Origin of the sequence: Roseibium sp. (assembly GCF_965233565.1) — a bacterium.
Classification (GTDB): Bacteria; Pseudomonadota; Alphaproteobacteria; order Rhizobiales; family Stappiaceae; genus Roseibium.
Window position 1 is genome coordinate 6,036,066 of record NZ_OZ247494.1, and the last position, 57,671, is coordinate 6,093,736.

Here is a 57,671-nt window from a genome sequence, read left to right on the forward strand (position 1 = left end):
TCTGGAACTTCGGGCATTCCATGTGGCTCGGGGCCGGGCAGTCCGCGACGTGCTGGATCATGTCTCGCAGCGCCGACAATTGCTCGATCTGGCTGTCCAGCTCGCCAACCCTTGCCTGCAGCTTTGGCCGCGACAGGGCAGGCCGCCCGTCCGGGCCGAACATGGCCTTGATCTCATCAAGCGAAAATCCGCCAGCCTTGCCGAGCGTGATCAGCGCCAGCTGATCGATCACCTCCGGACCGAACAGCCGCTTCAGCCCCCTGCGCCCCACGGAAGTGATCAGGCCTTTTTCCTCATAATGGCGAATGGCCGACGCGGCGATGCCGGTCTGCTTCGAAACTTCTGAAATATCCAGCAAATTCATCTCTTGACCTCAAGTCGACTTGAATTAGTAGGCTGATGCCTCCTTTTCCCAAATGCAAGGAAAATCAAGGTGTCTTCCCAAACGCATGTGTCAGGCCGCCCGATCTGGCTGGAAGCCGCGGCCATCGCGCTGCTCCTGATTGCAACGCTCAAGATCATGGCCAATGCCACCATCAGCCCTGCGCTTCCCGGACTGGAAGCAAGCTTTGCCGATAATCCGCAAGCTGCCTACCTGACGCGGTTCCTGGTAGCCGCGCCGTCCCTTTCCGTGGTGCTGATTGCACCATTTGCCGGCTTTGCCGCCGACAGGTTTGGCCGTGCGCCCCTGTTGATCGCAGGTGTGGTGCTGTTTGCCGTCAGCGGCAGCGCCGGCGCCTATCTGCCCGATCTGAGCTCCATTCTGGCCAGCCGGCTGCTGCTGGGCGTCGCCGTTGCGCTCACAATGACAGCCCAGGTCGCTCTGGTCGGAGACCTGTTTGACGGCGAGCGCCGCAGCGCCTTTTTGGGGCTGCAGACAGCAGCCATCAACTTCAGCGGTTTCCTGTTCATCAGCCTGGCTGGCGGGCTTGCCGGTCTTTCGCCGCGACTGCCGTTCCTGATCTACGCTCTGCCGGCTTTGCTTTTGCCGTTGCTGCTTGTGGTTCTGCGGCAGGAAAGACGGTCGCGCACCGCCCCCAATATTGCAGCTGCATCGTTGCCGGCAGCGTCTGAAAAGAGCTGGTGGCTGCCATCACTCGGGGTTGCGATGTTGACCATGCTCACCGTGATGCTGTTCTTCCTGATGCCGAGCCAGTTGCCCTTCTATCTGGAAGAAAACGGCCTGGACGGGGCCTTGGGAACGGCCTTTGGGCTGGGCGCGCTCACCTTGACCGCCGGCTGTGTGGCCATGGCGTTCAAGCGTATCAGCGCCAGGCTGGGCCTTTCGATGACCTTCGGTCTCGGCTTCGCCATGATGGCAACCGGTTTTGCCACGCTGTCCCTCGGCGCCTCCTGGGACCTGATTCTGGCCGGCGCTGCCCAGGTCGGTGCGGGCTATGCCCTGGTGCAGCCGGCCCTCTTCATGCTTGCGCTTCATCTGGCGCCGGAAAGCAGGCGGGGCAGGGTCTCCGGAATGGTCACGACCGCCATGTTTCTCGGTCAGGTGGTCTCACCGCTGCTCTTGACGCCGATATTGCAAAAACTCGGCTTTGCATTTGTGTATGCCGGAACTGCCTCCGCCTTTTTCCTCGCGGCATTCTTCGCTGTCAGTGCGAATGTAATGGGCAAGCGACTGACAAGACTGGTCGAGTAGCGCCTGATCATACTGGCTTGGAGGCTACGCCGGCGACATAGGTTTCCGCAATCGCACGATCGTCTCCGAGAGTTTGCAGCACAAAGAGCTCTTCTGCCAGGCTTTCGACGGTTTCCATGCGCAGGGCCATGGGGCGTGTGGCTCTGGCGTTCAGGACAACGACGTCCGCGTCCGAGCCCTCGTCCAACGTACCGACCCTGTCGGTTAGGGAGAGGGCCTCGGCATTGCCGCGCGTGATCCAGTAGAAACAGGTCAGCGGATGCAGGCGCTGGCGCTGCAGCTGCAGGACCTTGTAGCCCTCGTCCAGCGTGCGCAGCAAAGAATAGCTGGTGCCGCCTCCGATATCGGTGGCGATCGACGTGCGGATGCCGGCGCTTTCAAGACCGGCCTTGTCGAAGAGGCCGCTGCCGAGGAACAGGTTCGAGGTCGGGCAGAACACGGCGACGGAGCCCGTTTCCCGCATGCGCTGCATTTCATGGCCGGTCATGTGGATGCAATGGCCAAGCAGCGTCTTGGGCCCGAGCAGTCCAAAGCTTTCATAGACATCGAGATAGTGCGCTGCGTCCGGATATAGCTCCTTGGTCAGCGCGATCTCATTATAGTTTTCGTTGATATGGGTCTGCAGATGACAGGCCGGGTGTTCCTTCAGCAAAGCGCCGGCGGCCTCCAGCTGCGCGGGCGTGGAAGTAATGGCAAAGCGCGGTGTGACAACGTAATGCGCCCGGCCGCGGCCATGCCACTTTTGCAAAAGCGCCTTGCTGTCATCATAAGAGTTCTGGGCCGTGTCGCAGAGCTCAGGTGGGGCATTGCGATCCATCATGGTCTTGCCGCCAAGCATCAGCATGCCGCGCCGGTCGGCCTCTTCAAAATAGGCTTCGACGGAGGCCGGATGGCTTGAGCAATAGGCAACAGCCGTTGTGGTGCCGTGGGACAGCAGCAGGTCATAGAACGCGCCGGCGATACGGTCGCCATGATGCTTGTCGGCAAAACGCTGTTCGGCGGGGAAGGTATAGTCGTTGAGCCAGTCCAGGAGCTGATCGGCCCAGGACGCAATCACCTGGACCTGCGGAAAGTGAAGATGCGTGTCGATGAAACCGGGCAGCAACAGGTGCGGTCGATGGTCGACTTCCTCAATGTCCCCGTCGGGGAGCCTGTTTCGCACGGTTTCATAACGGCCTCTGGCAGCAATTTTGCCATCGATGACCAGAAGCGCGCCGTCTTCTTCGTAGACATAGGCATCGGTATCTTCAGCGCCGGCCGGCGCGGCGTCAAAGCTCAGCAATCTGCCGCGCAGAAGGAGCGGGGAGCGGTTTGGCACGGGGTAAGTCCCTGAATATGTCTTGAGTATTCCGGGGCCTGGACCCCGGTTTCAGACATTCAGTCATAGTCCAGCGGCAACACCCGAACAACGCCGCAACTGTCCTTGCCACAGTTATCGGCAACGACCCGCGCACGTGTTTCAGTTTTGTCCGTTCCGGACAGGCTTCAGAATTTTCGCGGTGTCAGCAGTTTCTTCTGCAGCTGATTGAAGAACCCGGTCGGCTTGTTGTAGATTGCCCGCACTTCCTCGTCGCTGGCCGGGCGTGGTGCCAGACCCGTTGTCTGCGAATAACTGTCCAGGGCGTTCTTGTCGATCTGGGCCTGCGCGAAGGTCGGCACCGCCTGGGTCAACAGCAACGCGTCGCTGAAATAGGGCGCTGCACCGGTGGCGCTGACCACGCTGGACTGTTCACCGGCAACGGTCAGGAAAAGCTCCGCATTGATGCTGCCGTCTTGCGACTGGGCGGCGAATTCAAACGAACGGGTTGCACCGGGGGCAATCGCCTGAACCTGCTGAAAGGTGCGGCGACTGATCCGGTCGTGAAAGGACACGCTGACCTCGACCGGAATGGCCAGGTCGTTGGTTACCGGGATCGACGCCATGTCGATCATGCCAGCTGCAAGGTAAAGCCGGCCCATCTCCGAACTTGCCAGCTGCACGCCATCCCGTCCCGGGTGCAGATATGTGCCTTCACCCGGTTCCGCCGGCTGACCGGTCTGAAGCGGCTGGTAGGGGGTGACGGTCATGATGGAGGCGATTACGCCGGCCCCGACCGCAAATCCGGCCTTGCGGTTGTTCGGCTGAAACACAAAGCAAAGCAGCACGCCCAGAAACACGACAATGATGAACACATAGAGTGGGGGGACGGCGAGATTGAGATGGCGCGCCGATATGGTGGTCATTTTCAGAACGGCGGATGCCTGTTCCTTCTGCACCAGATCGGCGATCGCCGCGATCATGCCGCCGATGGCGGCACAGATGTAGATGGTCGGCATCGACACACCGCCCCCGGAGGAGGTGGCAGATCGCGTCTCTTTGGAGGCAGCAGGTGGCGCTGCGTTTTGAGGCATGTTTTCCTGAACTTCAGGCATGAGTTGCCCTCCGTTGTTGATCTTACCTAACCTAACGTAAATTCAGGCAGTTCTCAATCAAAGAGGGATTGCAGATCAAATTCATCCCATGGTTGAATTGGCGGGTGTATTGAGTGGAAAGGTGCGTTCGTCGCGATTAGTGAGGCGCGATTATTTCGATGGTCGCGTGCGCAATGCCGTGCTGCTCCTTGAGCCGTCGCCGCATGGTCTCCAGAACAGTGTTTGGATGCGTGTCCTGAGCCACGACTGCATGCATCGTCGCGTTGACCTTGCCTTCAGCGAGGGACCAGAGATGGATGTGATAAACGTCCGAGAGGCCGGGAACTTCCTCTAGGAGGTCCGCCTTCATCGCCTCGCGGTCGATATCGGCAGGCGCGCCTTCCAGTAGAATATGCGCCGATTGCCTCAACACGGTGATTGCGGAACGAACGATCAGCAATGCCACAAAAACCGACAGGATCGGGTCGATCGGGTACCAGCTGGTCAGATAGATGACGATGGCAGCGGCAATCGCTCCAATCGACCCTAAGAGGTCGCCGATCACGTGCAGAATGGCAGAGCGAATGTTGAGGGAACCGTCGCCGCCACGCTGTAAAATCAGGAATGCACCGATATTCACCACAGACCCAGGATGGCGATGATCAGCATGGGCCCGGCCAGGACTTCCTGAGGTTCGACGAACCGTCCGACGGCTTCCACACAGATCCAGGCCGTGACCACCAGCAGGAAAATGGCATTGGCAAATGCAATCAGGACCGGAAGCCGGTCACGCCCGTATGTGAGACGGGCATCCGCCGGTTTCCTGGATTGCTGAAACGCCCACCAGGCCAGTCCCAGCGAGGCAGCATCGGTGACCATGTGGACGGCGTCCGCCATCAGGGCCAGGGAGCCGGCCAGCCAGCCACCGATCAGTTCGGCAAACATGAAACTGGCAATCAGCAGTCCTGCCCAGGCAACCGCGCGGGCGTTCTTGTCCGTCACTTCCGGTGCATGGTCGTGTCCGGATCCGTGATCATGGGCTGAGTGCTGATCGTGAGAAGCGTGGTCATGCATGTGGACGTCCATTGGGTGAGCGTTTCACCAATGCAATGGTGCCATAACCCAATCGACGATTGCCAGAAGCGCTTTTTGTGAACATGGTAGGCGTCGTCAAATGTCTGCCCGCCAATCAAGCCTGGGTCTTTGGATCATGTCATCAGAATTGCCGCGCCCGACCGACAATGCCTTCCTTGGAAAGGACATCAAGGGCGGGTCGCATGAGCCGACCTACGCCGGCGCGCTTTCTTTCATGCGTCGCCGCTACAGCCGTGACCTTGCCGGCGTTGATCTGGCCATCCTGGGCATTCCTTTTGATGCTTCCGTGTCGAATCGGCCGGGTGCTCGATTTGGACCGCAGGGTGTGCGCCGGGCGTCGGCGATTTTCGACGGCGATCCGCAATACCCCTTTCACATGGACCCGTTTGAAAGCCTTGCCTGCGTGGATTTTGGCGACTGCGTCTTTGATTACGGCCGAAACGCCGACATTCCAGGCCATATTGAGGCTCAGGCCGCAGAAATCCTGGCGGCTGACACGCATCTCTTTTCCATTGGCGGCGACCATTTTGTCACCTATCCGCTGCTCAGGGCCCATGTCGCCAAACACGGGCCGCTGGGCCTTGTGCAGTTCGATGCGCACCAGGACACCTGGCCGGACGAGGGCGACCGGATCGACCACGGCACCTTTACCGGGAGAGCGGTGCGCGAGGGCCTGATTGATCCCGGGCGCTCCATCCAGATCGGCATCAGGACTCATGCGCCGGAAACCTGCGGTGTGGAGATCATATTCGGACATGAGATGGACGACCTTGGCATCAACGGTGTGATCGAACGGATCAAGGCTCGCGTGGGCGGTGGCCCGGCCTACATGACATTCGACATCGACTGTCTCGACCCGGCATTTGCGCCTGGAACCGGAACACCTGTCTCCGGTGGCCTGTCATCGCGTGAAGCGCTGTCGGTTCTGCGCGGGCTTGGGGCGCTGAATTTTGTCGGCGGCGACGTTGTTGAAGTGGCGCCTGCCTATGACCACGCCGACATCACGTCGATTGCAGGGGCAAGCGTTGCGCTGACTTATATCGGCCTGCTGGCGGAAAAGCGGAAACAGGTAGTCTGATCGCATCGGGAGTGCGGAATGGCTGAAGGCCGTGAGCTGAGATTCGTCAAGACGCCTGGCGGCATGCCCTTGCCGGAGAACTTCAAACGCCAGTATCGGGTCTTCCAGGGTCAATCGGCTGAAAATTTGGCTCCCGTTGCCACGTTCAATCTCGAAGAGCCGCACTTGCGGGGCGTTACCGAGGTCAGAAGGGCCGCAACGGACATCCTGACATTGACGGCGCTTCAGGTGAGCGGAGCTGGGCGCTGGCAGCTGACAGACGAGGTTGGCGAGATACTGGCGGAGATATCCGGCCGCGGCGTGCTTTCACAAGGATGGGCGCTGTCCAGCCGCGGCGAGGAACCTGAGTTCGAACTTGTCAATCCGCAAGGCCTTACCAAACAAGTCATCACGACCATGCTGGAAGGTGAAACCGAGGGCCTGGTCCTGAAGAAGAGTGGCAACCCGATAGGCAGCCTCACCAAGCAGCACCGGTCCATGGGCGGAGGAGTTCTTGCCGGACTGAAACGGTTTGTTGAGGGGAGAGACTGGGTGCTGAAACTGGATGATCAGCCCGTCGGTGCGAACCGGGAACTTGCTTTGATGTCCTTTTCACTGGTTGCGATCGTCAGTCTGGAGTTCAGCTCCCCTGATTGACGTGCAACAGCTGACGTCAGGCAGATCAGTTTCCTACGCGGTATTGCGGGCAGGGCCGGCCCGTTTTGACGCGGCCTTGTTGTCATTGCCGGCTGTTGCCGTCCAGAACCGGTAGAGCGGGTGCTTGTCTTTCATCAGGCCGTAGAGGTGGATCAGCTTTCTGAAACAGACAGCCTGGGCTGTGTAGGCGACAACAAGTCCGGAAATTGAGAGTACCGGCAAAGTTGCCACACCGCCCCAGAGCGCGACGAGTACGCCCGTCCAGAAGACGATGTAAAGCACCGTGAGCCGGTAGTTCAGATCCTTGGGCACCGGAACGAACAGCCGGTTCAGCCAGATTTTTTCGCCAAATCCCACATGGCGCGCCCAGTTGAACCGATTGCCGGCGCCCTCAAGCAATCGCGGGCCGAATACGAGCAGAACCAGGGCGAACAGGCACAAGAGCGCGGCGGCAACACCTCCGAGCCAGAGCTTACTCCAAAGCGAAGCCGTCAGAACGGCAGGGGCGAGCAGTTTGCACAAGACTGCAAAAGCTGAGACCGGCCGTCCGCTTGTTCCGGTTTTCAGGTGAATTGGCAATTGCATGCCGGGAGTGGCAAAGGGCCCGGAGCGAGCAATGGGTGTGTGATTCGGTTGCGGAGTTTGCATGAATAAAGGCCGGTTTATCGGGCAGGAGACGATCATAGCCGGTGTCGAGGTCGCTTGGCAAATAACATAATTGACGCATCGACAGGTAATTATTGTAATTTATGGCAATGTAAAATGGTGAGGTAATTAAAGTATTACCGTCGAAACTGTCAGGATTATCGCCCGACGGCTTTCAGAATTGCTGGGGGTGGTTTTGTTTAGTTAAGGGGACTCCAATCTTAACGAGTATAATTGTGGCTTAGCATTTGAGTTCATTGTTTTTTAGCTTGAAATCAGTGAAGATGGCCGCCAGCCTGACAAGGTTAGGAAAATTGAGCTTCAGAATGGTTGCAAAAGGAAGTCGGGACCTGGAGAGCGCTGCTGGCAACAATGAATTCGCGTTCCTGGCAGCCGAACTCGACCGTCTCAGCCGCCTGGAGACGATAGACCGCTCCGAACAGCTGAGCCTGGACGGTGACTGGCTGCAAAAGCTTCTCAACATTGTTTCCGACTATATTTACGTCAAGGATCGTAAGTCGCGCTTCGTCATGGCGAACCGCCAGGTTGCACTTGATCTTGGGCTCGACAGTGCCCTGGAGCTGATCGGCAAGACCGACCTTGAACTCTATCCCCCGGACGCCGCTCACAAGTTCCTCGCAACCGAGCAGGAAATCATGTCCTCCAACATCCCGAGGATAGATTTCGAAGAGCGGTCGATACTCGATGGCGGCCAAAGGAAGTGGTTTTCCTCTTCCAAGTTTCCGGTGACCAACGCGTCGGGCGAGGTCGTTGGTATCGTTGGAATTTCCCGCGATATTACAGAGCGAAAGAGAGCCGGATTGCTGCAGCAGGGGCAGAACAGGGTTCTGCAGCAGCTTGCGGCCGGCAAGCCCGTGGCCACGGTTCTTGAAACCCTTGTGCTGACGATCGAGAACCAGCTGGACGGCATCACCGGGTCGATCATGCTGGTTGATGACACGGGCACCAAGCTGTTGGCAGGCGTCGCGCCGAACCTGCCTGAAGAATATGTGGCGCTGACGGACGGCATCGACATAGGACCCAAGAACGGCTCCTGCGGAACCGCAATCTTCCGGCGCGAGAGTGTGCTGGTCGAGGATATCCTGAAGGATCCGCTGTGGGAGGACTACCGGGAGGTCGTTGAGCCCTTCGGCATCAGATCCTGCTGGTCCGTGCCGTTTTTCGGCAAGGACAGGGAAGTCCTGGGCACATTTGGTCTCTACACGAATTCCGTCCGCAGTCCGACAGACCATGAACTGAAACTTGCCCTCGAAGCCGCCCGTCTGGCCGCCGTTGCCGTGGAACGCGACAAGGACGAGCGGAAAATCCGCTATCTCGCAAATCACGACGTGCTGACGGGTCTGCCCAACCGGCAGGAGTTCAAGACGAAACTGGAGGAAAAGGTTGCCGAAAGCCGGAACACCGCTGTGCCGGTGGCGGTGGTCTTTGTCGATCTGGATAATTTCAAGTTCGTCAATGACAGTTTCGGGCATGCGATTGGCGATCAGGTGCTGATGATCGCGGCCGAGCGCATCATGTCCGTTCATGACGGCACCCACCAGGCCATACGCTTTGGCGGCGACGAATTTGTCCTGATTGTTGAGGGCAACACGGCCCGAAAGCCGGAACTCAAGGATTTCATGGCCCGGCTTCGGGACGAGATCACCAAAACGATCCAGATCGGTGACCTGTCTTTCCACATCACCTGCAGCATCGGTGCAGCAAGTTTTCCGCAAGATGCGGAGAACGCTGCCCAGCTGCTCAGAAATGCCGACAAGGCCATGTTCGAGGCCAAGTCTTCAGGTCGGGACGGATATCAGGTCTATGAACAGACCCGCCCGGAACGTTCCGTCAACAAGCTGACGCTGCTGGAGGAAATGCGCTCGGGGATCGAAAATGGCGATTTCTTCCTGGAGTATCAGCCGCAATACAATCTCGTGAGCGGTCGCATCATCGGTGCTGAGGCGCTTGTGCGCTGGCAACACCCGGCGCTCGGACGCCTGATGCCGGGCGAATTCATCACGCTGGCGGAGGAAAGTGGTCTGATCGTGCCGCTCGGCCGCTGGGTCATGAAGGAAGCCTGTCGCCAGAACAAGGAATGGCAGGATGCCGGTCTGACGCCGATCACTATCGGGGTCAATGTCTCCGCCCGCCAGTTTCGTGATGCCGGACTGGTTGCTGATGTCTGCGCAGCCCTGGATGAAAGCGGCTTGCCGGCCGGCTACCTTGAACTGGAGCTGACGGAAAGTCTTTTGATCCAGAACGCGGAGCAGGCCGTTGAGCTGATGGACGATTTTCGGGGGATCGGCCTGAAACTCGCGATCGATGATTTCGGCATTGGTTATTCAAGCCTCGTGGCGCTGAAAAGCTTCCCGCTGACCCGGCTGAAGATCGACCGCAGCTTCATCCGAGATCTCGACTATGACGAAAACGACCGCTGCATCGCCCGCGCGATCATCTCGCTCGGCCGCGAGCTTGGTCTGTGCGTCGTGGCCGAGGGCGTGGAGACCGCCAAACAGCAGGCGTTTCTTGCAAGTTGCCGCTGCGAAGTGGTGCAAGGTTTCCACTTCGGCCGCCCGATGAGTGCCAACAAGTTCGGCAAGCTCCTGGGCATGACGCTGACGCCGCTGGACGCGCATTTCGGATGACGGCAGCAAGGCCGACGCCAAGAAATCAGAATAGTCTACCTTGGCCGTAGAGGCCCACAAAACGGGACAGTATCTCCGCTTTTGCTTCGAGCGGTATGCCGTCATCCTGGAACATCATCTTCAGGGCACGCCCAGCTTCACTTTTTTCTTCGAAGATCAAAGGGGCATACGTCGTACAAAAAGACCTCTTGACGTAATTTCGCGCGCTTCGGGCTCCGGTGCTTTTGGTAATGCCTGTTTCGCTCAAGACAGCAACGTAAGACGTTCCCCGTTTTAAGGGCTTGATGCGCTTGTCCGTGGAATATTCAATGAGGAACCTGTCAGGGCCAGTTAATCTTCCCGACAAGATGTCAGTTATTTCAAAAACGAGCTTATGCGTTTGAGTTTCGGCACCTGTGGAATACCGAGTGACGTCAACACGGTCGTCCAATAGCTTGCCGACAAATACAGCTTCCGAGCGCAAGGCGTCTCGCAGGTCGTGGTGCCTGGGAGCCCCACAGGCAGAGGCCGATGTGGTCAGCGCCGCCAGGGCTGCCAACACAGCAAGAACGTGTTTGAGCATCTAATTGAAACCCTATGCGGACAATCAAAGTATGAGGTCCGCTTAGGGAAAAAATCAGGCAGAAACGCGTCCGGTCAACAGCCCCTAAACCTTCGTCATCACATAGGATCCCGGCGCATCTTCCAGGATTTTCACCCGGTTGGCGCCGGGTTTGCGGGCCTTGGCAAGATTGCCGTCGTGAGAGCGGATCCACTCGTCCCAGTAAGGCCACCAGGACCCCGGATGCTCCTCGGCATTTTTCAGCCAGTTTTCCAGAAGCCCCTTCGGTTCGCCGCCGGTCCAGTACTGGTACTTGTTTTTTGCTGGCGGATTGACGACGCCGGCGATGTGGCCGGATCCGGCCAGAACATAATCGACCGGTCCGCCGAAACAGCCTGAGCCGAGGAAGACGGACTTCGGCGGTGCGATGTGGTCTTCTCTTGTGGCCAGGTTGAAGATCGGGATCGTCACCCTGGAAAGATCGAGCTGCTCGCCCGCGATCTCCATTTCCCCTTTGGAGAGCTTGTTGTCGAGGTAGCAGTTGCGCAGATAAAAGGAATGATTGGCCGCCGGCATCCGGGTGCTGTCGGAGTTCCAGTAGAGCAGGTCGAACGGGAAGGGCTCCTGGCCCTTAAGGTAGTTGTTGACCACGTAGGACCAGATCAGGTCGTTGGAGCGCAGCATATTAAAGGCGGACGACATTTTCGAACCGTCCAGATAGCCCTGTTCCGCCATCCGTTTTTCCAGAACGGAAATCTGTTCCTCGTCGACAAACACCTTCAGGTCGCCGGCGAAGGTGAAATCGACCTGGGTGGTGAAGAAAGTCGCCGTCTTGATGCGTTCGTCACCGATCTTTGCCATATAGGCGAGCGTAACCGCCAGCAGCGTGCCGCCGACGCAATAGCCGATTGCGTTGACTTCCGACTGTCGTGTGGCCTTCTTGATGACGTCAAGCGTCTCGAGGATACCTTCCTTCATATAGTGTTCGAAGCTCTTCAGGGCCTGGCGCTCATCCGGGTTGACCCAGGAGATCACGAACACGGTATGGCCTTGATCGACGGCCCATTTGATGAAGGATTTTTCCGGGTTGAGATCAAGAATATAGAACTTGTTGATCCAGGGTGGCACGATCAGCAGAGGGCGCTTCAGCACTTCGTCTGTTGTCGGCGAATACTGGATCACCTGGCAGACGTCGTTCTCGGCGATCACCTTGCCCGGGGTGTTGCCCAGGTTTTCGCCGAGCTTGAATTTCGAGGGGTCTGTCTGCCGGATTTTCAGGTCACCCTTGCCGGTCTTCAGGTCTTCCACCAGATGCTGCATGCCCTTGACGAGGTTCTCGCCGTTGCTTTCCATCGTCAGGCGCAGAAGCTCAGGATTGGTCAGCACGAAATTGGATGGCGACACTGCATTGGCAATCTGCGTGACGTAGAATTCCGCCTTGTGTTTTGTGTGTTCGTCGAGGCCGTTGGCCTCGTGGACCATGTCTTCGGCCCATTTGCTGGTGATCAGGTAGAGCTGCTTGATGAAGTCGAAGAACTGGTTGTTTTCCCAGTCCGGGTCGGCAAAACGCTTGTCACGCGGCGGTGTCTCGACCGCCGGTGTCGAGGGCTCGCCCATCATGCGCTTCAAAGAGGAATTCCAGAGATCGATATAACCGGACCAGAGCCGTGACTGGGCCTCGATGGCGCGCTGCGGATCGGACGCCCAGTATTCTCCCACCTGGGCCAGTGTTTTCACGACGCCAGTCAGCTCGTCGGTCGAATCATGTTTGATCTTGCCCTGTTCGCGCGGCTCGATATAGGCGGCCATGGCCTTGCCGGCCTGTTCGAGCGTCTTGGCCAGATTCTGCGCGAAAGCCTCCGGGTTGTTGATGATATACTGCAACATGGGATGTTGGCGGTCATCGGCCATAGACAGGGGTTCCCTCCGGTTGTTCTGCTTCTCCGGCCCTGGAATGGCCTGAGAGCCCTTATCTGTTTAAATCCGTTATCTTGTTATATTTTCGCTGATATTTTGAACTAACAGCTATTTATGACACAAGGTTCTGGTTCCGTCGATTGGATTTGAAGCCGCTTTAGGTTCACTGGCTAGAGCAACTTTATGACAATGGGATGGAAATAGGTTGTGAGTTCGGGGAGGAACGCTTGACCAGGTATTTCAAGGGGATGACAGGCCTCGCCGGGGGAATGTTTCTGATATTTCTGACCGGGTGTGCCGTCGGACCGGGGACACCGCTCGTTGATGCACTGAAGAATGATCAGGGCGTTCAGTCCAGCAATGTACCGCCGCCGAAAGGGTATGGTCCTCCTATTGGCACGCGCGAATCCGCTGGTCTCATCAATCCACGCGACAGGGAAGCAACAGAAGCATATCTGGAGTCTCTTGCCGGAGAGTAATCCGACTTGTTCAAAGAGGGGCGGCGTATTACCGGCCGGCACACCGAAAGGGGGCGGTTTCCTTTTGCGGGAAATGGCAATTCCTAAGCATTCTTTTACGACTGAAGAGCTAGTTTAGGGCCGATATTTCCAAGGCCTTTCTCTGTATGCAGCTCGACACGCCGACACTTTTTGCCTGCCTCGTCATCGCCGAATTTGCCGGCAGCGTCATCTTTTTGATGTTTTACCTCTTTTGGCCGATCCGAAATCCAGATAGTGCCCGCAGTCTGGCAATGTGGTCGCTTGGGATGTTCCTGGCTGCCTGTGGAACCTTGCTGATCGCCATGCGTGGCACCATTCCCGATGCCTTCAGCATCATCGCGGCCAACTTCCTCATTCTCCTGGGAACGGGCCTGAGACGCAGCGGTTTTGCTGTGTTTCTGGGGTTGCGCGGTCACGTCTGGCTGTTTTCCATTATCGCCGTCGGCTGGATCGTGCTGTGTCTCTTTCCGCCGTTTCTCGACAGCTTTGTCATGCGCATAAACTATGTTCAGGGCTGCCTGATCGTCAGCGGGCTCTGGGTGGTTGCGATGGCCTTCTGGGAAAACAAGGAAAAGCTTCGCTCTGCCAGGCTGTTGGGATTTACGACCTTGATCGAAGTTGCCGGGTTTGTCTGGTTCACGCTGAACCAGAACATCCTGTTGGTCCCGTCCTTCCTGGAGGCCTTTCCGCAAGGCTTCACGGTCATCTTCCTGGTGACCCTGTTGTTCTCCATCATCATGACGATTGTTCTGCCTGTCGCGATGGTGATCGAAAGGTCCATGCAACGGTTCCGCGAGGAAGCCGCACAAAACGACCTGACAGGTCTGCCGAACCGGCGGGCCTTCCTGAATGCGGCCGAAGACTGGCTAAGCGAAAACCGGGAGCGGCCGGGTGTCTATGGCATCATGCTATTTTCGATGGATGAGATTGAGGACGTCAGCGAGAAGTACGGAGCGCCCATGGGACTGGCACTGCTGCAGCTGTTTGCCCGTGTCATGAAGGATATGCTGCCCGAAACCTCGATTAGTGGACAACTCAGCGATACGAAATTCGTCGTTTTGCTTGAAGAGGCCAACAACGACCTCGTGCATCTCACGGCGCAGCGGCTCTGCAGGCACTTCGCGCTGGGATGTCATCAGGCATCCGCCGGCAAGCTGACGGTTTCTATCAGTGTCGGCGCGGTCAATTCGCCGATGTCCACGCATTTGTCCAGGGCGTTGGGAGCCGCCGAAAAAGGCGTTGAGCTTTCCAGGAGGCAGGGCAAGTCGCAGATTGTCCTGTTTGACATGAAACCGAATGGTTCTGTCAGGAAGACCAAGGGACCAGCGGCCTTCTCCACCTCTAGAAAGAACGCCGCCTGAGCACGGCGGCCCCTATGTTTTTTCGGGAACCGTTTTTCGTCTGACGCAATACATTCCCTTCGGTTTCGCAGAGACTTGCAAGAACGCTCCCGTTCTGTCGCTGTTTGAGCCGGCGCGATTGGTCCTGAGACCGGGAAAGTGTTCCGTTTTCCCTCAGTTCCGGTCACTGCAAACGCATCAGATCAAGCCAATAGATTGTTGGACAATGGGCACGGACGGCCTGCCGTCACACGCTCAGTGACGGGTTCTGGAACAACATTCTCAAAACGGGAGAAAATTTAGGCGGCTAGGACCGTAAAGACGGGTGAACATTTTTTTCCTTGCTGCTACAAGAGCCCCGCTGCACTGCACCGCATGAGGGGTGCCGGTGCAAACGGACCGTCAATTTGCAAGGGATCGCGCCATGGAGGAATTCCACAAGATCAAGCGGCTGCCGCCGTATGTGTTCGAACAGGTCAATCGCTTGAAAGCAAAGGCGCGAGCGGCCGGGGCGGACATAATTGATCTTGGCATGGGCAACCCGGATCTGCCGACCCCGCAGCATATTGTCGACAAGCTGACCGAGGTGGTGCAGGACCCGCGCACGCACCGCTATTCGGCTTCCAAGGGTATCCAGGGCCTGCGCAAGGCCCAGGCAGCCTATTACGGGCGCCGGTTCGGAGTGAAACTGGATCCCGACACACAGGTGATCGCGACGCTCGGTTCCAAGGAAGGTTTTGCAAACATGGCGCAGGCGATCTCTGCGCCCGGCGACGTGATCCTCAGCCCGAATCCGAGCTACCCGATCCACACATTCGGCTTCTTGATGGCCGGCGCGTCGATCCGCAACATTCCGGCCGAACCGGGACCGGACTTCTTTGATGCGCTGGAGCGTGCTGTCATCCATTCGGTGCCGAAACCGATCGCCATCATCCTGTGTTACCCGGCCAACCCGACGGCTTATTGCGCGGATCTTGACTTCTACAAGGAAGTTGTCGCCTTCGCGCGCAAGCACAATATCTTCATTCTGTCCGATCTTGCCTATTCAGAGATCTACTTCGACGAAACCTCGCCGCCGCCTTCGGTTCTGCAGGTTCCGGGAGCCATGGATATCACTGTCGAGTTCACATCCTTGTCGAAGACCTTTTCCATGCCTGGCTGGCGCATGGGATTTGCCGTTGGCAACGAGCGGCTGATCGGCGCTCTGGCGCGCGTCAAATCCTACCTCGATTACGGCGCCTTCACACCGATCCAGGTGGCGGCAACGGCCGCTCTCAACGGACCGGAAGACTGCATCAGGGAAACCCGCGACACCTACAAGAAACGCCGCGATGTCGTGGTTGAAAGCTTTGGCCGTGCAGGTTGGGACATTCCCGCGCCACAGGCCAGCATGTTCTGCTGGGCGCCCATTCCGGAAAAATTCCGCTCCCTTGGCAGCCTTGAATACTCCAAGCTGTTGCTGGAACGGGCAGAGGTTGCCGTCGCACCAGGTATCGGGTTCGGCGAGCATGGCGATGAATATGTGCGCATAGGACTGGTGGAAAACGAGCAGCGGCTGCGACAGGCGGCGAGAAATATCCGCCGCTTCCTTGAAACCGCAGAGCAAAAGCTGCACAACGTCATCCCGCTCGGAACTTAACCTGGACTCTTTTCCGCATGTCTGAAGCATTGAAAGTTGGCGTTGCTGGTCTTGGCACCGTGGGGGCGGCCGTCGTGCAGCTCCTGTCGAAAAACGGAGGGCAACTTGCCCGCAAGTCTGGTCGGGCCGTGATCGTTACCGCTGTGAGCGCGCGGGACAAGTCTCGGGACCGGGGCTTCGACGTGTCTGGTCTCGACTGGTACACCGATCCGGTCGAGATGGCGGCCAACGCCGATATCGACATCTTTGTCGAGTTGATTGGCGGGGACAGCGGTCCTGCGGAGGACAGCGTGCGTGCCGCTCTCAAACGCGGAGTACATGTGGTCACTGCCAACAAGGCATTGCTCGCCAAACACGGCGTCGACCTGGCCGGAATAGCTGAGGAAAATGACGCCTGCCTGAACTACGAAGCGGCGGTCGCCGGTGGCATTCCGATCGTCAAGACCTTGCGGGAATCCATGGCCGGCAACGATATCAGCCGCGTCTACGGCATCCTGAACGGCACCTGCAATTACATCCTGACCCGGATGGAAGCCGATGGCATCAGTTTTGAAGATTGCCTCGCCGATGCGCAGCGGCTGGGTTATGCCGAAGCCGACCCGACATTCGACATCGAGGGAAATGACACAGCTCACAAGCTGGCTATCCTGACGAGCCTCGCCTTCGGCACGAAGATTGCCGACGAGGACATCTATCTGGAAGGCATCACCTCAATCACGACAGCCGACATTCAGGCTGCCGACGAACTGGGGTTCCGCATCAAGCTCCTGGGGGTGGCACAGCGAACGGACACCGGGATCGAGCAACGTGTGCATCCGACCATGGTGCCGAAAACCTCCGCGATTGCCCGCATTGACGGTGTCCTGAACGCGGTGGCCGTTGATGGAGACTTTGTCGGCGAGATCGTCCTCGTCGGACCGGGAGCGGGTGGTAATGCCACCGCATCTTCCGTGGTCGCCGACATTGCCGATATCGCGCGCGGCGACGCGACGCCGGTGCTCGGCATGCCGGCCTCGGACCTGAAGGACTATGTCAGGGCGCGCATGCGGCTGCATGAGGGTGGTTATTACATCCGCTTGTCCGTGTATGACAGGCCGGGGGCGTTCGCCGAAATCGCCCAGAGCATGGGAGCGGCCGGTATTTCGCTGGAGTCGATCGTACAGAAACGTCATCCGGAAGAAATTCCGCCGGCGAAACGGGATGCGGAGACACCTCAGCCTGTCATCTTGATCACTTATGAAACCACCGAAGTGGCGATCAAGCAGGCCCTGGACGTGATCATGTCCAAGGGGGTTGTCGCCGAAAAGCCGCAAATGATCCGGATTGAAAAACTGAATTGAAGAATGTGCCCGCCCAGGCGTCTTGCGGGGGAGAGACTGGAGATGTTGATGTCCAATACTGAAAATCAGCCACCGAGCGGACTGGACCGAATCCTGACCTTGGAGCTGGCACGCGTCAGCGAGCGCGCGGCGGTATCTGCTGCGCGTCTTCGGGGGCACGGCGACGAGATGGCGGCCGACCAGGCTGCGGTGGACGCGATGCGGCGCGAGTTGAACAGGCTGCCGATCGACGGCACCGTGGTGATTGGTGAAGGCGAACGCGACGAAGCGCCAATGCTCTATATCGGCGAGAATGTCGGAACCAAGCAGGGACCCAAGGTGGACATCGCGCTCGACCCGTTGGAAGGCACCACGATCTGCGCCAAGAACCTGCCCAACTCTCTGGCCGTCATTGCACTCGCGCCTGAGGGCGATCTGCTCAACGCGCCGGACAGCTACATGGACAAGATCGCAATCGGTCCGGGTTACCCGGCCGGCCTGATTGATCTCGATGCTCCGATCGGTGACAACATTGCGGCTGTTGCCAAGGAAAAGGGCGTTGCCGTCAACGAGGTCACGGCCTGCGTCCTTGACCGGCCGCGTCACGCACGTCTCATCGAGGAAATCCGGGCGACGGGGGCCGCGATCCGCTTGATTGGCGATGGTGATGTGGCTGGCGTGATCCACACGACCGATCCGGAAGAGACCGGCATCGACATCTATGCCGGCATTGGCGGTGCTCCGGAAGGCGTTCTGGCTGCGGCGGCACTGCGCTGCATCGGTGGTCAGATGCAGTCCCGTCTGGTGATCACGCGCGACGAGCAGGTCGAACGCGCGCACCGCATGGGCATCGACGACATCAAGAAGAAATACACCCTGGAAGAGATGGCCGGTCCTGACGTTCTGTTTGCCGCCACCGGCGTGACGGATGGCAACTTCCTTCAAGGGGTTCGCTTTGGGCGCAATCACATCACCACCCACACTGTGGTGATGCGCTCGTCCACCGGCACGGTCCGTTACATCAAGGCCCAGCACACGGATCTTGAAAAGTTCCATCTGGACTGAGTCGAGGCTGAATGCAGGACCATTCCGAGGAAGACGTCCGGCGGCTCGTTCTGGGAGTCGCCCGCTCGGCAAATGACAATTCCTGGCGGGAACGCCTGAGCTCTTCTGATGCGCGGGCTGCGATGGCGATTTCCCAGACCCATGGGCTGCCGGATGTGCTTGCACGTGTCATGGCAGCCCGAGGCGTCCAGCCGGACGAGGCACTGTCTTTCCTCGAACCGTCCCTCAAGACGTTGATGCCTGATCCCTCCGGCCTGGTGGATATGGATGCTGCGGTTGCGCGAGTGGCAGATGCGGTTCAGGCAGGCAAGCAGATCGCGATTTTCGGCGATTATGATGTTGATGGAGCGACGTCATCGGCGATTTTCGCGAAGTATCTGCAATGGCTCGGTCTGAACCCGGTCATCCACATTCCGGACCGGATCATCGAAGGGTATGGCCCCAACGGTCCGGCAATCGAGGCATTGCGCGAAGGCGGAGCCGAGCTGCTGGTGACGCTCGATTGCGGCAGCACGTCGTTCGAGGCCTTTGAAACCGCGCAGAAACTGAACCTTGACGTGGTTGTCATCGATCACCACCAGGTGGGTGAAACGCTCCCTGATGTCCGGGCACTGGTGAATCCAAACCGGCAGGACGACCTGTCAGGACAGGGGCACCTTGCAGCTGTCGGCGTGACCTTTCTGTTTCTTGTCGGCTTGAACCGGGAATTGCGTCAGCGCGGCGCGTTTCAAAACGGTGGCCAGCCGGATCTGATGGCGCTTCTCGACCTCGTGGCGCTTGGCACCGTATGTGACGTCGTTCCCTTGCAGGGATTGAACCGGGCCTATGTAACGCGCGGTCTGGAAGTTATGCATCAAAGGCGCAATTACGGCCTGACGGCCCTGGCCGACGCCGCGCGCGTCAGTGGCAAGCCTGCACCTTATCATCTGGGTTTCCTTGTCGGCCCCCGGATCAATGCCGGCGGCAGGATCGGTGATGCGGCACTGGGCGCGCGTCTTCTGACCACGGAAGACCCTCATGAAGCACGCACGATTGCCGAACGCCTTGATCAGCTCAATAGCGAGCGCCAGGCAATGGAAGCGCATATGCTGGAACAGGCTGGGGCAGAGGCCGCCCTGGCCATCGAAACGCGAGACCCTGCCGTTTTGCTGACAGGATCGGATGACTGGCATCCCGGCATTGTTGGTTTGATCGCGTCCAGACTGAAAGAGGCCCATCGGCGGCCGTCCTTTGCGATTGCCTTCGACGAAACCGGTAAGGGCACCGGGTCCGGCCGGTCAATTCCGGGTGTCGACCTGGGCCGGGCCGTGCGCAAGGCGGTGGAAGATGGGCTCCTTGAGAAGGGGGGCGGTCATGCAATGGCCGCCGGCTTGACGGTGCGGCGCGAACGTACCGAAGAGCTGGAAGCCTTTTTCAATCAGGTACTCAAGGAAGATGTCGCAACCGCAACCGCCACACGGGACCTGAAAATAGACGCGGCCTTGACGGCAACCGGAGCAACGCTGGATCTTTTGGAGCTGCTTGAAAAGGCAGGGCCTTATGGGGCCGGGCATTCTGAACCGGTTTTCGCCTTTCCGGCTCATCGCGTGTCTTTTGCGGATGTTGTCGGCAAGGGGCACGTCCGGGCAACGCTGGCGGCCGGGGATGGGACAAGCCTGAAAGGGATCTGTTTCAAGGCCGACGACAAGCCGCATGGCAGGATGTTGCTTGAGGGCAGGGGGCGGAACCTTCATGTCGCGGGAACCTTGTCGATCGACACCTGGCAGGGCACGCCCAAGGTTCAGCTACGCATTCTGGATGTCGCCGATCCGCAAAAAACCAGACTTTGAGCCTGGGTCACCTCAAGGGTGTTAACTAAATTCTAAGGCTCTCGGCCTAGCGTTTCCTGACACGAAGGAATCGTGAGGTGAAGGCATGCGCGCTCAGAATGAGCTCTCGCCCTATTTTGCGGAAATCGACCGGCGCACGGACAGGGCCCTGAAAGGGATCCGTGAGGTTCGCCGCTCCGCCAAGCTCAAGTCCCTGCCCAGAGAACCAAAGTCCTCGGTGGTCGGCACCGGGTTCCTGATCGTCCTTGCGGCGTTCATCGGCTTGTTTCTGGATTGAAGCAGAGCTGCAATTGCAGCTTGATCTGGCTTGAGGTCTGCTTTTATGTCTGTCGTCCCTTCAGTGGAGGCAGGCAGGCTTCATGACGAATTATCCCATTGCACTTTGGTCTTTCAATCTTGGCCGCGCGCCCGGGTCTGTTGCTGACTTCGCAGCCCAGATCGAGGAGGGGCTGCAACGCGCGGCCGCTGCAGGCGCAAAGCTCCTTCTGCTGCCGGAATACGTGAATGAATGCTGCCTGGCGTTCAAACCGGCTGGCTTGCGTCCGGATCAGGAAATGGACTTTCTGGCCGATGCGGCGCAGGAACTGATGCCCCATCTATCGCCTTTGCCTCAAAAACATGGTGTTTCACTGCTTGTCGGTACAGTTCCGGTGAAGGCACCGAATGGCATCACCAACACAGCGATACTTTTGACGGCGGATGGCCGGGAGATTCGCCAGGACAAATTGTGCCTGACGCCTTTCGAGCAAAGTTCTGACACCTGGAGCCTGACACCGGGTACAGAGCTGAAGGTGTTCGAACTCGATGGCCTCAAAATGGCAATCCTGATCTGTCTGGATGTTGAAATGCCGGCGCTGAGCAGCCTGCTGGCCCGTCAGGAAATCGACCTTCTGCTGGTCCCGTCCATGACGGAAATGCTGTCCGGCTATCACCGTGTCTTTGGCTGCGCCAAGGCACGGGCTGTCGAGTTGATGTGCGCGGTCGCCGCCTGCGGCGTGGTCGGTGCGTCGAAGGGGACAACGCAAAACGAATCAAACGTGTCCGGGGCGGCGCTCTATTTGCCCTGCGAGGAGGCGTTCGGGTTTACCGGGATCGGTGCAGAAATTGCGCCGACGGACGGCAAGGTAGGCGAAGAGCCGTTTCTCGTTGCTGAGGTTCCGCTTCAGCAACTGAGAGACCTCAGGTCAGGAAAAGCCGAGGTTTGGCCGGGCGCCTGGACTGCCGATCACGTGAGTGTTTTGGCTGGCTAATAAAACTTCCGCGATTGTTAGGCTTGAAGCGACATGCACATTGTGCACTTTTGACTTTACGGAACCCCTCCGAATGTCTATATACCGGCCATCCGAAACAAGGTGATCCGGGAATGGGTGTCGCTAAGGCAATAACAGCGCAGGAAGGCTCGTGGCTGCACGGTTTAAGTGGTTTGTTTGTCAAACCGCCCCGTTTGCAGATCGCGGCACTGTGCTTTCGCCCTGGTGACGGGGAGCCCGAGATCCTGCTTGTTTCCACGCGTGACACCGGGCGCTTGATCCTGCCCAAGGGCTGGCCCGAAACCGACCGGCCGGCAAGCGAGACGGCCCTTGTGGAAGCCTATGAGGAGGCCGGCGTCGTTGGCGCGGCAGATCCGCGCCCGATTGGAAGTTTCCGGTCCTTCAAGGGGCTTGCGGACGGGATCAGGATCCGGACGAAGGTTCTGGTTTTCAAGATCCGTTTTGAAAAGCAGTTGAAGACCTTTCCGGAGGTCGGTGAGCGGGAATGTCATTGGCTGCCGCTCTCGCAAGCGATGGAAAAGGCTGATGAACCGGCATTGAGACGGTTCTTGCGCAAGCACCGCAACGATCTCACCTGAACAGTCGAGGCTTTTCTCGTCCGGTCGGCAATGATGACGCATCTTTGTCGCCAAGCCGTGCGACTTTGGATTTCCAGGCGATTTCATGAACGCCTGGGATCCAGCGAACAACAAGAATGGAATAAACGGTGAGGCCGACTGGGTGCTGACAAACAGGGACCTGAAATCGAAGGGTCTGGACAAGGATCTCGACAGACTGGGATTTTTGAGCGATGCAGCCGAAGCAATGGGACGCCGGCTGACCGGGCTCGGCCTCGCTGTGATTTTTCTGGGCCTGTGCGCCGCCGTGGCCGCAACGCAGGTCGTCTCGGACGACTTTTCCGACATCGTGATCCTTGTCTCTGCCAGCGCGATCGGCGGCTACATGGCACTCAATATCGGGGCGAATGACGTTGCCAACAATGTTGCGCCGGCGGTCGGCGCACGCGTGATCACGCTCGGCGGAGCGCTTGTACTGGCGGCAATCTGCGAGAGTGCGGGAGCACTCCTGGCTGGCGGTAGCGTCGTGACGACGGTTTCCAGCCAGATCCTCAGCCCGTCCGATGTTCCGCACAATTATGTCTTCATGCAGGCGATGCTGACGGCGATGGCCGCAGCTGCCCTCTGGATCAATTTTGCGACGGTTATCGGGGCGCCGGTGTCGACGACCCATTCGATTATCGGGGGCGTGGTCGGAGCCGGGATTGCAGCCAGCAGCTTTGGCGCCATCAACTGGACCACGGTGTCGACGATTGCAGCTTCCTGGGTGTTTACGCCGGTACTGGGAGGCATCATCGGGGCAGCCCTCATTGCGTTCATCAATGCCCGGGTCGTCTATACCGCCAACAGGATCGTGGCCGCGCGGTTCTGGTTGCCGATTTTGCTCGGTCTCATGGGGGCGACGTTCACGGCTTTCATCATGCTCAAGACGTCCAATCGTTTCTTCACCGCTCCCGGCTGGGTGTCACCAGTGCTGTCTGTCGTCATCGGCCTTCTGATCTGGTCGCTCTACCGGCGCTTGGTCTATGCCCAGACAGGTGCGATGGAAGACAGTGCGCGCGCTCTCCGGAACCTGTTTGCCGTTCCGCTGATGGTGACTGCCGGCCTGTTGTCGTTTGCCCATGGGGCCAATGACGTTGCCAATGCGATCGGGCCCCTGGCGGCCATTGTGCTCAGCCTGTCCTCCGACTTTCCGGATCTCGTGTTCTGGTATCTGGGCTCTCTCAACCCCGTTGTGCCCTTGTGGGTGAGTGCTGTCGGCGCCTTCGGTATCTCCGCAGGTCTTCTGCTGTTCGGGCGGCGGCTCATCACTGTGGTCGGCAAGAAAGTCACCAAGCTGAACCCGGTCCGTGCCTTCTGCATCACCCTGGCCACGGCCGCCACTGTTCTGGGAGCCTCCGCTCTGGGCCTGCCGGTCTCCTCAACTCATATTGCGGTTGGGGCCCTGTTTGGCGTTGGTTTCTACCGGGAATGGTACCGGAACCGCTATTACGCCGAAAACGGTGTGATGAAGCCGCGCAGGTTCTTGAAGAACCGGGAAGAACGCCGGCGCAGACTGCTGGTGCGACGCGCCAACCTGCTCACGATTGTGGCGGCCTGGGCTGTCACGGTGCCGGCGTCAGCCATGCTGGCCGCGGGCCTGTTTCACCTGTTGAGCCTTGTGATGTCAGTCGGTTGACCAATCGCGCCAGGAGCGTTGAGCGAATGCCGGGCCATTTGGTTGGGGCCACCAACCCGGTGAGCGTTAGGGCTAAAAGAGCACTCAGTGCATTTTCTTGATGGCGTGTTTCTGGTATCCTTCAGGGTTCAGACAAACAAATCCAAATAGACATCATGGCATTTTCGTATTCAGGACCGGACTACAGACCTTCTCTTTTGCAAAGCGTTCTCGCGATGTTTCGTCGGCCGGCGCGCTTGCAGATCGCGGCCCTTTGCCACCGCATGCGAGAGGGCAAGGTAGAGGTGCTGCTGGTCACCTCAAAATCGACACGCCGCTGGATCTTGCCAAAAGGGTGGCCCATCCTCTCCCGGAGAGCCCATCGAACTGCGGCAATCGAAGCGTTTGAGGAAGCCGGTGTGACCGGCAGGGTGCACAAGAATCCCTTTGCCAGCTTTTCCTCCTACAAGGGCGGTGAGGCGGGTTTGAAACTGCGAACGGAAATTCTTGTGTTCCTGGTCGATGTCGAAAGTGAAACGGAAGAGTTTCCCGACTCGGCAGAGCGCGACGTTCGATGGGTATCGATCAAGGATGCTGTCAGAATGACCAGTGAGCCTGGGCTGATGGACGTCTTTCGTAAGCTTAATCGCTTATACGGCTAAGAAAATCTGCCCGTTCCACGCGCTTCCGGTTGACCTTTGCGAGCGATTGTTTAAGGCAAACGCCAAACGAGACCGTCCGGTGTCTCCGACAGGATGCCGGTAAGCCGTGAACTGGATTGCCATGCGGAATTTGAAGAAGCCGACGCTCGACAAGGATCTCGACAAGTTCAGCTACATGGAAGAGGCGGCCGGGTCTCTCGGGCGCGGGCTGATCGCGCCTGGTATCGCACTGGTGTTCATTGTGCTTTGTGCGTTGGGGGCAGGGGCATCCATGTCCGGAACGCCTGGCGCGGTCGTCATCGTCGCAGCTGCCGCCATTGGTGCTTACATGGCACTGAACATCGGTGCCAACGACGTTGCCAACAATGTTGGCCCGGCCGTCGGGTCACGCGCCATGACGCTGGTGACGGCGCTGATCATCGCGGCCGTCTTCGAAAGTGCCGGTGCGCTGATCGCCGGCGGAGATGTTGTCGGGACGATCTCCAAGGGCATTATCAGTCCGGATTCGATTGCCAGTTCCAGCGTGTTCATGGCCGCGATGATGGCAGCTCTCGTCTCTTCAGCGCTCTGGATCAATCTCGCCACCTGGATCGGCGCCCCGGTATCCACCACCCATTCCATTGTCGGCGGCGTGATGGGGGCGGGCATTGCAGCAGCCGGATTTGGCGCGGTCAATTGGGTGACGATGGGCAGCATTGCTGCCAGCTGGGTGATTTCGCCGTTTCTTGGCGGCCTGATCGCAGCCGGTTTTCTCGCCTTCATCAAGTCCTTCATCATCTACCAGGACGACAAGATCGCAGCAGCGCGCAAATGGGTGCCGGTCCTGATCGGCGTCATGGCCGGGGCCTTTGCCAGCTATCTCGCCCTGAAAGGGCTCAAGAAGATCATCAAGATCGATCTTCCGCTGTCCTTGGTGCTGGGGAGCCTTGTCGGCCTTGCGGTCTGGTTCGCGGTGCGCCCCCTCATTAACCGGCAGTCACAGGGACTAGAAAATCGAAACCAGTCCCTGCGCATCCTGTTTTCCATTCCCCTTGTGTGTTCGGCGGCTTTGCTCTCCTTCGCTCATGGAGCAAATGACGTGGCGAATGCGGTGGGGCCACTTGCTGCCATCGTTCACACCGCCGAACTGGGAGAAGTGGCGACCAAGGTGAGCATTCCGCTCTGGGTCATGGCGGTCGGCGCGTTCGGCATCTCGTTTGGCTTGCTGTTGTTCGGACCCAAACTGATCAACATGGTCGGTCAGCAGATCACCAAGCTCAACCCGATGCGCGCCTATTGCGTGTCCCTGTCAGCGGCCATCACGGTCATCATTGCCTCCGGTCTCGGCTTGCCGGTCAGTTCCACTCATATTGCAGTTGGTGCTGTCTTCGGCGTCGGGTTTTTCCGGGAATGGTACACCGAACGCTCCAAGCGGCGCCTTGACTATGTGAACAAGCACCAACCATCTGGTGGCCGGCAGGTTCGACCAATCCGCAATCGCGAGGAACAAGCCCGTCGTCAATTGGTTCGGCGGGCCCATTTCATGACCATCGTTGCTGCATGGATCGTGACCGTTCCGGCCGCGGCGGTCTTGTCCGGCGCGCTTTATTTCGTGATGATCAAGCTCATCGGTTGACGAATACCTGGCTGTCTAGCGGGACGCCAGATGTCCTGCCGGTTCAAGCGTCAGATGGGCCCAGACCGGTAAATGATCCGAAGCGACGCGCGCCGTCTTGGACTTGTGAACGCCTGCCTTCTCCACGGTGAATTCGGGGCTGGTGATGATCCGGTCCAGACTGCCGACCGGCAGGGGACTGGGGAAACTCCGGCCGGGCGTCGTCACCTCGTAATGTTGCTCGAACAGCTTGATGCTGCCGGCCGTATCCCGCCATTCGTTCAGGTCGCCGATCAGGACGGTCGGCAGGTAGTCGAGATGTTCGTGCAGCTGGTGCATCAGCGAGCTGATCTGTTTCTTGCGGAAATGGCCGACCAGGCTGAGATGCATGGCGGCGACCCGGATCCTTTCACCACCAACCTGCAGATCAACGGCGACAGCGCCGCGTGGTTCGAGTTTCGGCAGGTCGATCCGACGATGGTCGAGAATTCCAATCGAATTGCGGACCAAAATGGCATTGCCATGCCAGCCGAGGCTGCGGTCCCGCGTGGCAAAAGGCACTGGCCGGTAATCGGTTTCCGCAAGAATGCTTTGCGGATCGATGGTGCTTTCTCGAGGCCCGAAACGCTTGTCGGCTTCCTGCAGGGCCAGGATGTCACAATCCAGTTCCTGGATGACTTTCAGCGTCCGGTCCGGACGGCGGCGGGCATCGACACCGATGGCCTTCTGTATGTTGTAGGATCCGATTTTCAGCATGTCAGTCAGGTATGGCGGGCGTTTGGGGGCAGATGCAAGCGGGATGACGGGTGGCAGCCTCTATTGCGGCAAATTTAGGCAGCTTTGTGCTGGTCCATGCGTTCGGTTGCTTTCTTCAGGGCGTCAAAACAGGTCTTGTCGAGACCGGAGCCGACATCTCCTTCCATGATGCCGAGAGCCTTGGGCAAGGGCATTGGCCCGCGATACGGCCTTTCGGCTGTGAGGGCATCGAAAATGTCGGCGGTGGTCACGATCCGCGTTTCCATGGAGATCCGACTCGCCGTTAGACCGTCAGGATAGCCGCGGCCATCCAGTTTTTCATGATGTCCGCGCGCAATCGGTGACAGCTCGGCGAAGCTCTCGATCCGGGAGAGGATTTCGTCGGAATAGACCGGGTGCATGCGGATCTGCTGCCATTCCTGATCATCGAGTTTGCCGGGTTTGTCGAGCACCGAATTGCTGACCCCGAGCTTCCCGATATCGTGCAAAAGGGCGGCGCGTTTTAAAAGCTGCCGGTCACGGGTGCCATATCCCAGCTCTTCCGCGATCATGTCGGTGTAAAGGGTGACCCGTTCGCTGTGCCCGGCCGTGAACGGGCTCTTGCTGTCGATCACAAGCGCAAATCCGTGGGCGATGTCATCCAGTTGGTTCTCGTCAGCAAACCGGAGATGTTGAGCCGGTTCCAGGCCATAGACGACGGCATCGATCCCCTCGGAATGCAGCGTCGTCCAGAAGTCCGGGTCGCGGGCAACAATTTCTGCAGCTTCCACCAGAGCCGGATCGAACCAGCTGCCAGACCGGTCTCGCAGTTCCTGGAGTGCGCCGTCGGGGCCGGAATGGACCTGAAAGACGTCCATCACCTGCGCCAGCAGGGCAACCTGGGCGAAGACCGGGATCGTGGTACCTTTCAGACCGGTGGGACGACCACCACCGTCCCAATGCTCATCCAGACTGTAGATGCCGTCAACGACCGGTTCCGAGAAGTGCATTTGCCGGGCGATGTCGGCACCGCGCTGGCACCGCGTCTCGATCATCTCGTTGGCAATGTCCCCGCCATTTTGCAGGATGTTGACGATGGCCCGCACGCGCTCGGCAAAACCGTGTTTCAGCCCGGTATGGCCGAGCACGAAGCGGAGCGCGGCCGGCAGACTGTCGCTGATGGTCTTGTAGTCGTGTTTAAAGGTCAGGTCGTCTGTCAGGTAAAGTTCGCAGATCCGGGCAGCATTGCTCGAACAGCCGAGGTCCTTCAAAAGCAGCGTGTAGTAGAGATCGCTCAAGAGGGCGTCACTCAATCCGATCTGCCGGCCGACATGAATGCCAATCCAGCAGCACCGCACGCAATGGCCGCGTGGCTGGCCTTCGGTGATATCGAGAGCGTGGCTGAGAGCGCCGAGCAGTTCCGCCAGTCGAAGCTGTTTTGGGACGTGATCGGACATGAACGGCAATCCTTGCAGAACCTGAGGGGCCGCAAGGATTGCAGGGCTTTGTTAAGATGTGGTGTTTCGGGCCGTGTTTATGCGGCCTGCAGTTCCTGTGCCGACTGTACCAGAAGGCCGGAAACATAGTCCATGAACGACACCCAGGCCTCGACCATGAACGTGTCCGGTCCGGTGCGCCAGAGCAGCACCGGTGCCTTGTGGAAGATGGTTCGCGTGACGGTGCCGACCGGAAAGGCGTCCAGCGTCAGGTCGATGAAGATGCCGGTGTTGAGCAGCCACTCGGCCTTGCTGCCGCTGACGATCACGGCCAGCGAACGATGGGACACATCCACCAGGGCGTGAGGTGTGTCACCAAGTTTGCTCTCGATCGCCTGGAAGACTGTGTCGAGCTGCTCTTCAGGAGCCAGCAAGGTCCATTCATCCGGCCCCATCCAGAGGGCCGCCCGTTTCGGGGCTGTCTCGCAGGCCAGTGGCTTGACTGGCAGCGACACACCAAAGGCCTCGCCCGCCGCCTTGAGAGAGGCTTCCCGGCCGCGATAGGAGAGGCGGGTGACAGGCACTGCCTTCAGGATCGACACGTCTGGCAGGCTGAGGAGCGGGGTTTCGCCGGCGTCCGGCGTGATCAGGTCATTTGCCACGAGATCAGACATTGATGCGTGCTCCTTCCTTGTCATAGAACACCGGTCCGGTCACTTCGACCGGAATGCTGCCCGTCGGCATGGGCACATAAAGGGTCTTGCCTTCCAGCGCGTGTCCGTTCTTGACGATCGCCAGCGCGATGTTCCGGTCAAGCGCGGGGCTGTAATAGGACGAGGTCACATGGCCTTCGGCCGCTGTGCCGGTGGCCGGGTTCTCCGCAACCGTGATCTGTGCGCCTTCCTCCAGCTTGACCTTCGGATCCTTGGTCAGGAGGCCGACGAACTGTTTCCGGTTCTCGGCAACAAGATCCGGCCTTTCCAGACCACGCTTGCCGACGAAGTCGTGCTTCTTCTTGCCGATCGCCCAGCTCATGCCCGCGTCTTGCGGGGTAACAGTGCCGTCCGTGTCCTGGCCGACAATGATGTAGCCTTTCTCGGCGCGCAGGACGTGCATGGTTTCCGTGCCGTAGACGGTACCGTTGTGCTTTTCGATTTCCTTGGCCAGCGTCTCCCACATCATCTTGCCATGGCGGCGCGGCACGTTGATCTCAAAACCGAGTTCACCGGTGAAGGAGATGCGGAACAGACGGCAGGGAACGCCGCAGAACGTGCCTTCCTTGACGCTCATATGCGGGAACGCCTCGGGGGAAAGGTCGATGCCCTCGATGAACGGTGCAATGACGTCACGGGCCTTCGGTCCCTGGACGGCGGCCACGGCAAATTGCTCGGTGGTCGAGGTGATCCAGACATCGAGATCCGGCCATTCGGTCTGCAGGTAGTCTTCCATGGTGGCAAAAACGCTCGGCGCACCGCCGGTCGTCGTCGTCACGTGGAAGCGATCCTCCGCCAGTCGGCCGATCACGCCGTCATCGACGATGAAGCCGGCATCGTTCAGGAGCAGGCCGTAGCGGCAGCGTCCGGGGGCCAGTTTTTTCCAGGGATTGGTGTACATCCGCTCCAGGAATTCTGCTGCATCCGGACCAACCACTTCGATTTTGCCGAGCGTGGAAGCATCGAACAGGCCGACGCTCTCACGGGCAGTCTTGCATTCCCGTGCAACGGCGGCATGCATGTCTTCACCGTCTTTCGGGAAGTACCAGGTCCGCTTCCACTGGCCGACATCCTCGTAGACACCGCCATTGGCCACCACCCAGTCGTGAGACGGGGTGTTGCGGACCGGGTCAAAGAAATCACCGCGGGCGACGCCCGCAAACAGGCCGAAGGTTGTGGGCGTGAACGGCAGGCGGAATGTGGTCAGACCCACATCCGTGACCGGACGGTCCAGCGCACCGGAAGCAATCTGCAGCGCGTTCATGTTGGACAGGCGGCCCTGATCGGTCGCCATGCCTGTCGTGGTATAGCGCTTGATGTGCTCGATGGACTGCATGCCTTCGCGCACGGCCAGTTTGACGTCCTTTGCCGTCACGTCGTTCTGATAATCGACAAAAGCCTTCACGCGGGACGCATTGCGGTCATGCGGCAGGGCACCGAGCGTGCCGCCGGCACCTGCTTCCCCGCCTGTGGCAACCGCATAGGTGACCTTGGCGCTCTTGCCGGTCGCCGCCTTGGCGGCTTCTTCACCGGCAGCGTAGCCGTCCTGCAAAGTGGCCTGCAGCCCGTAAAGGCCTTTTGAGGCCCCGGTCGAGCGTTCGTTCTGGACCGACTTGCCGGGCACATAAGCGCCCTTGTCGGCATCCCAGACCACTTTTCCGCGGGACTGGGAGTAGAGGCTGACAGTCGGTGTCCAGCCACCGGACATCAGGACAGCGTCACACTCGACCTGACCGCCGGAGGCCACTTTGCCGGATGTCATCAGTTTGCCGAGCAACGCGGCTTTCACGCGTTTGCGGCCAAGCGTTCCTGTGACAACACAGCCGGCTTCCACGCGGATACCGCGTGCCTGGGCGATCGAGATCAGGTTTTCCGGCGGGTTTTCGCGCATGTCCGCGATCGCGACGACATCTACGCCATGATCCTTCAGGTCGAAGGCTGCCTGCCAGGCGGTGTCGCAGGCCGTCGTGACGAGCACCTTGTGACCGACCTTCACGCCGTAGCGGTTGAGATAGGTCCGGCCGGACTCTGCCATGAGAATGCCCGGACGGTCGTTTTCCGGGAACACCATCGGCCGCTCGATGGCGCCGGCGGCGATCACGACTTCCTTGGCCCGCACCTGCCACAGCCGCTCGCGCGGCAGTTTCGGATCGGGATTGGAAAGGTGTTCGGTCACGCGTTCGGCAAGCGCGATGAAGTTATGTGCGAAATAGCCGAACGCCGTTGTGCGCGGCAGCAGCGTGACATTGTCCATGCCGGCCAGCTTGGTGATGGTTTCGCCGACCCACTCTGTGGGCTCCTTCCCGTCGATGCTGGCGCCGGCTTCACTCAACAGCGAGCCGCCGAATTCGGCCTGTTCGTCGCACAGCATGACCTTTGCGCCGGTTTCAGCTGCTGCAAGAGCGGCCGCCAGACCGGACGGGCCGGATCCGACAACGAGTACGTCGCAATGGGCATAGATGTTGCCGTAGAAATCCTGGTCCGGGTTTTTCGGCGGTTTGCCGAGGCCGGCCGCCGCGCGGATGATCGGCTCATAGACACGGTCCCAGAAGGCTTTCGGCCACATAAAGGTCTTGTAGTAGAAACCGGCCGGGAACAGAGGGGACAGCATGTCGTTGACGGCGCCGACATCGAAGCCGAGCGACGGGAACCGGTTCTGCGAAATCGCTTCCAGTCCCTGATAGAGTTCGACCTGAGTGGCGCGCAGGTTCGGGGTCTGGTCGCCGTTGCGATAGATACCGACCAGCGCGTTCGGTTCTTCAGATCCGGCAGAGACGATGCCGCGCGGCCGGTGATACTTGAATGAACGACCGACGAGATGCACGCCGTTGGCGAGCAGCGCGGAGGCGAGCGTGTCGCCTTTGTGGCCCTGCATTTCCTCGCCGTCAAAAGTGAAGGTGAGCTGTTCGGCACGGTCGATCCGGCCGCCTTTTTCTGTACGGAATGGCTGGCTCATTTGCCGGCCTCCTTGGCAAGCGCTTCAAGGTCCGGCATCGGCTCTCCGGCCTTGTAGAATGTCAGAAACTTGTCGCTGACGGTGTCGCGAACTGCGTTGAAGAAGCGGCCACATCCGTGAATGTGTCGCCAGCGCTCGGCATAGACGCCCTTGGTGTTGGTGCGCATGTAGAGATAGTTGACCCAGTCCTCGTCGCTGACCTGCGTGGGGTCATTCGGGCGTGCGATATGCGCTTCACCGCGGCAGGAAAACTCCGTTTCCGGGCGTTCAACGCCGCAATAAGGGCAGTAAACCACTAACATCTGGACATCTCCCCTTAGTGTGCCACGGCGGCTGCTGCCGCTTCGTCGATGAGGCGGCCGGTCCGGAACCGGTCGATGGTGAAAGGTGCGTTGATCTTGTGCGGTTCGTCCTTTGCGATCGTATGCGCAAAGACATGACCGGAGCCCGGGGTCGCCTTGAAGCCGCCGGTGCCCCAGCCGCAATTCACATAAAGCCCCTGGACCGGGGTCTTGGACAGGATCGGTGACCGGTCCGGCGTCACGTCGACAATGCCGCCCCAGTTGCGCAACATGCGCATGCGCCGGAAATGCGGGAAGAGTTCGCAGATCGCATCGATCGTGTGGTTGGAGATGTGAATGCCGCCGGCCTGGGAATAGGAGATGAACTGGTCGGTGCCTGCACCGATCACCAGCTCGCCCTTGTCCGACTGCGAAATATAGGCGTGGATGGTGTTTGACATGACCACGCAGGGAAAGGCCGGTTTGACCGGCTCGGAGACCAGTGCCTGCAGCGGGAAGGATTCCAGCGGCATGCGCACACCGGCCATGTCCATGACGGTCGACGTGTGACCGGCCGCGACAACACCGATTTTCTTGGCCTTGATAAAGCCCTTTGCCGTTTCCACGCCCTCGACGGCGCCGTCCTGACCGCGGCGGATGCCAGTGACGGCGCAGTTCTGGATGATGTCGACACCAAGTGCATCGGCTCCGCGCGCATAACCCCAGGCAACCGCATCGTGACGGGCGGTACCGCCGACACGCTGCAGGGCGGCGCCCATGACGGGGTAGCGGATATTCTTTTCAATGTTCAGCGGCGGGCAGTATTCCTTGGCCTGTTCGGGCGTCAGCCACTCGTTCTGGACGCCAGCCAGCCGGTTGGCGTGTATGTGTCGCTGGGCAACCTGCACGTCGTGCACCGTATGCGCCAGCATCATCACGCCGCGGGCGGAATACATGACGTTGTAGTTGAGCTCCTGCGAAAGGCCCTGCCACAGGTCGATGGCATGGTTGTAGAGCCCGGCGCTTTCTTCCCAGAGATAGTTGGAGCGCACGATGGTGGTATTCCGGCCCGTGTTGCCGCCGCCGAGCCAGCCCTTTTCGATCACGCCGACATTGCGAATGCCGTGTTCCTTGGCGAGGTAATAGGCGGTTGCCAGACCATGGCCGCCGGCGCCGATGATGATGACATCATATTCGGCCTTGGGCTCGGGCGAACGCCATTGGCGTCCCCAGTTCTGGTGCGCGGAAAAGGCATTTTTGGCCAGTTCCAGGAAGGAATATCGCTTCATGAAGCAGCGGCTCCGCACGTTGCCGGCCTGGTGTCGGGCTAACCCCGAGATTTCCAGGACCGGTGTGGTTCGAAATGTGAACAGTGACCCTACCGGCTTCGGGCGGGTGCAGTCCATTGTGGGGCATATTCACGATTGGGCCCAGGGATGCGTATAAGGTTTCAGTCGCAAGCTTGTCAGAATGCGACATGGGTGTCGAACCTTGTCGATCTGACCGGAAAAACAGCCGGTTTCGGCTCGAAAACGTGTCTGTGAGCCGGAAATGAAGTGCCTGGAGTTTACCGGAAAAACGGTGTCATTGCGCAAACCCGACACAGGATGCCGCTTCGGTTCTTGCATTTGATCTCATGCGGAGTAACTCTCGGACCAACAGATTAATCAGGGAGATCCATCCATGGAAGTTCGTGCCGCCGTGGCCGTAGGGGCCGGAAAACCGCTCGAAGTCACCACCGTGAACCTGGAAGGACCGCGCGCCTTCGAGGTGCTGGTCGAGGTCAAGGCCACCGGCATTTGCCACACGGATGAATTCACCCTGTCTGGTGCCGACCCGGAGGGTCTGTTTCCCGCGATTCTCGGGCATGAAGGCGCCGGTGTTGTCGTCGAAGTCGGACCGGGTGTCACCACGTTGAAACCGGGCGATCACGTGATTCCGCTCTATACACCGGAATGCCGGAGCTGCGAGTACTGCCTGAACCCGAAGACCAATCTCTGTCAGGCGATCCGCTCCACCCAGGGACAGGGGCTGATGCCCGACGGGTCTTCCCGTTTCACGACGCTCGACGGCGATCCGATTCTGCACTACATGGGCACATCCACCTTTGCCAACTACACGGTGGTGCCCGAAATCGCCCTTGCCAAGATCCGTCCGGACGCGCCCTTCGACAAGGTCTGTTACATCGGCTGCGGTGTGACCACAGGCATAGGCGCAGTGATCAACACGGCCAAGGTGGAAATCGGATCACGCGCGATTGTCTTCGGTCTCGGCGGCATCGGTCTCAACGTGATCCAGGGCCTGCGCCTTGCCGGTGCGGACCAGATTGTCGGTGTTGATCTCAATCCGGACAAGAAGGCCATGGCGGAACGGTTCGGCATGACCGATTTCGTCAATCCGAGTGAAGTGGAAGAGGATCTGGTGCCTTACCTGGTCAATCTGACCAAGGGCGGCGCCGATTACACATTCGATGCCACCGGCAATGTCAATGTCATGCGCACGGCACTGGAATCGGCTCACAAGGGCTGGGGTGAGAGCATCATTATCGGCGTTGCGCCAGCCGGTGCGGAAATCGCGACCCGTCCGTTCCAGCTGGTCACCGGGCGTGTCTGGAAGGGCACGGCCTTTGGCGGCGCCCGCGGCCGCACCGATGTGCCGAAAATTGTCGACTGGTACATGGACGGCAAAATCGAGATCGACCCGATGATCACGCACACCATGCCGCTCGAAGACATCAACAAGGGCTTCGATCTGATGCATGCAGGCGAATCGATCCGGTCGGTTGTCGTCTACTGATCGATCGGTTCCAGTCACTAAGGCACGGTTTAGTTCGTCACCGTTGCAGGACTTGATCCTGCATTCCATGCCGTTTCGCTCGTCATAGGTGGACAAGTTTGTTGTTTGACCAATGAAACGGCATGGATCCCGTGGTCAAGTCACGGGATGACAAAGTGAGATTTGAGGCATTTGATGAAAACCCTTTCTGAAAACAGGTCTTTTGGTGGTGTGCAGGGCGTCTACAGCCATGCGTCAGAAGTCTGCGGCTGCGAGATGACCTTTGCGGTCTACATGCCACCGCAGGCCGCGAACGGACCGGTGCCGTGCCTTTGGTACCTGTCCGGCCTGACCTGCACGCACGAAAATGCGATGACCAAGGCCGGACTGCAGGCTCATGCTGCCGAGTTCGGCCTTGCACTTGTGTTTCCCGACACCAGCCCGCGCGGCGACGGGATTGCCAATGACGAGGCCTATGATCTTGGCCAGGGCGCCGGTTTTTATGTCAACGCCAGTGAGGCACCGTGGGCGCCTCATTTCCAGATGGAAACCTATGTGGCGAGCGAATTGCGGGATCTGGTGACCGAGAAATTCGACATTTCGGTGCATCACGGCATCACCGGCCACTCAATGGGTGGTCATGGAGCGTTGACGCTGGCCATGAAGTACCCGGGTCATTACCAGTCGTTGTCCGCCTTTGCCCCCATCGCCAACCCGACCCAGTCGGATTGGGGGCGCAAGCAGCTTGGATCTTATCTTGGTGCGGACGAAACGGTCTGGGCGGGACACGATGCGACGTTGCTTTTGAAAGACAAGGGCTGGGCCGGGGACGTTTTGGTCGATCAGGGCGCTGATGACCAGTTCTATGATCTTCTGAAGCCTGGGGCTTTGGCATTGGCGCTGAGCGAAACGAAAACCGCGCACACTTTCCGGCTACAGGAAGGTTACGATCATTCCTACTATTTTGTCTCGAGTTTTGCCCGCGATCACGTCGCCTGGCATGCCGCGCGACTGAGAGGCTAAGCGTCGACGCGGTTGCCATACTCCCCGGCGAGCTGCCTGGCGTAGGAACTTTTCTCGAAGGATTTCGGCAGTCGCAACTCGCCCAGCATGTACCATTCTTCGATATTGCGGAGCACGATCGGCTCGAACACGTCGTTGAGAGCGGCCACTGTGTCTGCAACCTCATATGGACTTTCGGTGGTCGGCCGCTCAATGGGAGGCATGAAGACGAGCTTGAAACGGGCGGGGCCAGTGCGGGTCAGATAGACCGGCAGCAGTGTTCCGCTACACGCATTTGCGATTTTGACCGCGACGACGGCGTTTCCCTTTGTCGGCGCCGGCCGTCCGAAACAGGGCAGGTGCACCTGCTTGTCGCGGACCTCGTCGATGAAGATGGTCATCGAATAGCGGCCGCTCGTCATGAGACGCCGCAAGAGATAGGCGCTGCGCTGCCCTGGTGGAAACAGATACTGGTTCCGTTCGCGCCTGATTGCATGAATGATGCGGTTCTTGAACCGGTTGGTTTCCGGTTGATATGGCCCGACACTCGGGCCGGACAGCCCATCGTGAATGGCAACGAACAGGGCTTCCCAGGTTGCCAGATGCATGGACGTGAAGATGACCGGGCCACCTTGTTGCTGGGCGCTTTTCAGGTGCTCTTCGCCTTCAAGTTCAATGCGAGAACTTTTCCATAATCTATTGACAATACAGAATTCGGAAATGGTACGCGCGATATTCTGCCACCACCTGTTCAAGGCCTTGGTCTCTGCCTCCTGATCAGACCAGCGTCCGGCGGTAAGAGCGCTGAAATTTCTGGCGATCCGTTTCGGAAAGATCTTTTGTCGGTAGGACCAACGCATCAGTGGTTGGAGCAACGGGCCGAAATTCGACACGAAAGTGCTGGGGCAAAGTCGCAAGACATTGTGAAAAACGGTGTTGAGCACACCGTCTTTTGTCTGGCGGAGCCAATAGATCCCGGCAACGCTGCGCGCGTCGACATTGCCGGATACCAGATCGCGCAGAGGGGGGGCCTTCGGTTCCCTGGCCATCGTCTCGGCAAAGGGAATGTCTTCCAGCTTGGACGTCTTGGTCATGAGCTGCGCGGATGCACCGTCATGGGCAGATTGTCGCCCGGGCGAAGGGTGAGCCTGGCGACGGGTTGAACATCGGTCCCATCCTTCAGACGGAGCTCAAAATCCTGGGCCAGAATGGCGAGGCTGAGAATTGCCTCTGTCATGCCGAATTGCAGACCCGCACAGATCCGTGGACCGATGCTGAACGGGACGTAGCCGTATTTATTCGGCTTCTTGGCTTTCGGATCGAGAAAGCGATCCGGGTCGAAGACATCGGGCTTGGACCACAGAACCGGGTTGCGATGCATGAGCCAGGGCACGACCATTACGAGCGAGCCCTTCGGAATCGGCGTTCCACCGATCGTGGTATCGGCCATAGCCTCACGCCCCAGGATCGGAACCGGGGGATAGAGGCGCAGTGTTTCTTCTATGACCGCCTTGGTGAACGGCAGCTGCGCGACATCCTGAAATGTTGGAGTTCGACCGCCAAGAACCGTGTCGAGTTCCTCCTGCAGTCGTAATCTGGTCTTGTCGCATTTTGACAGGAGGAACCAGGCCCAGGCCAGTGTGTTCGCTGTGGTCTCGTGCCCCGCCATGAAAATCACGGCGGCCTCGCTGATGATGGCGCTGCGGCTGAGCGGCGTGCCGTTGTCGTCACGCGCTTCCAGAAGTCCACCGATTACCGAGGCTTCGCCCTTTTGTTTCTGGGCTTCATAGCTTTCGATGATTTCGTCCAGGACTGACATGATCCTCTGGACCGGCTTCTTGATTGCGCGGCCCCGGAAACGGGGCAGCCATTCGGGAAGGCCAAACAGGGACAGGAGATCGATCTGGTCAATATGCCGCTGGTAGTCTGAAAAACCCTGGACCACTTCGGCGGCGTAGTCCTTGCCGAGCTGGCGTCCAAAAATGGTTCTGCAAATGATCTCTGCGGTCAGATGTGCCATGTCGGCCAGTGCATCGATCTCTGCGCCTTCGCCGCGCGCGGCCCACTCGGCGCGCTTTTCATCGATTGTCTCGATCATGATCGGGGCGAAACCCTTGACCCTTGAACCATGAATGATGGGAGCAACCACTTTGCGCCGCTTTGCCCATGTCTCGGTGTCGCTGATAAACAGACCGTCGCCCAGGAGCGGTTCCAGGGCATGCCGCATCTGCGGGGTTTTGCGCTGCAGGATTTCGTGGTTGGTCTGAAAGGCTTCGCGCACAACATCCGGGCGATTGCAAACCACAAGCTCGCGGCTGAAAACCCTTTTGCTTCGCAAGCGGCTCTGGAAATCGTCAATGCCCCAGATCGACAGGAAGTTCCGTTTTGCCATGCCGAGCAATTTCCAGACAGGTGGCATCTTCTCATATCGAAACGGATAGGGAGGCGTGAACTCTTCTGTCGAAACGAGGTGGTTCGCGTCTGTTTGCGGGTCGCGGTCAGATTGTTTTGCTATAACTGTCACAAAATAATTCCTGGTTCGCTCGTCAATCGCGTCCGAAATACCTCATCGACAGGCTTTAGTCACTTGGGCCGAACACGTAAAGCTCCAAGCGCCACCGATAGCCACGAAAGAATGAGAAGAAAGCCGCCTGTCGGCGCGGCCATCGGGAAAAGTCTCTGGTTCGCGAAGCTACGCAGCAACAGGTCGCCGCAGAAGAGACAGAGGCCCGAGGTGAGTAGGAGCAACGCAAAACGCAATAGGAGGACACGTCTGACCTGCGCCAGGACACCGAAGCCGAGATAGACGGGTGCATGAAACAGCAGGACTTGCGCAGCCGTTTCCAGGAGCGGCGAAGCACTGGAGTGCGCCGACAGGGCAAGGCATGCAACGCCAGTAGCTCCCGAGAGCCCGGCCAGAAACAAACAGATGCGCAGGAGATTCGCGGTTGGAGCCTTTGAGGAGAGGTCAGGCTGAGTGGTCATGATGTCACGGTCCGTTTGGCCGGGGCCAGGTGGCCGGCCAGATGGCCGGCCGCGGGATCAGGCTGCAAAGCCGCGCTTTTCGAGCAGGGCATCGATCTTGGGAGATCTGCCCCGGAAGGCGACGTAGGCGTCCTCCGGATCCTGGCGTCCGCCTGCCGAATAAATGAAGGTCAGCAGCTTGTTCGCCGTCTCCGTATCGAAGATATCGCCCTTTTCCTCAAAGGCGCCAAAGGCGTCCGCATCCATGACTTCCGACCACATGTAGCTGTAGTAGCCGGCCGAGTAGCCGTCCCCGGAAAAGACATGCTGGAAATGCGGTATGCGATGGCGCATCGTGATCGCCTTTGGCATGCCGATGCCGGAAAGTTGCTGCTTCTCGAATTCCGCCGTATCGAGTGAACCAGGGTTCTCCAGCAGATGGAGTTCGAGATCGACCAGGGCGGATGCCGTGTATTCAACCGTCGCAAAACCCTGATTGAAGTTGGCCGCTGCAAGCAGTTTGTCGAGCAGCGAAGCTGGCATTGGTTCACCGGTCTTGTAATGAACCGCAAACCTCGACAACACGTCTGGTTGTGACAGCCAGTGTTCGTAGAGCTGCGACGGCAACTCCACAAAGTCGCGCGCCACGCCAGTGCCGGAAATGATCGGGTAGGTCACATCGGACAGAAGGCCGTGCAGCCCATGGCCGAACTCGTGGAACAGGGTCCGGGCATCATCGAAGGTCAGGAGAGTCGCCTCACCGGGCGCTCCTTTCGAGAAATTCATCACGTTGACGATGACCGGCGTGACGTTGCCGTCCAGTTTGTGCTGCGAGCGGAACGCGCTCATCCACGCGCCCGACCGTTTCGAGGCGCGCGCGAAATAGTCGCCCAGGAACAGGCCAACATGATTGCCGCGCTTGTCGAGGACTTCAAAGACACGAACATCGGGATGATAGACGGGCAGGCCTTGCAGCTCCCGAAACGAAACACCGAAAAGCCGCGTTGCCGTATCGAAGGCCGCCTGGATGATGTTGTCGAGCTGCAGATAGGGTTTCAGCTCCGCCTCATCGAGATCGTGTTCCTCCTTGCGAACCTTTTCTGAGTAGAAGCGCCAGTCCCAGGGCTCAATGGAGTGGTTCTCGCCGGAGCGCCGCGCCAGTTCAGCCAGTTTGTCTTCCTCGTCACGTGCCTGAGCCACCGCAGGCGCCCAGACCCTTGTCAAGAGGTCCCGAACGTGGCCCGGCGTCTTGGCCATCGTGTCATCAAGCTTGTAAGCGGCGAAATTCGCAAACCCGAGCAGGTTCGCCTTTTCGGCGCGTAATGAGAGCGTTTCACGAATGATCTCGCGGTTGTCCGTGTCACCGTCCTTTTCCCCGCGAGAAGTCCATCCCTGGAAGGCTTCCTCGCGCAAAGACCGGTTTGTTGAGAACTGCAGAAAGGGTTCGATCGAAGACCGCGACAAGGTGATGACATGCTTGCCGTCCAGGCCGCGCTCCCTGGCGGCTTCAGCAGCTGCAGTCAGCAAAAAGTCTGGCAATCCGGCCCGGTCTTCCTCTGTCTCCAGAACGAGCTGAAAGTCTGCTTCGTCATTTAGCACGTTCTGGGAAAAACGCGTTCCAAGTGTGGCCAGCTTTTGGGAGATCTCAGCCATCCGCGTCTTGCCGGGTTCATCCAGGCCGGCGCCAGCGCGTTGAAACATTTTCTGATACCGCTCCAGAACACGATCATCTTCTGCAGTCAGCCCCAGCGCTTCGCGGTTATTCCAAAGAGCGGCGATCCGGGCATAGAGACGCGCGTTCAAAAGCGTATCTGAACCGTGCTTCGCAAGCTTGGGTGCCACCGACCGTTCGATCTTCTGAAGATCCTCATTGGTGTGGGCGCCAGTCAGGTTGAAGAAAGTGCGGGCAACACGGGTCAGGGCTTCTCCGCTTTTTTCCAGGGCAATAACCGTATTTTCAAAGGTCGCGGCATCGTCCTGATTTGCAATGGCATCGATCTCCGCCCGTGCTTCGGACATGGCGGCATCAAACGCCTCTTCGAAATGGCTTGGCTCGATCTGTGAAAAAGGAGGGAGCTGAAAAGGCGTTGTCCAGTCTTCGAGAAGCGGGTTGGCGGTCATGAAATCCTCAGCGGAGTTGAGACAGTAGAAGTCTGATATGGCGTGGCCACCTATTGAAGCCAAGGGGAGCGATTGGCCTGATCACATGCGGGATCTGTCTTCGACAAACTCCACCCGTTCTGTCACGGACACGCGTGGAAGGTCAATCAGCCTGTATCCGAGAGCCAGATAGCTTTTTCTCAAATGACAATACTCTGCTGCAGCCTCTTCCAGGGAGTGCTGTCTCTCCGCATCATTGACAAATATCTCCGCCCACACAGGCGCCATGAAAACGGAGATGGCATAAGGGGCAGGCGTCAGCAACGAGGCGAGATCTTTTGGAACCGGAAGTGACTTGAAACGCAAGAAGGAAATCACGTCCACAAGAGACCTGTCCAGGAAAGTCGGGCCTGAGCTGTCCGGTCGTGCTTTTAAGTCGGCGAGATGCAATGCGACGCAGGCCCTGACAAATGCTTCCGGGTTGACCCATGGCAGTGCATCCGTCTCATTCTTGAGCGCCGTTGCAACGACCCTTCTGCCGGCCTCAGGCACCACGAAGTGACCTCTGGCTTCAAGCGCGGTGATTAATGCCGATTTTCCGCCTCCGGAGCATCCCGAAATTACAAACGGTTTCGCCGATAAAACCGCAGACTGTGCGCGACAGGCCTCAGCCACCGAAGATCACCTCATGCATGATGCGACCGGGTAAAAGCGTGAAGAGCCCTGCAATCACCAATGCCCCGGTAAAGGTGAGGACCATGATGGAGCGGTGCGCGCGAATTTGTCCCCTTTGCGCTGTAAGAATCCCGCCCGCCAGAAATACCAGCGTGAGCAGCGACAGGATATGGATTGGACTAAAAGGCCCCCAAAGACGGATCGTGTAGATGAAGAGGCTTGAACCGGACACCCAGACCATCAGGGCGAACCACAGATATCCGAGGGTTCTGTGGGAACGGGTGCCCTTTGGCGCTCGCAGCTGAAACACGCCAGTTATTAGAGCGACAAGTGCAGCGCCCGCATGGCTGGCAACAAGCCAGCCGGCATCGAGTAAAGGAGAAAGGGTCACTGGGAAGGCTCACCGTTAAAAATCGACAGGCAAAGGCAAGGCGGTGGAATGAAGGCGATCTTTGAGGTCTTTTTTGCCGGGAAATTGCGGTCGCTCTGAGTGCTGCGAAAAGCACGGGACTGGATCGGTGTTTTATAGGCTTACAGGTTGTTGTTGTGTGGCACAGTGAATGCCGCCACCGGTTTCGCCGATCGGGTCGACATTCAGGCTGACGATTTCGCGATCAGGGTAAAGCTCGCCGAGAATGCCAGCAACTTCCTGATCTGTCTCCGGGTCGCCGAATTCGGCACAGACCACGGCACCGTTGCAGACGTAGTAATTGACATAGGAGGACACGAATTCATCTGACTGGACACGTGTTTGCGCCGGGGAGGGGATCTCGACAATTTCCAGCTTCCGACCGGCCGCATCCCGTGCACTCTTAAGGATGGACAGCGTCTCGCGCGCCGAAACCGAGAATGGGTCGTCGTCTTCGGGATAGGGCACCTGTATGATCACCGTACCAGGACGCACAAATCTTGCCAGCGCATCGATGTGATCGTCGGTAATGTCGAGGCCGGCAACGCCCGGCGCCCAGATCATCCTGTCAGCCCCATAGGCGGCAAGCAGCCTTGTTTCGATGTCTTCTTTGGAAGAATCGTTGCGGTTGGGATTGACCCAGCAGCTCTCATGCGCAAGCAGCGTTCCTGCTCCGTCCCATTCCACGCCACCCGGTTCACCGACAAGGCCGCTGTCATAGACCGCCACGCCCAGTCGGTCTGCGACCGTTTTTGCGACACGCCCGTCCTGACCGTGAACCTGCTTGTTGCCCCAGCCGTTGAATCGGATGCCGGATACTGCAAGCCCACCTTTTCCATCGATGGCAAACAGCGGACCGGAATCCCGACACCACAGATCATCTGTCGGGATATCCCAGATTTGTACCTGCTGCGAAAGCAGTTTGCGGGCAGCAGGCTGGTATTGGGAGGCCATCAGCATCACGACGGGTTCGAAGTCCGCGATCGCATTGGCAACGTCTGCGATGGATTGTTGCAGATCCTTCAAAAACCATTTGTCGGGATGGACTGTCCTGTTGACTGGCCATTGCATGAAAGTGCGTTCATGCCGGTCTTCTTCGGCCGGAACGTAGTATCCTTCCGGAAGGCCAAAGTTGTGAGCGGCTTTGGACACTCTTGTGCTCCCCAAATGTACAGATGCAAGCGCGGCCGCCTGGACCGTTATCTGCTTCACAAATTGGCGACGTGTGATCATGGCACTTACCACATTGACTTCCGGGCGCGGTCCAACCAGGCGTCATCATAGCTCTTGCCGTCAAAGCTGTCCTTGATTTCCTGCATGATCATGCCTGGTGTCGGCAAGTCTCCTTTGGAAACACGTCGGTCCGGGTTCCAGAGATCTGCGCGCATGATGGCGCGCGCGCACTGGAAATAGACGGTTCCAATCGTGACGATGATCACCGACCGGGGCTGTTTGCCTTCCTTTTCGAACGAGGCAAGAAGATCTGCATCAACCGAGAGCACGGCCTTTCCGTTCACACGCAAGACATTGTTCCAGCCCGGGACCATGAACATCAGCGACACGCGCGGATCACGGATGATGTTCCGCAGGGAATCGATTCTGTTGTTTCCGCGCCGGTCCGGAAGCATCAGCGTCTGCTGGTCGTGAATCCGGACGACAGGTTCGTCGTCACCACGTGGTGAACAGTCCAACCCTTCAGGCCCAACGGTTGTTAGTGCGCAAAACCGAGAGGATTCAACGATTTTCCGATAGGCGTTACTTAGATGATCAATCTCCTTGATCAAGGATGCCTCACCGGCGACGCCGTAATGTGCATGAAGCTCTTCGAGGGTATTCAACAGGCTCATAAGAATCCAACCAGGGACAGGGACATATTTCTGATCCCTGTTTGCTATCACATGTGTGCATCGTCAATTTGACAGGCCTCACTTGGCGAAATGGTCTTGCACTTTGGTCTAAGAGGTGCGTCGGCTGCAGACTTTTGACCATTACGTCAAAGTAATTTTGCGTTGCGACAGAGTTCCTGTCTAACGCCCTGCATTCAGTGTAGAAAAAAAATGGTGCGGCGCAGCAAGTATTTGGCATTTTTGGAATGGTTAGCCGCGATTACTTCGAAAGTATAAGGACTTGTGAGGAGTGGGCGCTCCGATAGTCGTATTGCTGTTGCGCATTTGTTTTTCTTACAGTTTTCGCAGCTTGCAGTTTTGGCGCAGAGGAGCCGGGCATCCGGACGGGGAACGGGCCAGAATTGCTTGCGGCTGTACAGCTACTCGCAGGCGTGTCCGAGGTGGACCGCCGCGCCTTTCTGGGAGGAAAGTATGAGCTTAATTCGCAAACCCCTTAATCGCCGTTCGATCCTGCGTGCAGGTGCGCTGGGCGGTGCCGCTCTGGCAACGCCGACCATTTTCACCAGCAGAGCCTGGTCCGCAGGTTATCTGAACGAGCCGACCGGTTCGACCGTCACACTCGGTTTCAACGTTCCGCAAACCGGTCCATATGCCGATGAGGGGGCCGACGAACTGCGCGCCTATCAGCTGGCCGTTGAACACCTGAACGGTGGTGGCGACGGCGGCATGATGAACACCTTCTCGTCCAAGGCTCTCAAGGGCAACGGTATCCTTGGCAAGAAAGTGGAATTCGTTACGGGCGACACGCAGACCAAGTCCGATGCGGCGCGCGCTTCCGCGAAGTCGATGATCGAAAAAGACGGCGCCATCATGATTACCGGTGGTTCCTCATCCGGTGTGGCCGTGGCCGTGCAGGCACTTTGCCAGGAAGCCGGTGTGATCTTCATGGCGGGTCTGACCCACTCCAACGACACCACGGGTAAAGACAAGCGTGCCAATGGTTTCCGTCACTTCTTCAACTCCTACATGTCCGGCGCCGCACTGGCACCGGTGCTGAAGAACGCCTATGGCGCCGACCGGAAGGCCTATCATCTGACCGCAGACTACAACTGGGGTTACACCACCGAGCAGGCCGTGCGCGAATCCACCGAGGCTCTGGGCTGGGAAACCGTCGAGACCGTCAAGACGCCGCTCGCGGCAACCGACTTCTCGGCCTACATCACCCCGGTGCTCCAGTCCGACGCCGACGTGCTCGTTCTCAACCACTACGGCGGCAACATGGTCAACTCGCTGACCAACGCGGTTCAGTTCGGTCTGCGCGACAAGGTCGTCAACGGCAAGAACTTCGAGATCATCGTTCCGCTCTACTCCCGCCTGATGGCGAAGGGCGCCGGTGAAAACGTTAAGGGCATCTTCGGGTCCACCAACTGGCACTGGTCGCTCCAGGATCCGGGCTCCAAGGCCTTCGTCCAGTCCTTCGGCCAGAAATACGGCTTCCCGCCGAGCCAGGCTGCACACACCTGCTACGTCCAGGCGCTTCTCTATGCAGATGCTGTCGAGCGTGCAGGCACGTTCAACCCCTGCGGCGTTGTCGAAGCCCTGGAAGGTTACGAGTTCGACGGTCTGGGCAACGGCAAGACGCTGTACCGCGCCGAAGATCACCAGTGCTTCAAGGACGTTCTCGTCGTGAAGGGTAAAGAAAACCCGACCTCCGAGTTCGACCTTCTGGAAATCGTCGAAGTCACTCCGGTGGAGCAGGTCACGTATGATCCGAACCACCCGCAGATGGCTGGCGGCCAGCTCGGCACCTGTAACCCGGGCGCTTAATATCCGATGTTCAGACAGGCAGGGCGGTCTTCCGCCCTGCCTGATCCTTTAAACACTTGCGCGATTGAGGGCTGGGACCGCACGCGCTTCTGATCCGAGCGAAGAGCGATGGACGCGATACTTCTTCAAATTCTGAACGGGCTCGACAAAGGCTCAGCATACGCGCTGATTGCCCTTGGTCTGACCCTGATCTTTGGCACGCTAGGCGTGGTCAACTTTGCACATGGTGCATTGTTCATGATCGGCGCTTTCTGTGCCGTGACCCTCAACCGTCTCCTGTCTCTGTCGTTCACCACCGTTGATCCTGAGCGCACCGACTTTCTTGGCAATCCGCTGAAGGTCGAAACGCCCTATGTCGAGGCGTGGTTCGGGCCGGAGACCGGGGCGGCGATCATCGACTGGTCGGTGCCACTCGCGATCCTGTTCTCGATACCGATCATGGCCCTTGTCGGCCTGTTCATGGAACGGGGGCTGATCAAGTATTTCTACAAGCGTCCGCATGCTGATCAGATCCTGGTGACCTTCGGCCTTGCCATCGTTCTCCAGGAAATCATCAAGTATTTCTATGGCGCCAACCCGATCCCGACGCCGGCACCGGATGCGTTCGCCGGCAGCCTGGACTTCGGTGTTCTGGTCGGCATGGATCCGAACCTGATCATTTATCCCTACTGGCGTATCGTCTACTTCCTGTTTGCCGTTGGTATCATCGGCGCGGTCTTCGCGTTCCTCCAGTTCACCACCTTCGGCATGGTGGTCAGGGCAGGGATGGCAGACCGTCAGACCGTCGGGCTCCTGGGCATCAACATCGACAAGCGCTTCACGTTCATGTTCGCGCTCGCGGCAGTGGTCGCGGGGCTTGCGGGCGTGATGTATGCGCCGATCAATTCGCCGAACTATCACATGGGCATGGACTTCCTGGTGCTGAGCTTCGTGGTGGTCGTCGTCGGCGGCATGGGCTCCTTGCCGGGCGCGGTGCTCGCCGGCTTCCTGCTGGGCATTCTGGAAAGCTTTGCCTCCATGGCGCAGGTCGTGGCTCTGCTTCCGGGCATCAACCAGATCATCATCTATCTCGTTGCCATCGTGATCCTTCTGACCCGTCCGCGGGGACTGATGGGCCGCAAGGGTGTCATGGAGAGCTAAAACATGTTGGGACTCAACAAAAAAGACACCTTTATGTTCCTGCTTGTGCTGGTTCTTGTGGTGCTCGCCCCCTTCCTGCTGAATCCGTTTCCGGAAAACTCCGAGCTGGCTCAGTTCAATGCCGGCTACCCGGATCTGATGCAACGCTTCCTGATCTTCGGCATTTTCGCGATCGGCTTTAACATTCTCTTCGGCCTGACCGGCTATCTGAGCTTCGGTCATGCCGCCTTCCTCGGCGTCGGCTCCTACGCCGGTGTCTGGATGATGAAGCTGCTGACGATGAACGTCATCCCGGCGATCTTCATGTCCGTCGTGTTTGCAGGTCTCTTCTCGCTTCTGGTGGGCTACATCTCCCTGCGGCGGTCTGGCATCTACTTCTCGATCCTGACGCTGGCCTTTGCCCAGATGTCGTTTTCTCTGGCCTATTCGGTCCTGACGCCGATCACCAACGGTGAAACAGGTCTCCAGCTGGCGCTGGACGACCCGCGGGTTCTCGGGGTCAGCCAGGTTGACGGTTCCATTCCGCAGGCAAACCTGTTCGGCCTCCCGATGCGCGAGAGCTTCGAACTGTCAATGGGCGGATGGCTGTTCACCTTCAATGCCGGCTACTATCTGTGTGCCGTCGTGATGATGGTGGCCTTCTACATCGCCGTCCGGATCTTCCGCTCGCCTTTCGGCATGATGCTGCGCGCGGTCAAATCCAACCAGCAGCGGATGAACTTCACAGGCCTCAACAGCAAGCCCTATACCCTCGCAGCCTTCGTGATTTCAGGCATGTATGCCGGCCTGGCCGGTGGCCTGATGGTGGCAATGGACCCGCTTGCCGGCGCAGAGCGCATGCAGTGGACCGCGTCGGGTGAGGTTGTCCTGATGACCATTCTCGGTGGAGCAGGGACCCTGATCGGTCCGGTTCTGGGGGCAGGATTCATCAAGTATTGCGAGAACATCTTCTCCAAGATCAACGACAACATTCTGTATGGCTGGTTCTCCGGTCTGCCCGATGGTCTGGCTGACGCACTAGTGTTCGTCATCCATCCCTTCATCGGCAAGGGCTGGCACCTGACGCTTGGCATCATGTTCATGCTGATCGTGATCTTCCTGCCAGGTGGCATCATGGAAGGCCTGGAGCGCATCGGTCGCCTCTTCAAGCGCAAGCCGCCGTCTGAAGACAACTCCGCTGCGCAGGCTTCCGCAGCCCCTGCAGAATAAGGTGAACTGATATGGAAATCCTACGCGTAGAGGGTGTGAACAAGTCGTTCGGCGGACTTCGGGCCCTCAACAATGTGAACTTCGCCGTCGAGGAGGGCACGGTTCACGCCATCATCGGCCCCAACGGGGCCGGCAAGTCGACCTTTCTCAACTGCATGATCGGCCGGCTTGCCCCGGACACGGGCAGCGTGATGTTTGGCGACATCTCGCTGACCGGCATGAAGCCGCATGAGATCAATCAGGTCGGTGTGTCACGCGTCTTTCAGACACCGGAGATCTTTGATGATCTGACCCTGATGGAAAACATCATGATCCCGGCCCTGGCAAAGCGGGACGGCGAGTTCGCTCTGCATGCCTTTACCCGGGTCGACCAGGATGCCGAAATCCGCGACAAGGCCATGCACATGCTGGAAGATGTGGGGCTCGCCGAAAAGCGGGACATCATCGCAAGTTCGCTGTCCCGCGGTGACAAGCGCCGGCTGGAGCTTGCCATGTGCCTGTCGCAGGATCCAAAGCTCCTGCTTCTCGATGAACCGACGGCGGGCATGTCGCGCGCCGATACCAACAACACGATCGATCTTCTGAAACGCATTGGCGATCGCGGCATTACCAAGGTCGTGATCGAACACGACATGCATGTGGTGTTTTCCCTTGCGGACAAGGTGACGGTGCTGGCGCAAGGCACGATCATCGCCGAGGGCAAACCGGAAGACATCAAGGGCGATCCGCGTGTGCAGGAAGCCTATCTTGGAGGAGCGCATCTGTGACCCTGCTTGACGATCAATTTGCCGGCAAACAGGCGCCTGGCATCAAACCCAAAAAGGCAACAGGCGCGGCGCCGGCCTATTTCTCCGCCTGGGACCTGCATGCCTATTACGGCGAAAGCTACATCGTTCAGGGTGTCAGCTTCGACGTGCGGGAAGGGGAAATCCTGGCGCTTCTGGGCCGGAACGGTGCAGGCAAGACCTCCACCTTGCGAGCCATTGCCCGCATGGACGATCCGCAGCTGACCCATGGCGAGGTCTGGCTGGATCACCAGGCCCTGCATGACATGCAAAGCTATCAGGCGGCGCGCTGCGGCGTCGGGCTTGTGCCGGAAGATCGTCGGATTATTCAAGGACTGACGGTTCAGGAAAATCTGGAACTGTCTCAGATCGCCGAACCGAAGGGCTGGTCGATCGAGCGCATCTACGATCACTTTCCGCGTCTTGCGGAACGCAGGTCCCAGGAAGCGGTGACCATGTCGGGTGGTGAACAGCAGATGCTGGCCGTTGCGCGCATTCTTGCAAGGGACATCAAGCTTTTGCTGCTGGACGAGCCCTATGAGGGACTGGCGCCGGTTATCGTCCAGGAGATTGAACGCATCCTGGAAGGTGTCAAGGAACTCGGCATGACCACGATCATCGTGGAGCAAAACGCGATTGCAGCCCTTCACCTGGCTGATAGGGCCGTGATCCTCGACATGGGTGAAGTGGTGTTTGACGGTTCCGCCCAGGAGGTTCTCGACAACGCGGAGCTTCGCCAGGAGTATCTGGCAATCTGATTTTGGATGGCCGAAAGTGTAGAAAGGACCGGTGTTCGGCGCCGGTCCTTTCGCTTTTTTGCGCAAGGTCTTGGCCCAGTTGCAGCCCGTTCGGGGAGCAGCCTATAGTTCGGGGTCTCATGTCTTGATTCTCGGTCGGGGGGCCAGAACGTGCTGAAATCCGAACTGCCCAGCTTGACCGGTTTCCTTGTTTTTGCGGTGTTCCTCCTGCTCGGGGATACGCTCAAACCCGAATATGTAGGCATCGGGCCTTCCCTGATGCTTCTTGGGGTCATATTCGCGACGGTGATGTGGTGTGCCTTTTCCGTTGTCCGTCACGCGGAATGCCTTGCGACCATCCTGGGCGAGCCTTATGGCACCTTGATCCTGACGCTGGCGGTAATCGGCATTGAAGTCGCCCTGATCGTCGCCATCATGCTGTCAGGTGACGCGGCACCGACCATGGCGCGCGACACCATGTTTTCCGTTGTCATGATTGTCATGAACGGCCTGATCGGCCTGTGCCTACTCATGGGGGGGCTGCGCCACAGGAACCAGACCTACAATCTGCAGGGCGCACAGGCGTTTCTGTCCGTATTGGTACCGCTCGCCATTTTCGCACTTGTGTTGCCCCGGTTCACGCATTCTGCACCTGGCGGTGAACTCTCGCCGCTTCAGGCCGGTTTTGACGTGATCATGTGCATCCTGCTTTACGGTGTCTTTCTTGCGATCCAGACGGTGACGCACAGCGATATCTTCAGGCAGCCGGACCAGAGCGATGACGATCACGGGCACCACGGCGTTGTCGTGCGGTCTTTGCCCTTCCACGTGGTTGGCCTGTTCGGCGCATTGGTGCCGATCATTCTCCTGTCAAAGAAGCTGGCACTTTACGTCGAGTTCGGCATCGGCGGGCTGGGCGCGCCCCTGGCCCTCAGCGGGTTTATCGTTGCCGCACTGGTCCTGATGCCAGAGGGGCTCAGTGCGCTTCAGGCGGCGCGCGAAAACAAGCTGCAGCGCGCGGTCAACATCTGTCTTGGATCGGCCGTTGCAACCATCGGCCTGACAGTGCCCGCGGTCCTGCTGGTTGGCTGGATCACCGGTCTCACGATCGAGTTGGGGCTGAAACCGGCCGATATCGCCCTCTTGGTGCTGACCCTGTTTGTCAGTCTGCTGACCTTTGGCAGCCGCACGACGAACTACCTCCTGGGAGCCGTGCACCTTTCCTTGTTTGCCGCCTATGTCATGATGATCTTCGACCTTTCCTGACATAGTCGGAACGTTTCGGCCGGCAACCGCACTTGGACTGTGCGGCTGAATGTGATTTGGTCCTTCGAAATTTAATCAATGTCAAATGGTTCAAGATGCTGCTGCTAACCGACGCCCAGACCCGCGATGCCCTGCCGTTTCCGGACCTGATCGACGCGCTGGCTGACATGTTCCGCTCCGGGTGTGTCATGCCGACACGTCATCATCACGACATGGAAATTCCAGGCGAGCCGGACGGAACGATGTTGCTCATGCCTGCTTGGGTCCCGGGTGGCTATGCAGGGGTTAAGGTTGCAACGGTTGTGCCTGGAAACTCGGAGCGGAACCTGCCGGCAGTTGCGGCTCAGTATCTGCTGTCGGATGCGCGCACCGGTGAAATGCTGGCGCTCGTCGATGGCGGCGAACTGACAGCCCGTCGAACCGCGGCTGCGTCCGCTCTTGCGGCGCGCTATCTCGCGCGCTCCGACGCCAGGCACCTTCTGGTGCTGGGGACAGGCAGACTGGCGCCAAACCTGGTGGAGGCCCACATGGCTGTTCGTGCCATAGAGGAAGTCACGGTCTGGGGCCGATCCAGGGAAAAGGCGGCAGAACTCGCCGAGGAAATTGAGAAGAGCTTGCCTGTGTCCGCCAAGGCGGCTGAAACGCTGAACGGGGCGCTTTCCCAGGCTGATATTGTCAGCGCGGCAACACTCTCCACGGAGCCGCTTATTCGCGGGGCGCATCTCAAGGATGGCGCGCATGTCGATCTGGTCGGGGCGTTCAAGCCGAGCATGCGTGAAAGCGATGATGACCTCGTCCAGCGTGCCGAGATCTATGTCGATACACGCGACGGCTGCCTGAGCGAAGGTGGCGACATCGTGCAGCCTTTGCAATCTGGGCTCATTTCCCAATCCGACATCAAGGCGGATCTCTACGAACTTTGCCGCGGAACTCATCCCGGCCGGCAATCCGATGGCACGGTGACCATGTTCAAGTCGGTTGGCGCGGCCCTGGAGGATCTGGCAGGCGCTATTCTTGCCTATCGAAACGTCGACCACTGAGCGCCGACAGATCCGGGCAGTCCCGCGCGGTTGCTAGCCCAGCTCGAAAGTCGTTATGCCGTACATCTGATCCAGGGGAAGATCCGGAACCGCGCCGCGATACATGCGGAACGTCTCGAATTCCGGAGACAGCTCATAGCGTTCTGCCAAAAGAAGCGCCGCTGCGTTGGGTTCCGGGGTGTCCAGGATAACCATCTGACCCTTGACCTGGCCGGCAAGTGCCCGGAATAGCGTATCGGCTATCTCCGGTGTTTCCGCAAAGAGCGGGCCGATCTTGTAGCCTTCATGGCATTGGCGGATCACACCGTAGCCATGAACGCTGCCATCTTCGACGAAAGCGAAGCCGCGCCGGGTTTCAAGCATCGGCGCAGTCCAGAGCTGAAGAAACTCTGTGCGCGGCGCCGGAAAGAATTCCAGGTCATAGTCGCGAATGGATGGGTAAAGACCCTGGCCGAGGGGAGCGAGACGCGGGTCCATCGGCGTATCGCACAAGGAAATCCCGGTCTGGCGTATGTTCCTGTAAATTGATTTGAACCCGTGCTCAGCGTAACTGGCCGTCTGTTCGTTGACGGCATCAAGGCCAATGACCCTGGAGCCCAGATAAGACATGGCGTGGTCCCAGATCTGATGACCGTAGCCTCGCGTTCGAAATTCACGTTTACAGATGTAGAGGCCGATGAAGCCGAAAGCATCGCCATAGCGGACAGCTGAAATGACATTGATCAGCTTTCCGTCGATTTCACCTGCAAAATAGCCTGTGGGGTCTGCGGCAAAAAAGGCGGGGCCGTCTTCCAGGCCCGGGTTCCAGCCTTCTTCTTGAGCCATGTTGAGTGGAATATGAATCTCGTCTCCCCGCAAGGGACGGATGGTGAGGTCAGCTGTCATGGTGTCCATCGGTTCAAGGGGCGTTCTGTTAGCGTAGGTCGACTCGCGCAGAATTGAAATCCTTGGGGTCAGGAGCTGAGCTTTTTGTTTGCACGCAATGGCTTGCCTCACAGCGGCAAGTATGTATCACTTTACGTAAGGGTATTTGATTTGGGGGTGCCGGTCACGACTGAGCCGGTTCGCTCCTTCTTGTGAGTTTTGTCACAGACAAGGTTCGGTTGAGGCGCGAAACTGATTTTCGAGTTCCAGCGCTGAGGATGATATGCAGACACGCAGCTTTTTACCTCTCGCCCGTCGATGGACCCGAGAGCCGGGACTATCGGGAAATGTCCCGGTATTGCGCAGGATCCGCGTCGGCTTTCTGGCGTCGTCCATGCTCGCGCTTTCAGCTGCGACAGCCGAGGCTTCAACATCGCCGGAAGAGGGCCGCCGCGTCGCCCTGGTCATTGGCAACCAGGACTATCAATATGTCGAACCGCTTCTGAACCCGCTGAACGACACCAAGGAAATCACCAGGATCCTGCGCGAAGCGGACTTCGATGTCACAATCGGCACGAATTTGAGCAAGAAGGACCTGGAGCAGGTCGTTCGCCGCTTTCTGCGGGAACTGAATGACGGCGACACGGCCCTCTTTTACTATTCCGGTCACGCTTTGCAGGTTGGCGACTCGAATTTCATTCTGCCCGTGGATGCAAAGCTCTCGTCGCAATATGACCTGGAGTTTGAGAGCCTCAAGGTTTCGCATCTTCTTGACTATATGAAAGCGGCTTCAAGTCTTCAGATCGTGATGCTGGATGCCTGCCGCGACAATCCGTTCGAGATTGGCAGCCTGTTCTGGGGCGAAGAAGAATATGCACTTGGCAAGACGCGTGGCCTGAGGCGCATTCCGAACAAGCTGGGCAGTTTCATTTCCTATGCAACACGCCCGGGCCAGGTGGCTTATGACGGCGAGGGGCCGATGAGCCCCTTTACCTCGTCGGTCGTCAGTAACGCGCTTGATCCCAAGCTCGAAATCAAGGACCTGATGACCAAGGTTCGCGACGAAGTTGTCCGCAAGACTGGTGGGCAGCAGATCCCTTACGAAGACTCAACGCTGGTCACCAGTTTCTATTTCGTGCCGCCAAAGCCTGAACCCATCGTTACGGCCCATCACCGGGTGACGGTCCCGGTTGATGCCACTGCTCATCAGTTGAGTATTCCGGAACCGGTTCAGCCTGAGGGCGGCAAACTGACGGCGAAAGTGACGCTAAGCCCTGAAAAGGGAGAGCTCAGACTGCCGGATGGCCGATCGGTGTCTGAGGGGACCGAGCTGACAGCGACGGAGCTTGCCAGTCTGGAATTCGTTCCCACGGGATCAAGCGCAGGTGACATCGAACTGATCAGTTACCAGGTGACGGACGAATGGGGTGGCAACGTCTCTGCAATTGCCTCGGTGACCGTGGCCCAATCAGCCGCGCCTGCAGAACAGATTGAAGCTGAAGACACCCAGGCCGAGGCCTTAAAGGATCTGCTCGCCTGGCTTGAAAACAACGCCGCGTCCGGTGCCGTTGAGGCCGATATCGGCGTGGGACCGGTGACAGTCTATCCGCAGGCACCGGCAAACGGTCTGCCGGCAACCAGTGACTGGCTCAAGGTGGTGTCCGTCGATGCTGATCTTCAGCTCGCGGCCGACGGCAGACTTTTGCAGGCAGGCGACCGGTTTCCGGCCAACGCGCTTTCGTCTCTGACGTTGCGGCCGCAAATCGGAACCGAGGACCAATCCGGTAGTTTTGTTCTGGAATTGCCTTCAGCGGACGGAGAAACTGCAAGGACGATCACGCAAACGGTCCAGCCTCGCGTCACAGAGTGCGACGCGCTTGCGACGCAGCCTTTTGATCTTCAGGCCGTGACCGAAGGCCGTCTTGCAAACGCGTTGGACAGCGACAAGGTGGACGCTGCCTGCGCATCGGCCATGGCTGCCTATCCAGGGATCGGGCGTTTCGTTTTCCAGAGGGGCAGAGGTGCATTTGCCGCCGGGGATCTCGACCAGGCGGCCGCTTATTTTGATCAGGCCTACCAGATGGGTCATGTCCGTGCCGGTCAGGTCCTGGGACGCATGTATTTCCTCGGAGCGGGGATTGACAGGGATCGCGGCAAGGCGGTCGATCTTTATCGCAAGGCCGCAGAGCGCGGTGACGCTTATGCATTGCATTCCCTTGGCATGGCCGAGATCAAAGGCGAGGGCACGGCACAGAACGAACAGTCGGGCATGGAAAAGCTGCTCCAATCCGTTGAGGCAGGGCATACGTTTTCCTTCAACGCAATCGGCGGTTTTTACCTGCGCGGTCAACATGTAGACGAGAATGTCGACAGAGCGGTTTACTACTATAACCGCTCGGCAGCGCGGCAGGATATTTACGGCTTTCTCAACATGGGAACGCTTTACCGGGATGGCAAAGGCGTACCGCAGGATTTCGAAGCCGCGTTTGGATGGTTCAAAAAGGCTCATGATGGCGGTCACCCTGCTGCCGGAACCGCCATCGGCCTGCTTTATTTCAACGGGCAAGGTGTCGAGAAGGGTGCTGCAGAGGCGACGCGCTGGTTCCGGGAAAGTGCCCAGCGGGGCGATGCCTGGGGCGCCTTCAACACCGCCTGGATGCTCGGCAAGGAAACCGGTGAAGCTGCGGGCCGGGATCGGGTGCGCATGTTGGCCATGGCCGTTGCTGTCGACCCGTCCTCTCCGGCTGCTGAAAAGGCGAAGGCAGAACTCGGCAAGGCATCGCGAAACCTGAAGGCAAAGGCCTTGCAACAGGCGCTGACAGATCTCGGCTACCAGCCTGGCCCTGTTGACGGGCAGCCCGGCCGCAAGACCCGGCAAGCTCTGTCCGAATTTTTTGACGACACCGGACGCAAAGCCGTTCAGGGCGACAATGCCCTGATCGCGCTGGTGAAGCACCAGTGGGAACAAAGTCGCCCACGCTACGATCTGTTTTAATCAGGAGAAATGTGATGAGAACACTGTTGCACGTATTGCCGGTCACGGGCCTCGCGATGTTGCTGCTTGCCGGTTGTCAGACCCAGCAGAGCACGACGACCCAAACAGCGCCGACAAGGGCGACGCCGACAACTTCACCTGTAGTAGACCCGATCAATGATCCAGGTCTGCGCGACAACAACAACGACAATGACACCGGTGGTGGCAACGACAGTGGTGGTGGCAACGACAGCCCGGGTGGCGGCGGTGGTGGCTCCTGGGGCTAGATCGTTCTGACCGGTTGTTTGGTATGCATCTCTCGCCCCATCGCGATTTCGGGACAGGGCTGACCTTTGTTTGGCTCCTGGTGTCGATGTTTTCTTCGACTGCCGTTCATGCGGCAGAATGGCGGGCGCTTGTCATCGGTGTCGACGCCTATCAGCACGTGTCCCCATTGAAGGGCGCAGTCAACGATGCCCGCGATATTGCCGAGACGTTGACAGCAGCAGGTGTGCGCGATCTGACCACTCTTTACGACGAAGCGGTGACCCGTGAAGCCGTTTTGACGAATTGGCAGGCTCTGATTGAACGCTCCGCACCCGATGATGTGCTGGTTTTATCCTATGCCGGCCATGGGGCGCAGGAGCCCGAATGGGTCTCCGGGTCCGAAGACGACAGCATGGACGAGGTCTTTCTTCTGGCCGGCTTCGATGTGGCGGCGCCCGGCAACGGCGAGCGGCTGCGGGACGACGATGTTGCCGCAATGCTCCGGGCCGCGGGCACGCGCAGCGTCCTGGTTCTCGCAGACAGTTGCCATTCCGGTACGATGACACGTTCGATCGACCCGCGGATCGAGCGGTTGGGCACGCGGCTTGTCGGTTTGCCGGCATTTGAAGACGATGTGCTGAAAACAGCGCTTCGACACCCTCTGCTTGCCAAGGCCGCAGCAGAGGATCTCGACGGTGAGACTATGCCCAACGTGATCTATGTCGGCGCAACGGTCGATGGGCAGGTGATCCCCGAATTGATGATCGCTGGAGAGCCCAGGGGAGCCTTGAGCTGGGCTTTCGCGCGTGGTGTCGAGGGGAGGGCAGACCTGGATCGCGATGGCGGCATATCCATGGAAGAGCTGAGCCGTTTCCTGCAGGAAACGGTCCGTGTGGCGACGGAAGGACGGCAGTCTCCCAGCCTGAGCATCGGTGGCGGCACACGCGCAGCCGTGTTGCCGCGCGTCAACGACAATCTCCTGAGCCGGGAAGACAACACGCTGACACTGGCCGCCAGCACTGCGACAGCTTTGCCGGTGCTCGACAGTCTGTCCAAGGTGCATAGCGGCCGGCTCGACGTGAGTTCGGACGGTCCCGGTGATCTCTTCTGGGACGTGGAGGCCGGTGATGTCCTGACAAAGTTTGGCGATGTTGTGCTCAAGGGAAATGCCAGGAACGCGGATAGTTTCGCAGCGGTGGTGGCAAAGTGGGTCTTCCTGAGCGATCTCTATGCACTGTCGCGGGATCGCCAGCCTATCGAGGGACGCTTGATTCCCTCGGTTGGCCACATTCCGGAGGGGGCAGCTTTCAAGGTCGGATTGACCTCGGACCAGCATGGCTACATGGCCGTGTTCGGGTTGGAGGCGGACGGAACGTTACGGCTCCTGGCTCCGGACCGGCGCGCAGATCCGCAAGGCCGGGACACATCGATCCAGGCGTTTGAACCCTATGTGCTCAACCTGAGAGCGGCGTTGCCCTTTGGTGCAGACCATATTGTGATGGTGCGCTCAGCCGAGCCGATGCCACAACTCGTCGGGGTTCTTGCAGCACTGGATGGCCAGAAACTTGGCAAGGACCTGATGGTTGGTGTGCTCAAGCTGATCGGACAGTCGGCCGCTGCAATCGGCATCG

At 58.8% G+C, this 57,671-nt stretch carries 48 protein-coding genes and 1 pseudogene (2 of these 49 cut by a window edge); 27 read left to right on the forward strand and 22 right to left on the reverse strand.

From position 1 onward, the window contains the following. Positions 1-364, reverse strand: partial view of a helix-turn-helix domain-containing protein gene (locus ACO6TG_RS27505; RefSeq protein ID WP_422376127.1) — the 5' portion only. It extends 68 nt beyond the left edge of the window; 364 of the gene's 432 nt are visible here — the first part of the coding sequence; it begins with the start codon at positions 362-364; its stop codon lies off the left edge, out of view. A gap of 69 nt (positions 365-433) precedes the next feature. On the opposite strand from ACO6TG_RS27505, the gene ACO6TG_RS27510 reads away from it, so the two are divergent. Then, on the forward strand, positions 434-1,654 hold the full coding sequence (locus ACO6TG_RS27510) for an MFS transporter (RefSeq protein WP_422376128.1): 1,221 nt from the start codon (positions 434-436) through the stop codon (positions 1,652-1,654). 7 nt (positions 1,655-1,661) lie between these two features. Here ACO6TG_RS27510 and guaD read toward each other — a convergent pair whose 3' ends face one another. The 3 genes and pseudogenes from guaD to ACO6TG_RS27525 form a co-directional block, all read right to left on the reverse strand. Further along, positions 1,662-2,972 carry a guanine deaminase gene (gene guaD, locus ACO6TG_RS27515; protein WP_422376129.1) on the reverse strand — a complete coding sequence of 437 codons (1,311 nt, stop codon included), beginning with the start codon at positions 2,970-2,972 and terminating at the stop codon, positions 1,662-1,664. A gap of 167 nt (positions 2,973-3,139) precedes the next feature. Next, positions 3,140-4,066, reverse strand: coding sequence for a hypothetical protein (locus tag ACO6TG_RS27520; protein WP_422376130.1), 927 nt, complete (start codon positions 4,064-4,066; stop codon positions 3,140-3,142). A gap of 136 nt (positions 4,067-4,202) precedes the next feature. Next, positions 4,203-5,131 (reverse strand): annotated as a pseudogene (locus ACO6TG_RS27525) (cation diffusion facilitator family transporter). A gap of 124 nt (positions 5,132-5,255) precedes the next feature. On the opposite strand from ACO6TG_RS27525, the gene speB reads away from it, so the two are divergent. Together speB and ACO6TG_RS27535 are read left to right on the forward strand one after the other, a co-directional pair. Continuing rightward, complete coding sequence (gene speB, locus ACO6TG_RS27530) at positions 5,256-6,218, forward strand: agmatinase (RefSeq protein ID WP_422376131.1); 963 nt, start codon at positions 5,256-5,258, stop codon at positions 6,216-6,218. Positions 6,219-6,236: 18 nt separating this feature from the next. Beyond that, the gene (locus ACO6TG_RS27535; RefSeq protein WP_422376132.1) at positions 6,237-6,854 is read left to right on the forward strand and encodes a hypothetical protein; all 618 of its coding nucleotides are present in this window, start codon (positions 6,237-6,239) and stop codon (positions 6,852-6,854) included. Positions 6,855-6,887: 33 nt separating this feature from the next. Here the strand turns inward: ACO6TG_RS27535 and ACO6TG_RS27540 are convergent, their stop codons facing one another. Then, positions 6,888-7,439 (reverse strand): DUF6653 family protein, encoded by a 552-nt coding sequence (locus tag ACO6TG_RS27540; RefSeq protein WP_422376133.1) that lies wholly within the window; start codon positions 7,437-7,439, stop codon positions 6,888-6,890. A 386-nt stretch (positions 7,440-7,825) separates the two neighbouring features. Between ACO6TG_RS27540 and ACO6TG_RS27545 the strand changes: the two genes are divergently transcribed. Beyond that, entirely contained in the window at positions 7,826-10,147 is a 2,322-nt protein-coding gene (locus ACO6TG_RS27545; protein ID WP_422376134.1) for a sensor domain-containing protein, read from the forward strand. Between the two features lie 25 nt (positions 10,148-10,172). Here ACO6TG_RS27545 and ACO6TG_RS27550 read toward each other — a convergent pair whose 3' ends face one another. Continuing rightward, positions 10,173-10,709: a hypothetical protein gene (locus tag ACO6TG_RS27550; protein WP_422376135.1), complete on the reverse strand. Its 537-nt coding sequence runs from the start codon at positions 10,707-10,709 to the stop codon at positions 10,173-10,175. 84 nt (positions 10,710-10,793) lie between these two features. Then, complete coding sequence (locus tag ACO6TG_RS27555; RefSeq protein WP_422376136.1) at positions 10,794-12,599, reverse strand: PHA/PHB synthase family protein; 1,806 nt, start codon at positions 12,597-12,599, stop codon at positions 10,794-10,796. 631 nt (positions 12,600-13,230) lie between these two features. On the opposite strand from ACO6TG_RS27555, the gene ACO6TG_RS27560 reads away from it, so the two are divergent. The 11 genes from ACO6TG_RS27560 to ACO6TG_RS27610 all read left to right on the forward strand — a co-directional run bounded on the left by ACO6TG_RS27560 (position 13,231) and on the right by ACO6TG_RS27610 (position 26,059). After that, on the forward strand, positions 13,231-14,466 hold the full coding sequence (locus ACO6TG_RS27560) for a GGDEF domain-containing protein (protein WP_422376137.1): 1,236 nt from the start codon (positions 13,231-13,233) through the stop codon (positions 14,464-14,466). Between the two features lie 403 nt (positions 14,467-14,869). Then, positions 14,870-16,084 carry an LL-diaminopimelate aminotransferase gene (locus ACO6TG_RS27565; protein ID WP_422376138.1) on the forward strand — a complete coding sequence of 405 codons (1,215 nt, stop codon included), beginning with the start codon at positions 14,870-14,872 and terminating at the stop codon, positions 16,082-16,084. 17 nt (positions 16,085-16,101) lie between these two features. After that, the gene (locus ACO6TG_RS27570; RefSeq protein ID WP_422376139.1) at positions 16,102-17,424 is read left to right on the forward strand and encodes a homoserine dehydrogenase; all 1,323 of its coding nucleotides are present in this window, start codon (positions 16,102-16,104) and stop codon (positions 17,422-17,424) included. A gap of 42 nt (positions 17,425-17,466) precedes the next feature. After that, complete coding sequence (gene glpX / locus ACO6TG_RS27575; RefSeq protein ID WP_422376140.1) at positions 17,467-18,468, forward strand: class II fructose-bisphosphatase; 1,002 nt, start codon at positions 17,467-17,469, stop codon at positions 18,466-18,468. Positions 18,469-18,479: 11 nt separating this feature from the next. Continuing rightward, positions 18,480-20,297: a single-stranded-DNA-specific exonuclease RecJ gene (gene recJ, locus ACO6TG_RS27580; RefSeq protein ID WP_422376141.1), complete on the forward strand. Its 1,818-nt coding sequence runs from the start codon at positions 18,480-18,482 to the stop codon at positions 20,295-20,297. A gap of 85 nt (positions 20,298-20,382) precedes the next feature. Beyond that, positions 20,383-20,574 carry a hypothetical protein gene (locus ACO6TG_RS27585; protein WP_094070495.1) on the forward strand — a complete coding sequence of 64 codons (192 nt, stop codon included), beginning with the start codon at positions 20,383-20,385 and terminating at the stop codon, positions 20,572-20,574. A gap of 82 nt (positions 20,575-20,656) precedes the next feature. Continuing rightward, positions 20,657-21,547 carry a nitrilase-related carbon-nitrogen hydrolase gene (locus tag ACO6TG_RS27590; protein WP_422376142.1) on the forward strand — a complete coding sequence of 297 codons (891 nt, stop codon included), beginning with the start codon at positions 20,657-20,659 and terminating at the stop codon, positions 21,545-21,547. A 113-nt stretch (positions 21,548-21,660) separates the two neighbouring features. Next, complete coding sequence (locus ACO6TG_RS27595; RefSeq protein WP_422376143.1) at positions 21,661-22,146, forward strand: NUDIX hydrolase; 486 nt, start codon at positions 21,661-21,663, stop codon at positions 22,144-22,146. Positions 22,147-22,231: 85 nt separating this feature from the next. Further along, on the forward strand, positions 22,232-23,803 hold the full coding sequence (locus ACO6TG_RS27600) for an inorganic phosphate transporter (RefSeq protein ID WP_422376144.1): 1,572 nt from the start codon (positions 22,232-22,234) through the stop codon (positions 23,801-23,803). 236 nt (positions 23,804-24,039) lie between these two features. Continuing rightward, positions 24,040-24,444, forward strand: coding sequence for an NUDIX hydrolase (locus tag ACO6TG_RS27605; RefSeq protein ID WP_422376145.1), 405 nt, complete (start codon positions 24,040-24,042; stop codon positions 24,442-24,444). Positions 24,445-24,565: 121 nt separating this feature from the next. Then, complete coding sequence (locus tag ACO6TG_RS27610) at positions 24,566-26,059, forward strand: inorganic phosphate transporter (RefSeq protein ID WP_422376146.1); 1,494 nt, start codon at positions 24,566-24,568, stop codon at positions 26,057-26,059. Between the two features lie 15 nt (positions 26,060-26,074). Here the strand turns inward: ACO6TG_RS27610 and ACO6TG_RS27615 are convergent, their stop codons facing one another. From ACO6TG_RS27615 to ACO6TG_RS27640, 6 genes are all read right to left on the reverse strand, one after another. Next, positions 26,075-26,794 carry an endonuclease/exonuclease/phosphatase family protein gene (locus tag ACO6TG_RS27615; protein WP_422376147.1) on the reverse strand — a complete coding sequence of 240 codons (720 nt, stop codon included), beginning with the start codon at positions 26,792-26,794 and terminating at the stop codon, positions 26,075-26,077. A gap of 74 nt (positions 26,795-26,868) precedes the next feature. Then, positions 26,869-28,230, reverse strand: coding sequence for an HD-GYP domain-containing protein (locus tag ACO6TG_RS27620; protein WP_422376148.1), 1,362 nt, complete (start codon positions 28,228-28,230; stop codon positions 26,869-26,871). Positions 28,231-28,307: 77 nt separating this feature from the next. Next, positions 28,308-28,883, reverse strand: coding sequence for a sarcosine oxidase subunit gamma (locus tag ACO6TG_RS27625; RefSeq protein ID WP_422376149.1), 576 nt, complete (start codon positions 28,881-28,883; stop codon positions 28,308-28,310). Next, positions 28,876-31,878 carry a sarcosine oxidase subunit alpha family protein gene (locus ACO6TG_RS27630; protein ID WP_422376150.1) on the reverse strand — a complete coding sequence of 1,001 codons (3,003 nt, stop codon included), beginning with the start codon at positions 31,876-31,878 and terminating at the stop codon, positions 28,876-28,878. Before ACO6TG_RS27630 ends, ACO6TG_RS27625 begins: the two co-directional genes overlap by 8 nt. Further along, on the reverse strand, positions 31,875-32,180 hold the full coding sequence (locus ACO6TG_RS27635) for a sarcosine oxidase subunit delta (protein ID WP_422376151.1): 306 nt from the start codon (positions 32,178-32,180) through the stop codon (positions 31,875-31,877). Before ACO6TG_RS27635 ends, ACO6TG_RS27630 begins: the two co-directional genes overlap by 4 nt. Before the next feature lie 14 nt (positions 32,181-32,194). Further along, positions 32,195-33,448, reverse strand: coding sequence for a sarcosine oxidase subunit beta family protein (locus ACO6TG_RS27640; RefSeq protein WP_422376152.1), 1,254 nt, complete (start codon positions 33,446-33,448; stop codon positions 32,195-32,197). 394 nt (positions 33,449-33,842) lie between these two features. On the opposite strand from ACO6TG_RS27640, the gene ACO6TG_RS27645 reads away from it, so the two are divergent. Then, positions 33,843-34,955 carry an S-(hydroxymethyl)glutathione dehydrogenase/class III alcohol dehydrogenase gene (locus tag ACO6TG_RS27645; RefSeq protein WP_094070506.1) on the forward strand — a complete coding sequence of 371 codons (1,113 nt, stop codon included), beginning with the start codon at positions 33,843-33,845 and terminating at the stop codon, positions 34,953-34,955. A 174-nt stretch (positions 34,956-35,129) separates the two neighbouring features. Continuing rightward, positions 35,130-35,957: an S-formylglutathione hydrolase gene (gene fghA / locus ACO6TG_RS27650; RefSeq protein ID WP_422376153.1), complete on the forward strand. Its 828-nt coding sequence runs from the start codon at positions 35,130-35,132 to the stop codon at positions 35,955-35,957. Here fghA and ACO6TG_RS27655 read toward each other — a convergent pair. The 8 genes from ACO6TG_RS27655 to ACO6TG_RS27690 form a co-directional block, all read right to left on the reverse strand. After that, complete coding sequence (locus ACO6TG_RS27655; RefSeq protein ID WP_422376154.1) at positions 35,954-37,030, reverse strand: lysophospholipid acyltransferase family protein; 1,077 nt, start codon at positions 37,028-37,030, stop codon at positions 35,954-35,956. The genes fghA and ACO6TG_RS27655 overlap by 4 nt on opposite strands. Beyond that, positions 37,027-38,328 (reverse strand): cytochrome P450, encoded by a 1,302-nt coding sequence (locus tag ACO6TG_RS27660; protein WP_422376155.1) that lies wholly within the window; start codon positions 38,326-38,328, stop codon positions 37,027-37,029. Before ACO6TG_RS27660 ends, ACO6TG_RS27655 begins: the two co-directional genes overlap by 4 nt. Before the next feature lie 191 nt (positions 38,329-38,519). Further along, positions 38,520-38,921 carry a DUF423 domain-containing protein gene (locus tag ACO6TG_RS27665; RefSeq protein ID WP_422376156.1) on the reverse strand — a complete coding sequence of 134 codons (402 nt, stop codon included), beginning with the start codon at positions 38,919-38,921 and terminating at the stop codon, positions 38,520-38,522. A gap of 57 nt (positions 38,922-38,978) precedes the next feature. Further along, entirely contained in the window at positions 38,979-41,021 is a 2,043-nt protein-coding gene (locus ACO6TG_RS27670) for a M3 family metallopeptidase (protein ID WP_422376157.1), read from the reverse strand. Positions 41,022-41,102: 81 nt separating this feature from the next. Then, positions 41,103-41,675 (reverse strand): AAA family ATPase, encoded by a 573-nt coding sequence (locus tag ACO6TG_RS27675; RefSeq protein WP_422376158.1) that lies wholly within the window; start codon positions 41,673-41,675, stop codon positions 41,103-41,105. After that, positions 41,668-42,066, reverse strand: a complete 399-nt coding sequence (locus ACO6TG_RS27680) for a DUF2306 domain-containing protein (RefSeq protein WP_422376159.1) — start codon at positions 42,064-42,066, stop codon at positions 41,668-41,670. Before ACO6TG_RS27680 ends, ACO6TG_RS27675 begins: the two co-directional genes overlap by 8 nt. A gap of 132 nt (positions 42,067-42,198) precedes the next feature. Beyond that, entirely contained in the window at positions 42,199-43,236 is a 1,038-nt protein-coding gene (locus tag ACO6TG_RS27685) for an agmatine deiminase family protein (protein WP_422376160.1), read from the reverse strand. 86 nt (positions 43,237-43,322) lie between these two features. Further along, positions 43,323-43,931, reverse strand: coding sequence for a pyridoxamine 5'-phosphate oxidase family protein (locus ACO6TG_RS27690; RefSeq protein WP_422376161.1), 609 nt, complete (start codon positions 43,929-43,931; stop codon positions 43,323-43,325). A gap of 471 nt (positions 43,932-44,402) precedes the next feature. Here ACO6TG_RS27690 and ACO6TG_RS27695 point away from each other — a divergent pair, with 471 nt between their 5' ends. From ACO6TG_RS27695 to ACO6TG_RS27725, 7 genes are all read left to right on the forward strand, one after another. Further along, complete coding sequence (locus ACO6TG_RS27695; protein ID WP_422376162.1) at positions 44,403-45,758, forward strand: substrate-binding protein; 1,356 nt, start codon at positions 44,403-44,405, stop codon at positions 45,756-45,758. A 108-nt stretch (positions 45,759-45,866) separates the two neighbouring features. Further along, positions 45,867-46,898 (forward strand): branched-chain amino acid ABC transporter permease, encoded by a 1,032-nt coding sequence (locus ACO6TG_RS27700; RefSeq protein WP_094070514.1) that lies wholly within the window; start codon positions 45,867-45,869, stop codon positions 46,896-46,898. A gap of 3 nt (positions 46,899-46,901) precedes the next feature. Continuing rightward, a complete protein-coding gene (locus tag ACO6TG_RS27705; RefSeq protein WP_422376163.1) occupies positions 46,902-48,107 on the forward strand; it encodes a branched-chain amino acid ABC transporter permease in 1,206 nt (401 codons plus the stop codon). An 11-nt stretch (positions 48,108-48,118) separates the two neighbouring features. Then, complete coding sequence (locus tag ACO6TG_RS27710) at positions 48,119-48,874, forward strand: ABC transporter ATP-binding protein (RefSeq protein WP_422376164.1); 756 nt, start codon at positions 48,119-48,121, stop codon at positions 48,872-48,874. Continuing rightward, on the forward strand, positions 48,871-49,650 hold the full coding sequence (locus tag ACO6TG_RS27715; protein WP_422376165.1) for an ABC transporter ATP-binding protein: 780 nt from the start codon (positions 48,871-48,873) through the stop codon (positions 49,648-49,650). The genes ACO6TG_RS27710 and ACO6TG_RS27715 overlap by 4 nt, the downstream gene beginning before the upstream one ends. Positions 49,651-49,800: 150 nt before the next feature. Continuing rightward, on the forward strand, positions 49,801-50,895 hold the full coding sequence (locus tag ACO6TG_RS27720) for a calcium:proton antiporter (RefSeq protein WP_422376166.1): 1,095 nt from the start codon (positions 49,801-49,803) through the stop codon (positions 50,893-50,895). 95 nt (positions 50,896-50,990) lie between these two features. Next, a complete protein-coding gene (locus ACO6TG_RS27725) occupies positions 50,991-51,935 on the forward strand; it encodes an ornithine cyclodeaminase family protein (RefSeq protein ID WP_422376167.1) in 945 nt (314 codons plus the stop codon). 33 nt (positions 51,936-51,968) lie between these two features. Here the strand turns inward: ACO6TG_RS27725 and ACO6TG_RS27730 are convergent, their stop codons facing one another. Further along, positions 51,969-52,820: a GNAT family N-acetyltransferase gene (locus ACO6TG_RS27730; RefSeq protein ID WP_422376168.1), complete on the reverse strand. Its 852-nt coding sequence runs from the start codon at positions 52,818-52,820 to the stop codon at positions 51,969-51,971. Positions 52,821-53,157: 337 nt separating this feature from the next. Between ACO6TG_RS27730 and ACO6TG_RS27735 the strand changes: the two genes are divergently transcribed. The 3 genes in view from ACO6TG_RS27735 to ACO6TG_RS27745 are tightly spaced (at most 23 nt apart) and all read left to right on the forward strand, a layout consistent with a single transcriptional unit that may run on beyond the window. Then, the gene (locus ACO6TG_RS27735) at positions 53,158-55,794 is read left to right on the forward strand and encodes a caspase family protein (protein ID WP_422376169.1); all 2,637 of its coding nucleotides are present in this window, start codon (positions 53,158-53,160) and stop codon (positions 55,792-55,794) included. Positions 55,795-55,808: 14 nt separating this feature from the next. Then, entirely contained in the window at positions 55,809-56,060 is a 252-nt protein-coding gene (locus tag ACO6TG_RS27740; protein ID WP_422376170.1) for a hypothetical protein, read from the forward strand. Positions 56,061-56,083: 23 nt separating this feature from the next. Further along, positions 56,084-57,671 carry the 5' portion of a caspase family protein gene (locus ACO6TG_RS27745; protein ID WP_422376171.1) on the forward strand. It continues 29 nt past the right edge of the window, so only the first 1,588 of its 1,617 coding nucleotides appear in the window; it begins with the start codon at positions 56,084-56,086; its stop codon lies off the right edge, out of view.

Coding starts and splice junctions, on each gene's coding strand:
- ACO6TG_RS27520 (WP_422376130.1), bottom strand. CDS start 4,066: ATGCCTGAAGTTCAGGAAAACATGCCTCAAAACGCAGCGCCACCTGCT.
- speB (WP_422376131.1), top strand. CDS start 5,256: ATGTCATCAGAATTGCCGCGCCCGACCGACAATGCCTTCCTTGGAAAG.
- ACO6TG_RS27535 (WP_422376132.1), top strand. CDS start 6,237: ATGGCTGAAGGCCGTGAGCTGAGATTCGTCAAGACGCCTGGCGGCATG.
- ACO6TG_RS27540 (WP_422376133.1), bottom strand. CDS start 7,439: ATGCAATTGCCAATTCACCTGAAAACCGGAACAAGCGGACGGCCGGTC.
- ACO6TG_RS27545 (WP_422376134.1), top strand. CDS start 7,826: ATGGTTGCAAAAGGAAGTCGGGACCTGGAGAGCGCTGCTGGCAACAAT.
- ACO6TG_RS27550 (WP_422376135.1), bottom strand. CDS start 10,709: ATGCTCAAACACGTTCTTGCTGTGTTGGCAGCCCTGGCGGCGCTGACC.
- ACO6TG_RS27555 (WP_422376136.1), bottom strand. CDS start 12,599: ATGGCCGATGACCGCCAACATCCCATGTTGCAGTATATCATCAACAAC.
- ACO6TG_RS27560 (WP_422376137.1), top strand. CDS start 13,231: ATGCAGCTCGACACGCCGACACTTTTTGCCTGCCTCGTCATCGCCGAA.
- ACO6TG_RS27565 (WP_422376138.1), top strand. CDS start 14,870: ATGGAGGAATTCCACAAGATCAAGCGGCTGCCGCCGTATGTGTTCGAA.
- ACO6TG_RS27570 (WP_422376139.1), top strand. CDS start 16,102: ATGTCTGAAGCATTGAAAGTTGGCGTTGCTGGTCTTGGCACCGTGGGG.
- glpX (WP_422376140.1), top strand. CDS start 17,467: ATGTTGATGTCCAATACTGAAAATCAGCCACCGAGCGGACTGGACCGA.
- recJ (WP_422376141.1), top strand. CDS start 18,480: ATGCAGGACCATTCCGAGGAAGACGTCCGGCGGCTCGTTCTGGGAGTC.
- ACO6TG_RS27585 (WP_094070495.1), top strand. CDS start 20,383: ATGCGCGCTCAGAATGAGCTCTCGCCCTATTTTGCGGAAATCGACCGG.
- ACO6TG_RS27590 (WP_422376142.1), top strand. CDS start 20,657: ATGACGAATTATCCCATTGCACTTTGGTCTTTCAATCTTGGCCGCGCG.
- ACO6TG_RS27595 (WP_422376143.1), top strand. CDS start 21,661: ATGGGTGTCGCTAAGGCAATAACAGCGCAGGAAGGCTCGTGGCTGCAC.
- ACO6TG_RS27600 (WP_422376144.1), top strand. CDS start 22,232: ATGAACGCCTGGGATCCAGCGAACAACAAGAATGGAATAAACGGTGAG.
- ACO6TG_RS27610 (WP_422376146.1), top strand. CDS start 24,566: ATGCGGAATTTGAAGAAGCCGACGCTCGACAAGGATCTCGACAAGTTC.
- ACO6TG_RS27615 (WP_422376147.1), bottom strand. CDS start 26,794: ATGCTGAAAATCGGATCCTACAACATACAGAAGGCCATCGGTGTCGAT.
- ACO6TG_RS27620 (WP_422376148.1), bottom strand. CDS start 28,230: ATGTCCGATCACGTCCCAAAACAGCTTCGACTGGCGGAACTGCTCGGC.
- ACO6TG_RS27625 (WP_422376149.1), bottom strand. CDS start 28,883: ATGTCTGATCTCGTGGCAAATGACCTGATCACGCCGGACGCCGGCGAA.
- ACO6TG_RS27630 (WP_422376150.1), bottom strand. CDS start 31,878: ATGAGCCAGCCATTCCGTACAGAAAAAGGCGGCCGGATCGACCGTGCC.
- ACO6TG_RS27635 (WP_422376151.1), bottom strand. CDS start 32,180: ATGTTAGTGGTTTACTGCCCTTATTGCGGCGTTGAACGCCCGGAAACG.
- ACO6TG_RS27640 (WP_422376152.1), bottom strand. CDS start 33,448: ATGAAGCGATATTCCTTCCTGGAACTGGCCAAAAATGCCTTTTCCGCG.
- ACO6TG_RS27645 (WP_094070506.1), top strand. CDS start 33,843: ATGGAAGTTCGTGCCGCCGTGGCCGTAGGGGCCGGAAAACCGCTCGAA.
- fghA (WP_422376153.1), top strand. CDS start 35,130: ATGAAAACCCTTTCTGAAAACAGGTCTTTTGGTGGTGTGCAGGGCGTC.
- ACO6TG_RS27655 (WP_422376154.1), bottom strand. CDS start 37,030: ATGACCAAGACGTCCAAGCTGGAAGACATTCCCTTTGCCGAGACGATG.
- ACO6TG_RS27660 (WP_422376155.1), bottom strand. CDS start 38,328: ATGGCAAAACGGAACTTCCTGTCGATCTGGGGCATTGACGATTTCCAG.
- ACO6TG_RS27665 (WP_422376156.1), bottom strand. CDS start 38,921: ATGACCACTCAGCCTGACCTCTCCTCAAAGGCTCCAACCGCGAATCTC.
- ACO6TG_RS27670 (WP_422376157.1), bottom strand. CDS start 41,021: ATGACCGCCAACCCGCTTCTCGAAGACTGGACAACGCCTTTTCAGCTC.
- ACO6TG_RS27690 (WP_422376161.1), bottom strand. CDS start 43,931: ATGAGCCTGTTGAATACCCTCGAAGAGCTTCATGCACATTACGGCGTC.
- ACO6TG_RS27695 (WP_422376162.1), top strand. CDS start 44,403: ATGAGCTTAATTCGCAAACCCCTTAATCGCCGTTCGATCCTGCGTGCA.
- ACO6TG_RS27700 (WP_094070514.1), top strand. CDS start 45,867: ATGGACGCGATACTTCTTCAAATTCTGAACGGGCTCGACAAAGGCTCA.
- ACO6TG_RS27705 (WP_422376163.1), top strand. CDS start 46,902: ATGTTGGGACTCAACAAAAAAGACACCTTTATGTTCCTGCTTGTGCTG.
- ACO6TG_RS27710 (WP_422376164.1), top strand. CDS start 48,119: ATGGAAATCCTACGCGTAGAGGGTGTGAACAAGTCGTTCGGCGGACTT.
- ACO6TG_RS27725 (WP_422376167.1), top strand. CDS start 50,991: ATGCTGCTGCTAACCGACGCCCAGACCCGCGATGCCCTGCCGTTTCCG.
- ACO6TG_RS27730 (WP_422376168.1), bottom strand. CDS start 52,820: ATGACAGCTGACCTCACCATCCGTCCCTTGCGGGGAGACGAGATTCAT.
- ACO6TG_RS27740 (WP_422376170.1), top strand. CDS start 55,809: ATGAGAACACTGTTGCACGTATTGCCGGTCACGGGCCTCGCGATGTTG.